Source organism: Zunongwangia sp. L-65 (assembly GCF_056859415.1).
This window is the reverse complement of record NZ_JBSXOK010000068.1, coordinates 1-57,671: the sequence shown is the minus strand read 5'-3', so window position 1 is coordinate 57,671 and position 57,671 is coordinate 1. Positions and strand designations below refer to the sequence as shown.

At 35.5% G+C, this 57,671-nt stretch carries 57 protein-coding genes and 1 pseudogene; 13 read left to right on the top strand and 45 right to left on the bottom strand.

Annotated features, from left to right (window positions below; genetic code table 11):
• Positions 1–6 precede the first annotated feature (6 nt).
• From AC13DP_RS13515 to AC13DP_RS13505, 3 genes are all read left to right on the top strand, one after another.
• The gene (locus AC13DP_RS13515) at positions 7–462 is read left to right on the top strand and encodes a hypothetical protein (protein ID WP_013069599.1); all 456 of its coding nucleotides are present in this window, start codon (positions 7–9) and stop codon (positions 460–462) included.
• A gap of 114 nt (positions 463–576) precedes the next feature.
• Positions 577–1,119 (top strand): RNA polymerase sigma factor, encoded by a 543-nt coding sequence (locus AC13DP_RS13510; RefSeq protein ID WP_013069598.1) that lies wholly within the window; start codon positions 577–579, stop codon positions 1,117–1,119.
• On the top strand, positions 1,116–2,597 hold the full coding sequence (locus AC13DP_RS13505) for a PorT family protein (protein ID WP_228252040.1): 1,482 nt from the start codon (positions 1,116–1,118) through the stop codon (positions 2,595–2,597). Before AC13DP_RS13510 ends, AC13DP_RS13505 begins: the two co-directional genes overlap by 4 nt.
• Positions 2,598–2,681: 84 nt before the next feature.
• Here AC13DP_RS13505 and AC13DP_RS13500 read toward each other — a convergent pair whose 3' ends face one another.
• Positions 2,682–3,422 (bottom strand): lysophospholipid acyltransferase family protein, encoded by a 741-nt coding sequence (locus AC13DP_RS13500; RefSeq protein ID WP_041578433.1) that lies wholly within the window; start codon positions 3,420–3,422, stop codon positions 2,682–2,684.
• A 75-nt stretch (positions 3,423–3,497) separates the two neighbouring features.
• On the opposite strand from AC13DP_RS13500, the gene trpS reads away from it, so the two are divergent.
• The gene (gene trpS / locus AC13DP_RS13495; protein ID WP_013069595.1) at positions 3,498–4,466 is read left to right on the top strand and encodes a tryptophan--tRNA ligase; all 969 of its coding nucleotides are present in this window, start codon (positions 3,498–3,500) and stop codon (positions 4,464–4,466) included.
• A gap of 103 nt (positions 4,467–4,569) precedes the next feature.
• On the opposite strand, the gene dprA is transcribed toward trpS, so the two are convergent.
• Positions 4,570–5,670, bottom strand: coding sequence for a DNA-processing protein DprA (gene dprA / locus AC13DP_RS13490; RefSeq protein ID WP_347406060.1), 1,101 nt, complete (start codon positions 5,668–5,670; stop codon positions 4,570–4,572).
• A 97-nt stretch (positions 5,671–5,767) separates the two neighbouring features.
• Between dprA and AC13DP_RS13485 the strand changes: the two genes are divergently transcribed.
• Positions 5,768–6,703: an HU domain-containing protein gene (locus AC13DP_RS13485; protein WP_347406059.1), complete on the top strand. Its 936-nt coding sequence runs from the start codon at positions 5,768–5,770 to the stop codon at positions 6,701–6,703.
• A 57-nt stretch (positions 6,704–6,760) separates the two neighbouring features.
• A complete protein-coding gene (locus AC13DP_RS13480; protein WP_013069592.1) occupies positions 6,761–7,273 on the top strand; it encodes an acyl-CoA thioesterase in 513 nt (170 codons plus the stop codon).
• Positions 7,274–7,290: 17 nt separating this feature from the next.
• Here the strand turns inward: AC13DP_RS13480 and AC13DP_RS13475 are convergent, their stop codons facing one another.
• The 24 genes from AC13DP_RS13475 to AC13DP_RS13360 form a co-directional block, all read right to left on the bottom strand.
• Entirely contained in the window at positions 7,291–7,932 is a 642-nt protein-coding gene (locus tag AC13DP_RS13475; RefSeq protein ID WP_347406058.1) for a hypothetical protein, read from the bottom strand.
• A gap of 45 nt (positions 7,933–7,977) precedes the next feature.
• Positions 7,978–8,718, bottom strand: a complete 741-nt coding sequence (locus AC13DP_RS13470; protein WP_347406057.1) for a hypothetical protein — start codon at positions 8,716–8,718, stop codon at positions 7,978–7,980.
• 60 nt (positions 8,719–8,778) lie between these two features.
• Positions 8,779–9,996 (bottom strand): murein hydrolase activator EnvC family protein, encoded by a 1,218-nt coding sequence (locus AC13DP_RS13465; protein WP_483067953.1) that lies wholly within the window; start codon positions 9,994–9,996, stop codon positions 8,779–8,781.
• Complete coding sequence (gene lolB1 / locus AC13DP_RS13460; RefSeq protein ID WP_483067952.1) at positions 9,993–10,763, bottom strand: lipoprotein insertase outer membrane protein LolB1; 771 nt, start codon at positions 10,761–10,763, stop codon at positions 9,993–9,995. The genes AC13DP_RS13465 and lolB1 overlap by 4 nt, the downstream gene beginning before the upstream one ends.
• Positions 10,760–12,145 (bottom strand): tetratricopeptide repeat protein, encoded by a 1,386-nt coding sequence (locus AC13DP_RS13455; RefSeq protein WP_347406054.1) that lies wholly within the window; start codon positions 12,143–12,145, stop codon positions 10,760–10,762. Before AC13DP_RS13455 ends, lolB1 begins: the two co-directional genes overlap by 4 nt.
• A 26-nt stretch (positions 12,146–12,171) precedes the next feature.
• A complete protein-coding gene (locus AC13DP_RS13450) occupies positions 12,172–13,182 on the bottom strand; it encodes a sugar phosphate nucleotidyltransferase (protein ID WP_347406053.1) in 1,011 nt (336 codons plus the stop codon).
• Between the two features lie 42 nt (positions 13,183–13,224).
• Positions 13,225–13,659 (bottom strand): dUTP diphosphatase, encoded by a 435-nt coding sequence (gene dut / locus AC13DP_RS13445; RefSeq protein ID WP_013069585.1) that lies wholly within the window; start codon positions 13,657–13,659, stop codon positions 13,225–13,227.
• Positions 13,656–15,101: an oligosaccharide flippase family protein gene (locus tag AC13DP_RS13440; RefSeq protein ID WP_041579411.1), complete on the bottom strand. Its 1,446-nt coding sequence runs from the start codon at positions 15,099–15,101 to the stop codon at positions 13,656–13,658. The genes dut and AC13DP_RS13440 overlap by 4 nt, the downstream gene beginning before the upstream one ends.
• 48 nt (positions 15,102–15,149) lie before the next feature.
• Complete coding sequence (locus AC13DP_RS13435) at positions 15,150–15,590, bottom strand: hypothetical protein (protein WP_339812346.1); 441 nt, start codon at positions 15,588–15,590, stop codon at positions 15,150–15,152.
• 146 nt (positions 15,591–15,736) lie between these two features.
• On the bottom strand, positions 15,737–16,597 hold the full coding sequence (gene atpG / locus AC13DP_RS13430) for an ATP synthase F1 subunit gamma (RefSeq protein WP_483067951.1): 861 nt from the start codon (positions 16,595–16,597) through the stop codon (positions 15,737–15,739).
• Between the two features lie 79 nt (positions 16,598–16,676).
• Positions 16,677–18,257, bottom strand: a complete 1,581-nt coding sequence (gene atpA, locus AC13DP_RS13425) for a F0F1 ATP synthase subunit alpha (protein ID WP_013069581.1) — start codon at positions 18,255–18,257, stop codon at positions 16,677–16,679.
• Positions 18,258–18,301: 44 nt separating this feature from the next.
• A complete protein-coding gene (gene atpH, locus AC13DP_RS13420; RefSeq protein WP_339813650.1) occupies positions 18,302–18,862 on the bottom strand; it encodes an ATP synthase F1 subunit delta in 561 nt (186 codons plus the stop codon).
• Between the two features lie 9 nt (positions 18,863–18,871).
• Positions 18,872–19,366 (bottom strand): F0F1 ATP synthase subunit B, encoded by a 495-nt coding sequence (locus AC13DP_RS13415; protein WP_013069579.1) that lies wholly within the window; start codon positions 19,364–19,366, stop codon positions 18,872–18,874.
• Between the two features lie 89 nt (positions 19,367–19,455).
• Entirely contained in the window at positions 19,456–19,686 is a 231-nt protein-coding gene (gene atpE, locus AC13DP_RS13410; protein WP_013069578.1) for an ATP synthase F0 subunit C, read from the bottom strand.
• A gap of 21 nt (positions 19,687–19,707) precedes the next feature.
• The gene (gene atpB, locus AC13DP_RS13405) at positions 19,708–20,790 is read right to left on the bottom strand and encodes a F0F1 ATP synthase subunit A (protein WP_041578430.1); all 1,083 of its coding nucleotides are present in this window, start codon (positions 20,788–20,790) and stop codon (positions 19,708–19,710) included.
• Positions 20,791–20,923: 133 nt separating this feature from the next.
• Positions 20,924–21,310: a hypothetical protein gene (locus AC13DP_RS13400; RefSeq protein ID WP_339813646.1), complete on the bottom strand. Its 387-nt coding sequence runs from the start codon at positions 21,308–21,310 to the stop codon at positions 20,924–20,926.
• Positions 21,311–21,529, bottom strand: a complete 219-nt coding sequence (locus tag AC13DP_RS13395) for an AtpZ/AtpI family protein (RefSeq protein WP_013069575.1) — start codon at positions 21,527–21,529, stop codon at positions 21,311–21,313. It lies immediately after the preceding gene.
• Positions 21,510–21,905, bottom strand: a complete 396-nt coding sequence (locus tag AC13DP_RS13390; protein WP_228251936.1) for a bactofilin family protein — start codon at positions 21,903–21,905, stop codon at positions 21,510–21,512. Before AC13DP_RS13390 ends, AC13DP_RS13395 begins: the two co-directional genes overlap by 20 nt.
• 17 nt (positions 21,906–21,922) lie before the next feature.
• Positions 21,923–24,457, bottom strand: a complete 2,535-nt coding sequence (gene porW, locus AC13DP_RS13385; protein WP_483067950.1) for a type IX secretion system periplasmic lipoprotein PorW/SprE — start codon at positions 24,455–24,457, stop codon at positions 21,923–21,925.
• Between the two features lie 117 nt (positions 24,458–24,574).
• Positions 24,575–25,342, bottom strand: coding sequence for an ABC transporter ATP-binding protein (locus AC13DP_RS13380; RefSeq protein ID WP_228251938.1), 768 nt, complete (start codon positions 25,340–25,342; stop codon positions 24,575–24,577).
• 113 nt (positions 25,343–25,455) lie between these two features.
• Complete coding sequence (locus AC13DP_RS13375; protein ID WP_041578429.1) at positions 25,456–26,940, bottom strand: DUF5687 family protein; 1,485 nt, start codon at positions 26,938–26,940, stop codon at positions 25,456–25,458.
• Between the two features lie 53 nt (positions 26,941–26,993).
• Positions 26,994–27,689, bottom strand: coding sequence for a hypothetical protein (locus tag AC13DP_RS13370; RefSeq protein ID WP_483067949.1), 696 nt, complete (start codon positions 27,687–27,689; stop codon positions 26,994–26,996).
• A 34-nt stretch (positions 27,690–27,723) separates the two neighbouring features.
• Positions 27,724–28,389, bottom strand: a complete 666-nt coding sequence (locus tag AC13DP_RS13365; RefSeq protein WP_483067948.1) for a hypothetical protein — start codon at positions 28,387–28,389, stop codon at positions 27,724–27,726.
• Position 28,390: 1 nt separating this feature from the next.
• Positions 28,391–28,726, bottom strand: a complete 336-nt coding sequence (locus tag AC13DP_RS13360; RefSeq protein ID WP_228251943.1) for a PadR family transcriptional regulator — start codon at positions 28,724–28,726, stop codon at positions 28,391–28,393.
• Positions 28,727–28,856: 130 nt separating this feature from the next.
• Between AC13DP_RS13360 and AC13DP_RS13355 the strand changes: the two genes are divergently transcribed.
• Entirely contained in the window at positions 28,857–29,903 is a 1,047-nt protein-coding gene (locus tag AC13DP_RS13355; RefSeq protein WP_228251944.1) for a ferredoxin--NADP reductase, read from the top strand.
• Between the two features lie 60 nt (positions 29,904–29,963).
• Here AC13DP_RS13355 and AC13DP_RS13350 read toward each other — a convergent pair whose 3' ends face one another.
• From AC13DP_RS13350 to AC13DP_RS13340, 3 genes are all read right to left on the bottom strand, one after another.
• Positions 29,964–31,037 (bottom strand): glycosyltransferase family 9 protein, encoded by a 1,074-nt coding sequence (locus AC13DP_RS13350; protein ID WP_483067947.1) that lies wholly within the window; start codon positions 31,035–31,037, stop codon positions 29,964–29,966.
• Positions 31,038–31,043: 6 nt separating this feature from the next.
• Positions 31,044–31,649, bottom strand: coding sequence for a DUF4254 domain-containing protein (locus AC13DP_RS13345; RefSeq protein ID WP_272959398.1), 606 nt, complete (start codon positions 31,647–31,649; stop codon positions 31,044–31,046).
• 181 nt (positions 31,650–31,830) lie between these two features.
• Complete coding sequence (locus AC13DP_RS13340; protein ID WP_013069564.1) at positions 31,831–32,757, bottom strand: DUF6427 family protein; 927 nt, start codon at positions 32,755–32,757, stop codon at positions 31,831–31,833.
• A 46-nt stretch (positions 32,758–32,803) separates the two neighbouring features.
• On the opposite strand from AC13DP_RS13340, the gene AC13DP_RS13335 reads away from it, so the two are divergent.
• Positions 32,804–33,028, top strand: coding sequence for a DUF6341 family protein (locus AC13DP_RS13335; protein WP_013069563.1), 225 nt, complete (start codon positions 32,804–32,806; stop codon positions 33,026–33,028).
• A gap of 2 nt (positions 33,029–33,030) precedes the next feature.
• On the opposite strand, the gene purD is transcribed toward AC13DP_RS13335, so the two are convergent.
• On the bottom strand, positions 33,031–34,311 hold the full coding sequence (gene purD / locus AC13DP_RS13330; RefSeq protein WP_228251947.1) for a phosphoribosylamine--glycine ligase: 1,281 nt from the start codon (positions 34,309–34,311) through the stop codon (positions 33,031–33,033).
• 88 nt (positions 34,312–34,399) lie between these two features.
• On the opposite strand from purD, the gene AC13DP_RS13325 reads away from it, so the two are divergent.
• Entirely contained in the window at positions 34,400–35,710 is a 1,311-nt protein-coding gene (locus AC13DP_RS13325; protein WP_483067946.1) for a phenylacetate--CoA ligase family protein, read from the top strand.
• Here the strand turns inward: AC13DP_RS13325 and AC13DP_RS13320 are convergent.
• The 5 genes from AC13DP_RS13320 to AC13DP_RS13300 form a co-directional block, all read right to left on the bottom strand.
• Positions 35,699–36,472, bottom strand: coding sequence for a glycosyltransferase family 2 protein (locus AC13DP_RS13320; RefSeq protein ID WP_013069560.1), 774 nt, complete (start codon positions 36,470–36,472; stop codon positions 35,699–35,701). The genes AC13DP_RS13325 and AC13DP_RS13320 overlap by 12 nt on opposite strands.
• Positions 36,473–36,475: 3 nt before the next feature.
• Positions 36,476–37,465, bottom strand: a complete 990-nt coding sequence (locus AC13DP_RS13315; RefSeq protein ID WP_013069559.1) for a UDP-glucuronic acid decarboxylase family protein — start codon at positions 37,463–37,465, stop codon at positions 36,476–36,478.
• A gap of 66 nt (positions 37,466–37,531) precedes the next feature.
• Positions 37,532–39,220 (bottom strand): DUF6909 family protein, encoded by a 1,689-nt coding sequence (locus tag AC13DP_RS13310; RefSeq protein WP_339811851.1) that lies wholly within the window; start codon positions 39,218–39,220, stop codon positions 37,532–37,534.
• A 2-nt stretch (positions 39,221–39,222) separates the two neighbouring features.
• On the bottom strand, positions 39,223–40,722 hold the full coding sequence (locus AC13DP_RS13305) for a GH3 auxin-responsive promoter family protein (protein ID WP_339811844.1): 1,500 nt from the start codon (positions 40,720–40,722) through the stop codon (positions 39,223–39,225).
• Between the two features lie 3 nt (positions 40,723–40,725).
• Positions 40,726–41,595 (bottom strand): M23 family metallopeptidase, encoded by an 870-nt coding sequence (locus AC13DP_RS13300; protein ID WP_013069556.1) that lies wholly within the window; start codon positions 41,593–41,595, stop codon positions 40,726–40,728.
• 272 nt (positions 41,596–41,867) lie between these two features.
• Here AC13DP_RS13300 and AC13DP_RS13295 point away from each other — a divergent pair, with 272 nt between their 5' ends.
• Positions 41,868–42,080: a twin-arginine translocase TatA/TatE family subunit gene (locus AC13DP_RS13295; protein ID WP_041578427.1), complete on the top strand. Its 213-nt coding sequence runs from the start codon at positions 41,868–41,870 to the stop codon at positions 42,078–42,080.
• Positions 42,081–42,161: 81 nt separating this feature from the next.
• Here the strand turns inward: AC13DP_RS13295 and AC13DP_RS13290 are convergent, their stop codons facing one another.
• The 3 genes from AC13DP_RS13290 to AC13DP_RS13280 form a co-directional block, all read right to left on the bottom strand.
• Positions 42,162–43,145 (bottom strand): DUF4837 family protein, encoded by a 984-nt coding sequence (locus tag AC13DP_RS13290; protein ID WP_483067945.1) that lies wholly within the window; start codon positions 43,143–43,145, stop codon positions 42,162–42,164.
• Between the two features lie 29 nt (positions 43,146–43,174).
• Positions 43,175–44,773: a lytic transglycosylase domain-containing protein gene (locus AC13DP_RS13285; RefSeq protein WP_483067944.1), complete on the bottom strand. Its 1,599-nt coding sequence runs from the start codon at positions 44,771–44,773 to the stop codon at positions 43,175–43,177.
• A 176-nt stretch (positions 44,774–44,949) separates the two neighbouring features.
• The gene (locus AC13DP_RS13280) at positions 44,950–46,134 is read right to left on the bottom strand and encodes a phosphoglycerate kinase (protein ID WP_013069552.1); all 1,185 of its coding nucleotides are present in this window, start codon (positions 46,132–46,134) and stop codon (positions 44,950–44,952) included.
• Between the two features lie 69 nt (positions 46,135–46,203).
• Here AC13DP_RS13280 and AC13DP_RS13275 point away from each other — a divergent pair, with 69 nt between their 5' ends.
• Positions 46,204–47,358, top strand: coding sequence for a DNA polymerase III subunit (locus AC13DP_RS13275; protein ID WP_483067943.1), 1,155 nt, complete (start codon positions 46,204–46,206; stop codon positions 47,356–47,358).
• A gap of 3 nt (positions 47,359–47,361) precedes the next feature.
• A complete protein-coding gene (locus AC13DP_RS13270; RefSeq protein ID WP_228251956.1) occupies positions 47,362–47,763 on the top strand; it encodes a DoxX family protein in 402 nt (133 codons plus the stop codon).
• Between the two features lie 70 nt (positions 47,764–47,833).
• Here AC13DP_RS13270 and AC13DP_RS13265 read toward each other — a convergent pair whose 3' ends face one another.
• The 6 genes from AC13DP_RS13265 to AC13DP_RS13240 form a co-directional block, all read right to left on the bottom strand.
• The gene (locus AC13DP_RS13265) at positions 47,834–48,400 is read right to left on the bottom strand and encodes an OmpH family outer membrane protein (protein WP_272959402.1); all 567 of its coding nucleotides are present in this window, start codon (positions 48,398–48,400) and stop codon (positions 47,834–47,836) included.
• Positions 48,401–48,676: 276 nt separating this feature from the next.
• Positions 48,677–49,504, bottom strand: coding sequence for a class I SAM-dependent methyltransferase (locus tag AC13DP_RS13260; protein WP_339811200.1), 828 nt, complete (start codon positions 49,502–49,504; stop codon positions 48,677–48,679).
• Positions 49,505–50,053 carry a hypothetical protein gene (locus AC13DP_RS13255; RefSeq protein WP_339811203.1) on the bottom strand — a complete coding sequence of 183 codons (549 nt, stop codon included), beginning with the start codon at positions 50,051–50,053 and terminating at the stop codon, positions 49,505–49,507.
• Positions 50,054–50,086: 33 nt separating this feature from the next.
• Positions 50,087–51,958 carry a tRNA uridine-5-carboxymethylaminomethyl(34) synthesis enzyme MnmG gene (gene mnmG, locus AC13DP_RS13250; RefSeq protein ID WP_339811206.1) on the bottom strand — a complete coding sequence of 624 codons (1,872 nt, stop codon included), beginning with the start codon at positions 51,956–51,958 and terminating at the stop codon, positions 50,087–50,089.
• 15 nt (positions 51,959–51,973) lie between these two features.
• Positions 51,974–52,396, bottom strand: coding sequence for an rRNA maturation RNase YbeY (gene ybeY, locus AC13DP_RS13245; RefSeq protein WP_339811211.1), 423 nt, complete (start codon positions 52,394–52,396; stop codon positions 51,974–51,976).
• A gap of 10 nt (positions 52,397–52,406) precedes the next feature.
• Complete coding sequence (locus AC13DP_RS13240) at positions 52,407–55,349, bottom strand: AAA family ATPase (RefSeq protein WP_483067942.1); 2,943 nt, start codon at positions 55,347–55,349, stop codon at positions 52,407–52,409.
• A 487-nt stretch (positions 55,350–55,836) separates the two neighbouring features.
• On the opposite strand from AC13DP_RS13240, the gene gltX reads away from it, so the two are divergent.
• A complete protein-coding gene (gene gltX, locus AC13DP_RS13235) occupies positions 55,837–57,354 on the top strand; it encodes a glutamate--tRNA ligase (protein ID WP_339809944.1) in 1,518 nt (505 codons plus the stop codon).
• 191 nt (positions 57,355–57,545) lie between these two features.
• Here the strand turns inward: gltX and AC13DP_RS13230 are convergent.
• Positions 57,546–57,671: pseudogene (locus tag AC13DP_RS13230) on the bottom strand (IS982 family transposase); the annotation flags it as partial.

Sequence of the window (57,671 nt, the reverse complement as noted above, 5' to 3'; positions counted from 1 at the left end):
AGCTTAATGAAAAGAATAGTATTAATTTTAGCATGTATCTGTACCCTAAGCGGATGCTCGATAGATGATGATGGTTCATCCCTATCACTTAGCTTAGCTGAAATTACAGATGCCCAATTGCCGGATTATTTTGAGACCGGTGAAATTTATAATTTTCCCATTAATTACATGCCGGCAAACGGATGTGAGCAATTTTATGGCTTTGACATAAACAGAGAGATTAATGGTAATGTACGGGATATTTATGTTTTTGCGGTTACCGCAAGATACCTGGACAGGACAGATTGTGATGAGGCCACCGAGCAGGAAAGAACATTAAAAGATATTGTGATTACCGGAAATGAGAATACCGAATATATTTTTCATTTTTGGATCGGAGAAGAAAACGAAGAAGCAAAGTATCTGGATATCACCGTTCCTGTTGGAAAACCTGAAGAAAACGAAGAACCAACACAGGAATAGAGTCTAATAAGAGATTACCATAAGGCTTGCGTTAAAAAATTGCTTTTAATTTTGAAGCATCGAAGCACTTAACCTCGATTATCGAGTAAAACCAACTAAACCAAACATAACTTTTTGTCGCTAGAAAAGCTCATAAAAAGATGTAAGCAAAATGATATTAAGGCACAGGAAGAACTGTACCGCTTATATGCCGGTAAAATGTTTGGCCTGTGCCTAAAGTATTCTGATAGCTATGCACAGGCCGAAGATAACCTGCAGGATGGCTTTTTGACCATTTTTGATAAAATTGGTCAATACAAACATCAGGGTTCTTTTGAAGGTTGGATGAAACGCATAATGATAAATACTACTTTACAGAAATACAGAAAAGAAAAATTATATAGCATATCAAACGAAGATCAAATAGAAGAAACAACGGTAGAGTACGAAGAATCTTCACTACCGCTGGATTTTCTGCTTAGCATAGTACAACAGTTACCACAGCGTTATCGCGAAGTTTTTAATATGTATGTTTTAGACGGTTATTCCCACAAAGAAATTGCCGGAATACTACAAATATCTGAAGGAACTTCTAAATCAAATTTATCGAGAGCGCGTAGTTTATTAAAAGAAAGCATAGAAAGTAATCAACATAATTCTTCTGCAAAAACCCTATGAAAGAGAAAAAGAATATAGACCGACTTTTTCAGGAGAAGTTCAAAGATTTTGAACACACTCCCAAAGAGGACGTCTGGAAAAATATCGCAGAAAAATTACAGGAAAAACAAGAGAAAAAACCTGTAATCCTACCACTCTGGTACAAACTGGGTGGTGTTGCAGCTGTTTTGGCCATTATTCTGGCCGGTGTATATTTTTTACAAAACAGTCCCGCAAATTTTACTGAACCCCAAATCACATTTGATATCGAAGAATCCCAACTCCCCAGTATTAAAACACCTTCGGATTCTATTTTAAATACAGCTAATAAAACATTAGAAAAAATCACTGAAACGTCTAAAAATTCTAGTAAAACAACTAAAAAAGCTGAACAGAGGCATGATGCCTTAATACCTTCAGGTGCTGTGGCCAACCAGACATCAACAACTATTTCTGGTAGCGATACACCCTCTAATAATTCAGCTTCAGAAAAAACAAACATAAAGTCATCGAATATCACTTCTCATCAGTCAAAAAACGAACAGGATTTAGCTCATCTTGATCATAAAAATGAAGATAAAGCTACCGAAAATCAAAGTAAATCAACTGACGTTATCTCCTTGGTAAATAAAACCGGGGAAGATCAGATTACCGCTATTGATTCTGTCAAAACAATAGCCGATGAGGACTATGAAAATGCCGTGGCGCTTTTCGAAAAAGAGAAAAACCAGGAAGCAACTTCAGAAGAAGTAAAAACACCTTCTAAAAAGGGTAAAGTAAGTATTTCTCCATTTGCAGCGCCGGTTTATTACGATAATTTAGGAAGTGGAAACCCTATAGATCCTTCTTTTGCATCTAATCAGACCAGTAGCGAAGTAACCATGGCATACGGTGTTAAGGTGGCCTATGCAGTGTCAGAAAAAGTAAAAATTCGATCTGGGATCAATAAGGTAAGCATGAATTATCAAACCCGTGATATCGCTTATAATTACGCTATAGCTTCCAGCAGTCTGGCGAGCATTAACTACGATACCGGAAGCGAGAACATAAGAATTGCAAGTAATTCTAAAAACTCCCCTGCAAGTCCAGTTTTTGACGGTCAAGAAAATGGATTTGTTCCCAGCTTAAATATGCCTAGAGAAAACGGTTCTTTGAGCCAGAATTTTGGGTATATTGAAGTTCCGGTAGAAATAGAATACAATCTAATCGATAAAAAAATTGGCTTAAAATTAATCGGGGGTGCCAGTAGCTTGTTTTTAGATGAAAACTCGGTTAGCGTTAACGGCCAAAACGGGACTATAGAACTTGGAGAATCCAACAATTTGGAAAGCCTTAGTTTCACCACTAATATCGGGATGGGTATAGATTATCAGCTAAATGATAAATTTAGACTGAATTTAGAACCTACTTTTAAATACCAGTTAAACAGTTTTAGCAATACAAATGGAGTTAATCCCTATTTCTTTGGAGTTTATACCGGTTTTAGTTTTGAATTTTAACTCGATAATCCAGATTTAAAATCTCTTTTATGAAATGAATTTGAATGAGAAAAATTCAAGCCAACTAAATACTTAAACTAGGTATTATAGACTAGGACTTTTTAGCTCTTCATAAATAATCTCATGGGTTTTATCTTTAAGTTCTTTTCGATCCTGCTGAGTTTTTCCTTTTGTAGGAATAAAATCATGGATAGTAACACGTAATTTACCGGGACTACCCGATAAGAAAGTATACGAAAAGCGCTTCTTGGTATCATGAAACGTTAACGGCGCGACAGGAATTTGATGATCGATCGCCAATTTAAAAGCCCCTTCTTTAAATTCATCTAAAATGATATTTTCATCGTCGGGTACACCACCTTCAGGAAAAATACAAATGCTATTCCCCTGTTTTAAGCGTCGTTGGGCCTCGTTAAAAACCGCCTGGCGGCTTTGCTGACTTTTACGATCTACCAAAATGCAGGTTTTACGGTAGAAAAATCCGAAAATAGGAATTTTCGCCAGCTCTTTCTTACCTACGAATACAAAAGGATGGTTAACGGTGGCCAACATCAACATGATATCCAACATCGAATAATGATTGGCTACGAACATATAACTTCCATTTTTATCCAATTTGTGGCTACCCTGAGTACGCCGGTAAAAACCCATCCCAAAAATGATGAATTTTGCCCACATCCTAGCACAAAAGAAAAACTGAGGATAAAATCGCTCTGAGGAGGTAAAAACAATTAGAATAGGAAGCATAAGGATAATAGGTACCACGAGTAATACATAGAACCATATTCTCCATAACGCAATAGCAATATTTTTAAAAAATCGCATAGGTTTCAAAAGTAGTAAATACAATCAAGTGAATTCCACAAAAAAAGTACCTTTGTATAAAAATTTAATAAGTACATGTCTAGAATACTAACGGGAGTACAAAGTACAGGAACTCCTCATTTAGGAAATTTACTGGGGGCAATTATGCCTGCTATCAAAATGGCGAACAGCCCAGAGAATGATTCATTCATTTTCATTGCGGATATGCATTCTCTAACACAAATTAAAGATGCTGAGACGTTAAGGAACAACACCTACTCTGTGGCTGCAACATGGCTTGCCTGCGGTATTGATATCGAAAAAACCGTTTTCTACAGACAAAGTGATATCCCGCAAGCCAGTGAACTTTCCTGGTATTTAAGCTGTTTTTTTCCTTATCAACGCCTTACGTTAGCCCATTCATTTAAAGATAAGGCCGATCGTTTAGAGGACGTTAATGCTGGGCTTTTCACGTATCCTATGCTTATGGCAGCTGATATTCTTTTATATGATGCTGAAATTGTGCCGGTGGGAAAAGACCAGTTACAACACTTAGAAATTACCAGAGATGTAGCCTCTCGTTTTCACGCTAAAATGGGAGAAACCTTTGTAATACCCGAAGCTAAAGTAGAAGAGAATATTTTGTATGTTCCTGGTACTGATGGTTCTAAAATGAGTAAATCGAAAGATAATACCGTTAATATCTTTCAGACCGATAAAAAACTCAGAAAGCAAATTATGGGTATCCAAACCGATAGTACGCCGCTTGAAGAACCAAAAAACCCGGATACCTGTAATGTATTCAACATTTATAAATTATTAGGATCTGAAGCGCAAACAGCAGAACTACGCCAAAAATATGAAGCCGGTGGTTTTGGCTACGGACACGCGAAGCAGGCCTTATTTGAGCTGGTAAAAGAAACTTTTGCTGAGCCACGGGAAAAATACGAATACTATATCAATAATCTTGAAGAGGTAGATAAAGCCTTAGCTATTGGTAAAGAAAAAGCAACAACTGTGGCTAAAGATGTTTTAAAACGTGTTCGCGAAAAATTAGGATATTAGTAAACACCTCTGGGCAAGCTCATGAGGTACTTTTTAGAATATTATTTTCCGATCCCATCGCGATGGGATCGGAAAATTTCATCTCGATTATCGGGAAAACATTCTAAATGGCTTCAAATAATTTACCTGGTAAAGGCCTAATCGCCCCTTTAAGTTCCATATTTAATAAAATTGAGGCAGTTTTAAAAGTTGGAAAATCACAATAAAGTGCTATCGCGTCTAACTGTGATTTTCCTTTTTCTTTTAGCAGGTCATATATTTGCTGCTCTTCTTCATCCAATTCTACAAATAATTGCTGCTGTACCGGTTTAACATCTTCATGTAATTTCCAATCTAGCATATATACCAAATCGGCTGCACTACCCAGTAAATGAGCTTTATTCAATTTAATAAGTTCATTACAGCCTTTGCTATATTTATCACCTGGTCTACCCGGCACAGCAAAAACTTCCCTGTTATATGAATTTGCAATATCCGCAGTGACCAGACTACCGCCTTTTTCAGCACTTTCAATAACTACGGTAGCCTCACTTAAACCTGCGATAATTCGGTTTCGTTTTAAAAAGTTATTCCGATCAAATTTATCACTACTCCAAAAATCACTAAAAAAGCCACCGTTTTTTAAAACATCATCTACATACTTAGCATGTAGTTTGGGATAAATCTGGTCTAAACCATGTGCTAAACAACCTATGGTTTGCAAGTTACAATCGATGGCTGCCCGATGCGCAGCAATATCCACTCCATAAGCAAACCCCGAAACAATTATAGGATTAAGCGGACTCAATTCCTCAATAAATTGTGTCACAAATGTTTTTCCGGCACTTGTGATCTTTCGCGTTCCAACAACACTTACAATTCGGCGATTATTAAGCTGAATATTTCCTCGGGAGAACAATATAATAGGAGAATCATGGCAATGTTTTAATTTTTCAGGATAGTTCTCATCTAAGAAATAATGGGTTTCTAAATGCTCATTTTTGATAAATTCAATTTCCTTCTCTGCCGCTTCAAAGTTTGCCGGATCAAACAACGCCTGGAGTTTAAGCTCGCCTATCCCTTCAATTTTCAATAAACTTTGTCTCTTTTCTTTAAAAATTGCCTCTGCACTGCCCAGTCTCGCAATAAGTTTTTTTGCACTCCTATCTCCCAGATTTGGTGCTCTTTGCAATGCCAGCACATATCTTAAATCGTTAATATCCATGCCAAAACTTTCAACTAAAATTACGCAAAAAAAGATTTGTTAATAAAAATTGTTTGGCTATTTTTATATACTTCACATTCGTATTATTTTTGCAATTATGAAAATAGCTAACTACATACAGGATTTACTTTACCGCTACGAGTGTGTTATCGTACCGGGATTTGGTGCATTTCTATCTCAAAGAGAGTCTGCTTTTATCGATACAGCAACTAATAGTCTTTATCCGCCAAAGAAGACTGTATCCTTTAACCGTCAATTAGTAAAAAACGACGGATTGTTAGCTAATTATATCGCAGATGCTGAAAGTATTAACTACACTACAGCGCTCAATAAAATTGCAGATTTTGTACATCAGTTGGAGAATGCTTTGAAAGAGCAGCAAATAGCCGAGATTGCCAATATTGGTGCTTTTACTGTTTCTGAAGATTATACCCTTCAGTTTGAACCTTTTAACAAAGTAAATTACCTGGCCGATTCTTTTGGCCTGGATGTGGTTCATTCCACAAAAATTCAGCGTGAAGTCTACAAATCTCAGGTTCAGAAAATCGAAGAGAAAGCACCAATTCACTTTACTCCTGAACGAAGAAACCGTAAAGCTGCATTTCTTAAATATGCTGCGGTAGGAATTCTTGCTTTAGGTTTATCGGGTATTGCAGGTTTAAATATCTACAGCAATCAGGTTGCCGAGCATAATATTGCTGAACAACAGGAAGCTGAAGACAAGTTACAGCAACAAATTCACGAAGCTACTTTTGTAATCGATAATCCGTTACCCGCTATCACATTTAAGGTTGAAAAACAACCTGGTAATTTTCACCTGGTTGCGGGAGCCTTTAGAGTGGAAGAGAATGCAGAGAAAAAAGTAGAAGAGCTTAAAGAAGAAGGTTATAAGGCCCGACTTATAGGCGCCAATAAATACGGACTTCATCAAGTGGTTTTTTCCAGTCATCAAACAAGGCGCGATGCGGTAAACGCATTAAATAAATTAAAACGAGAAAACCAGGCCGCCTGGTTACTGGTAGAGGAACTTTAATCTTTTTTTAGTGATATTTATCTAAAAGCTCACTATTATTGCCAAAAATTGGCAAATATGAATTCTAAATACCCAAAAGATTCTAGAACTACATTAACCGATCTTGTTTTACCAAGCGAGACTAATCCCTTAAACAATTTATTTGGAGGGGAATTGTTAGCTCGTATGGATCGTGCTGCCAGTATCGCCGCCAGAAGACATAGTAGACGTATTGTAGTGACCGCTTCTGTTAATCATGTAGCTTTTAATAAAGCGATCCCTTTAGGAAGTGTAGTGACAGTTGAAGCAGTCGTTTCAAGGGCATTTAAATCGTCTATGGAAATTTTTATAGATGTATGGGTAGAAGATCGAGAAAGCGGGCTTAGAAGTAAAGCAAATGAAGCAATATACACGTTTGTTGCGGTAGACGAAACCGGAGCTCCGGTTCCCGTCCCTCCATTAGAACCGGAAACCGACCTGGAAAAAGAACGGTACGCAGCTGCCTTAAGAAGAAAACAACTTAGCCTTGTTCTTGCCGGTAAAATGCAACCCAATGATGCTACCGAGCTTAAAGCTTTATTTACCAAGTAAGGCTTCGCTATTTAAAATTATCCGTTTGGATTATGTAAGTGAACCCGTAAGCCAAAACCAACATCTACTAAAAAATGCTTATTTAAATAATCCATATAAGCTGCATTATTAATATCAAGATTTAAATAATATGGGGAAACTCTAGCAAAAACTGCTATAGTTTGATTAAACCTATACCCTAATTCTCCTCCTAATTTATAACTGGTTCCGTTTTCACGAAAGGAACCGGGAGAAAAGGGAACACTATTCCTTAGGGATAAACCTCCAATATTTGCTGTAATAAGATAGTTAAATTCTCGATTTATGGCCTGATAATATCCCAGGCTTACCCCATATTCACTAAAATTGGTTTCACTTATATTTCCAATTTTTTCAATATTACTTACTTCTCCTTCATGCCATTTTCCATACACTCCGGCTACAAATTGAGGGGTGATAAAAACATTAACTTCAAGTTGAATCCCGGCATTTAATTCATAATCATTACCTAAACTAGAATGGCTTAAGCCAATAGGAAAATAAGTTGATAATCCAAAAAATACGGTTTCGGGATCTTCAGGCTCGTACCAGTTTCGATGCGGGTTTGGTAAATACAGATCCTGCTGTGCGTTTGCTAAAGAGAAACTTAATATTATGGCTAAAAGCAATATGTTTTTCATCTGAAAAATTTATGATGGAAATCAATAAAAAATAAGCTCTTCGATTTAAAATTCTAAGTCAATACTATTGGTTGTGGCATTTACTGTTATTGTAGTATCTTTTTGAATCTCATCTTCTATCTTATAAAAAAATTTGATGGGCGAACCAACCGGCAATTTCCATGAATTTTCAAAAGTTGGGTTTTCTTCATCCAATTTTAGGTAATTACTAGTGATATTTTCAGGAATTAGTAAAGGATCGATGTTTTGATTTAAGGCAAAAGACTGTGTACTTTTATAATATTGAATTTTTACAACTAGATTACTGGTCTGTGATAAAAGGCTGATAGAAACATTTACATCCTGTACCCTACTTAGCTTTACCACATCCAGATCAATACGTTGTTCCCTATCCACAATTTCCCTGGGATCGATATAACTCACGGTGATAAAATTAGGATTATAAACTGCTGAAGAAACCGGATTAAAATTAATAGCTACACCCCGGTTATAAGAAACCAAAGAAACAAAATCTACGCTACCGCCTGCTTTACTGCGGGATGCTCCCAGTATATTATAATCTTCAAAAGCATTGGTCGTAACATTTACTGGAATATCTGGTAAAGCTACATTCTTAGAATCTAAAACAGTGGCAAAAACAGCCATTCGTTTATTTTCGGTAACCAATACATCGTCGCTATTGCACGAACCAAAAAGATGAATAAAAGCAATCGTCGCAAAAAAATAAACGACCTTAAGGCAAGCCTCGGCGCATTTAATCGCGACTACCGAGTATTTATTTTTCATAACTATAAATTACAACAGTAAGATGCAATTTACTAAAAAGGTTGCGTTAACAACTAAAAACTAGCGTTTTAAAATCCAACTTTCTGGATTATACTTTTTGGTATTTTGGAAGATTAAAAAATGAAGCGTTGTTTTTCCGGAACTTTTACTGGTAGCCACCACTCCCAAATCCTGGCCTGTACTCACATAATCACCTTTACGCACATAAACTTCTTCAAGATTATCGTAAATGGTGATATAATCACCATGCCTAAGCATAACGGCTTTGTTAGCTCCTTTTAAAATCTGTACCTCACTAACGGTGCCCTCAAAAACGGCTCTGGCTTTTCCGCCTTTATCGGTATCGATATTTACTCCACTATTGTTTATAGTAATATTACTTACTACCGGATGGGGCTGTTTACCAAACTTCATACTTACTGTACCCGTCGCTACTGGCCAGGGGAGTTTCCCTTTATTACTGGCAAAGTCTTTCGCCAAGGCTTTTGCTTCAGGAGTAAGTTCGAATACATCACGTTTGGAAGAACCCGATTTTTTATTGGTTTCTGCAATCGAAGCTTTAATCATGGCATCGATTTTACGCTCTATTTCATCAATTTCTTGTTGCGTCTTTCTAATTTGTGATGCGAACTGGCTTTCTTTTGCCGTAATGGTTTTCATTAATTCCTGTTGCGACTTTTTATTTTCTTCCAGTCGCGCCCTGGTCGCCCTGTTTTCGGCAATTAATTTATTCTTTTCTTCTTTTTGATAAGCAAGCCGCTTATTTAAACGCTGTAAATCCATCGTACGGGTCTTTATTTGCTCACCTTGCTTTTTACGGTAGTCTGCGTATTGTTTTAAATATTGAAGCCGTTTATAAGCCTGTAAAAAGCTTTCAGAGGAAAGTAAGAACATTATTCGGCTTTGCTGCGATTTGCTACGATACGATTTTTTGATCATCTCGGCATAATCGGCTTTTAATTCTTCCAGCTCTTTTCTGAATTTGGCAATTTTAGCTTCATTTTCATTCATCTCCTTTGTGAGAAGATTTGCCTGCTGATTAGTGACTTTTATTAAATTCTCTGTACTTTTTATTTGTTGATTTAAATCCTGAACTTCGTTTAAAATCGACTTTTCCTTCTTTTTGTTACTCGTTCTTAATTCTGAAATTCGACGGATTTCATTACGAAGTTCAATTCTTTTTTTCTCTAAAGCTTCCCGGGTGTTTTGAGCAAAAGAACTGGTCACCACTAAAAAAGTAGCGAAACAAAAAATATATTTAAAAAAGCCTAATCTCATTCTACCGAAATTTCATCGTAACCGGAGGGAATACTAAATGGAAAACTTACCTCTCCATCAAACTCTATTGAACGATACTGCAGGGTAATATTGGTACTTTCCCCACCTTCATTTGCAATGATGGTAATCGTTTCAGGAAAAAGCCTGCCCGCAACGCGCTGATAATCGCCGTAAGTTACCGTAACACTTCTATTTTTTGAATCCTGAGCTAACTGTTGTGCCTTGGCTTTAAAGGTTTCAGAATCTAACATAAACATCTTTTTTACATCAGATGATTTCTTAGGAAGTAATTGAAAACCTCTTGGAGATTCACTTAAAGTATACACATCTTCTCGCAGATCATAAATGGCCTGACCCAATAACAAATTCTGAAGTTTTTCAAAATCCAAAGGAGTTCCTAACCACTGACTTACTAAACTAAAATCGCCATCAAAATAGGTTTTTCCTACCTTTTCATAATAGCTCACTTTTTGCGGAGTGATATAGGCTTTGGCCATGGGGAATCCCAAAATGCTGGCACTCATCCAAATGGCCTTGTCTTTTTCCATTCTAAAACTAAGATTTACCGATTGGGTCCTATCAGCATCCTGATAGGTGGCTCTTAATTTTCCAGACAAAGTATTAAACTGTATGGCTTTATCGTAATGATTCTTTATAACACCTGCTGCTTTTGCATTGCTTCTTTCGAAACCAGATACTGCTTTTTTGGTTCCGCAGGCCGCAATACTAAGCGTTAACAGAAGGGCAAATATTATTCTTTTGATCATTTAGTTGCTTCTTTTAAGGTTTTAATAGCTTTCGCTTTATACTCATTCGCTCGCTCTTTATCTTCCAGCCCGGCGTAAGACACCGAAATCTGCTGATAAAAATCGGCTTCCATCCGTGGGTTTTCAATTAAAAAATCCAATCCAAAAGTAAGAATTTCGACTGCTTCAGAATAATTTTTAAGTTTATTTAAGGCAACCCCATTTAAAAGATAAAAAATAGGCTGTGCCGGGAAAATATCACGAGCTTCTGAAGCTAATTTTTCCGCATTCTCAAAATGCTCTAAATCGATCCTGAGGATCAGCGTGTTTTTAATCATTTCGAAGTTTGCCGGATCTTCTTTTAATCCCATTTCAAAATAACGAAGGGCATCTGCTTTATTATTTGATTTAAGATAATATTCGCCCAATTTTCGATATAATGAGGGCTCGTTTTCCTGCTTAGAAAGCATTTGACTTACTTCCATAAGCTCATTTTCCCATTGAGGATTTTGGTTTACAAATAATAAAAAATCATTTAAAACCTTATATTTTGAAGCCGCATCGATCTCTTCGCTTTTAAAAACCATCTGCATCGACTGCATGGCCTCTTCTGGCTGATCTTTGTTAAGATAAAACTTATACAGCGCCAAATGGGCCAGACTCGAACCGGGACTAACTTTTAAGAGCTGTTGAGCCGTTTTAAAAGCTTCCTCTTCCATACCCTCATCACTAAGCACATAAATAAGGTTAAGATAGTTTTCCTCTTCTTTAGGATCATCTTTAATGGCTTTCTCTAAATTGGCTATCTGGGCATCTGTATTATTGGTACGGGCATAAATTTGGCGACGTAAATGGGTGCGATACTCATTTTCGCCATATTGTATATCTAAACTATCAATAAGGGATAAAGCATTGTCATAGCGATCACTTAGGATATATAAATCAGCAAGGTCTTCGCGGTATTTAGTATCGATTTTAATTAATTTCTGAAGTATTTGTATAGCACTTTCATAATCTACCGAAGCAATTTCGTTCTCATAATACTCCCTAAGAATGTTTTCATCGTTCGGTTTTAAATCTAGTGCTTTTTGAAAATAGGCTTTTGCCTGCTCAAATTCCTCTAAGGAATAATGATTTTTGGCGATTTCGTAATGTATCACCGGGCTCTGCTCGTTTATAGCAAGGCATTTTTGCAAAGCTTCGTTTGCTTTTTCGTAATTTTCAATACCGCGTTGCTTTAAAGCTTCAAAAAAATACTCTTGAAAATCATCGTTTACTTCTCCAAGAGCACTATTTACAGAGGCACTATTTTTATCTTCGGGTTGCTGAATTATAGCAAAGGCCTTTCCCGGCACCAAATATAGGTGTCCAAAAAAGGCCAATATTAAGATCTGTTTCAGCAAAGTTTTTGAGATTTGGGGTTCAATAACTATTCCAACACAGAATAATCACCAATACTGATTTCGGTAAACTCTCCATTGAATTTAGCAAAATTACCAATCATAGCGTTATTCAAGTTTGCATTTTTCACTTCAGCAAAAGATTGAATAAGACTGTTTTTTATAGTGGTATTCTCGATTTTTGTTCCGTTGCCAATAGAAACATTTGGCCCGATCTTCGCATTGATCAGTTCTACATTTTCACCGATAAAACAAGGTTCGGTAATTTCAGCATCTTTTATTTTCACACTATCGGCGATGAGTTTCTCACCATCCTGGTGTAAAAATTTAAGCATACGCCCATTGGTTTCTACGGTTACATTTTTGTTTCCGCAGTCCATCCACTCCTCTACTTTACCCGGAACGAATTTTAGCCCATTGGCCTGCATGGCTTTAATCCCATCATTAATCTGATATTCGCCGCCATGAACGATATTATTATCTAATACCTTTTGAAGCTCTTCTTTTAAAACAGCCACCTCTTTAAAATAATAAATCCCGATCACCGCCAGATCTGAAACAAATTCAGCTGGTTTTTCAACAAGCTCGGTTATTTGTTTGCTATCGTTAAGTTTCACTACTCCATAAGCTGAAGGATTGTCTACCTGCTTTACCCAAATAACACTATCGGCATCTTTATCTAAAGTAAAATCGGCTTTAAACAAGGTATCGGCATAAGCAATTACCGCAGGGCCCTCTAAAGACTCTTTGGCGCACATAATGGCGTGGCCGGTTCCCAATGGTTTATCTTGATAATAAATGCTTGCTTTGGCTCCTAAACTTTCAGCGATGTCCTTAAGGTCATTTTCTATTTTCTCTCCAAAATCTTCCCCTATTACAAAAGCAACTTCATCGATATCTTCGTCCAACACTTTTGCTATATCCTGTACCAATCTGTGTACAATAGGTTTACCGGCAATAGGAATTAATGGTTTTGGAGTGGTAAGTGTATGTGGCCTAAGGCGCGAACCTCTTCCCGCCATGGGTACAATAATCTTCATTTGTTTGTTTGATTTTAGAATAGTTTTTCGAAAAAATTGAAATTACTTTGTTCCCGTACTGCCAAACCCGCCAGCTCCGCGTACGCTATCTGTAAGTACTTCAACTTCTTCCCATTTAATATGTTCATGTTTGGCGATTACTAATTGCGCAATCCTCTCGCCATTTTCGATGATAAAGTTGTCATTCGATAAGTTCACCAAAATCACCCCTATTTCGCCGCGATAATCAGCATCGATTGTTCCGGGAGCATTTAAAACGGTAATTCCTTTTTTTGCGGCTAAACCACTTCTTGGTCGTACCTGTGCTTCGTACCCTACTGGTAGCTCTATAAACAAGCCTGTTTTTACGATTGCTCTTTCTAATGGTTTTAAAGTAACCGGCTCTGATAATTCGGCTCTTAGATCCATTCCTGCAGAAGCTTCTGTAGCATAACCTGGTAAATCGTGTGAACTTTTGTTAATGATTTTAATCGTCATGATCGCTTTAATATTTTCTTTATGTCTTCTTGTTCTTTAAAATACGTAATTCCCACAAATATGAGAACAAATAAGGTTGCAACTATATAATTTTGCCTAAAGTATATAAAACTAATGGCCGATAGTCCCACAGAAAGCAGTAAATACAATCCTATTTTCTTAACGTTATAAGGCACCAGGTAGTATTTTCTTCCGTAGAAATATGAAATCAACATCATACTCCCATAAGCGGCCAATGTCGCCCAGGCAGCTACCATAAATCCAAATTTGCCTATTAAGGTAATATTTAAAATAACGGTGACTAAAGCACCAAAAAGAGAAATATACATCCCCATTCTTGTTTTATCGGTAAGCTTATACCAAACAGAAAGATTATGATAAATTCCTAAAAATAAATTAGCCAAAAGGATAATGGGTACGATAGCCATCGCCTTCCAATATTCTTGGTTAGGGATCATAAACTGTTTAAAAATATCTATAAAACATACCAAAACTAAGAGTATTATGCCCCCGCATATTACAAAGTACTCTAAAATTCGGGCATAGGTTATTTTCGCATTTTTCTCTTTAGCATGATTAAAAAAGAAAGGCTCGGCTCCCATTCTAAAGGCCTGGATAAAAATCATCATAAAAACCGCCAGTTTATAACACCCCGAATAAGCTCCCATAATTTCTTCGGAAAGAATATCTTTAAGCAGCAGTTTATCAAGATTTTCGTTAATGATAAATGATATTCCCGCTAGCATAATTGGCCAGCCGTACTTCCACATTTGCTTTATAAGTGAGAAACTAAACTGAATTTTTGTCTTAAAGAAATAGGGTAGCAAAATTAAAAACGTAATCCCACTGGCGACAAGATTAGCCATAAATATATAGCCTAAAATATCTTTTTGAGTAAAATGATTTAAGACATATTGAGGGGCAAAAGCCGGAAACTTTGGTACGAGCCATAAAAAATAGATATTAATCGCAAACACGATAAATACATTTAACAGCTTAACTAAGGCAAATCTAACCGGCCTATTGGTCGCTCGTAGATAGGCAAAAGGAATGACTACCAGCGTATCTAAAATTATGACTGAAAAAAAGATATTAAAAAAGAAAGGATCTAAATCTACTACTCTTATAAACGAATCCTGAAAGAGCATTCCTAAACCAAAAAATAATAATGTTGTTATGGTTAAGGCAATAAAAGATGTTGAATACACTTTGTTTTTATCCTCTGCCCTACTAAAAAAACGAAAAAACGAAGTCTCCATACCGTAAGTGAGCAATACATTGAACAAAGCAGCCCAAATATAGAATGTTGTATTTACAGAATAATCTTTAGTATCCAGTACATCGGTATGTAAGGGCACTAAAATAAAATTTAGTAACCGTGGTACTACAGTAGCAATACCGTAAATAATTGTATCCTGAAAAAATCGTTTTAAAGTACTCAACAGGCTCTGGGTTTCCTGCAAATATCCTAATAATTAGGAGAACAATACCTATTTGCGTTCCTCGATATCACTAATTACATAATATTTGGTTTCACCATTTTCCTGAAATTCTAATAAGGCCTGATCCTTTGCGATACTAACCGGACTTTTTTCTGGTTTTTGCGGCATTTTATTTCCGTACTCCTCACGAGGATCTGAGCTCATTACATAATCAGACTGGCGAATACCGAAGCTAGCAGTGTATCGATTTTGCCCATCTTCGTTATAAACAATTGGGGATTTTAATCCCTTAAAATAAATGTTTTTTAATTCTATACGATTTTTTTGGATCGCGGTCACCGGAAGATAAAAGGTCATCTGCCCATCAACTGTGGTATAGAATGCCTGCTGAAATTGTGCAGGTGCTTCTTCCTGCAGGTTTTTGTTTGTTCCGCAATTCGTAAAAAGCGTAAAGAAAAAAAGGCTAAGCATAACATAAGTATGTTTCATAATCGTAATGGTTTGATTGTTTACTTACTAAAATCAAAACGAGTGCCAAAGAAGAATATGCTTAAAAAATAGCCAATAAGGCTCATAGATTTTTACAACAAAAAAGCCCGGAAAAACCGGGCTTTTAAATATATAAAATAAACTTATTAGTTATTAAGCGCTTCCGCACCACCAACAATCTCAAGAATTTCGTTGGTAATCGAAGCCTGTCTAGCCTTATTATAAGATAACTTAAGTGAATCTCTAAGTTCTGTGGCATTCTCAGTTGCCTTATGCATAGCTGTCATACGGGCACCATGCTCTGATGCAAACGAATCCCTTACGGCCTTATACAACTGCATTTTAAGCGACTTTGGGATCAAATCTTTTACGATTTCGAGTTTAGAAGGCTCAAAAATATAATCAAGTTGTTTTTCTTCTTCAGTTTCGAACTTAGGAATAGGTAAAAACTGTTCAGTTAAAACAGCCTGTGTAGCAGCATTCTTAAAGTGGTTGTACACCAATACAATCTTATCGTAATTTCCTTCTAAGAACTGCTCCATTAAATCCTCAGCAATAACAGATACGTTCTCAAAACTTAGATCTTCAAAGATCTCGGTATTTGTTTTATATACCTTAAAGCTTCGCTTTAATATATCGTTGGCTTTTTTACCAATACTGTATAAATGAACATCCTTATTTGAATATTCTTTAGCCACAGCATTTTTTACGCCTTTAATGATATTGGCATTAAAAGCACCTGCTAAACCTCTATTAGAAGAAATCGCAACTACCAGTACTTTTTGAACCTCACGCTGCTCTGCATATTTACTGCTAGTATCATCATCTAAGGTAGCGCTAAGATCCTGTAAAAGCTGGGATAGCTTTTGTGAATAAGGGCGCATAGACTCGATAGCATCCTGCGCTTTACTCAACTTTGCCGCAGATACCATTTTCATGGCACTGGTGATCTGCATGGTTGAAGAAACCGAGGTAATTCTGCTACGTAATTCTTTTAAGTTTGCCATATTTTTAAAATTGGACTAGCCTAAATACTAAATAGAACAAAGAGTGCAATGCTATTTCGCACTCTTCGCTTATAAACTTTTATCCTTTATATTTTTCAGATAGCTCTTTTGCTACAGAAGCTAATGTATCTGTAACTTCATCGGTAAGTTTACCGGCTTTAAGCGTATCCATAACATCTCTATGCTTAGCATTTAAGAATTCGATATAATCTCTTTCAAATTCTCTTACTTTTTCTACAGGAACTTCTCTAAGTAAGTTTTTAGAACCTGCAAAGATAATCGCGATTTGATCTTCTACCGGATAAGGATCATTTTGTCCCTGCTTAAGAATCTCTACGTTACGCTTACCTTTTTCGATCACACTCATAGTAGCTGCATCAAGGTCTGAACCAAACTTAGCAAAAGCTTCAAGTTCACGGAACTGTGCCTGGTCTAATTTAAGCGTACCCGCTACTTTTTTCATCGATTTAATCTGCGCAGAACCACCTACACGAGATACCGAAATACCAACGTTAATTGCAGGACGAACACCCGAGTTAAATAAATCTGATGTTAAGAAAATCTGACCATCAGTAATCGAAATTACGTTAGTTGGGATGTATGCTGATACGTCACCGGCCTGCGTTTCGATAATTGGAAGTGCTGTTAAAGATCCTCCTCCTTTTACTTTGTCTTTAAGCGAATCAGGAAGATCATTCATGGTCTTTGCAATATCATCATCATTGATCACTTTTGCAGCACGCTCTAATAATCTTGAGTGAAGGAAGAAAACATCCCCTGGATAAGCTTCACGTCCTGGTGGACGACGTAATAAAAGAGAAACCTCACGATAGGCTACTGCCTGCTTAGAAAGGTCATCATACACTATTAATGCAGGACGTCCTGTATCTCTAAAATACTCGCCAATTGCAGCACCGGCAAACGGAGCATAAACCTGCATAGGCGCAGGGTCTGATGCATTTGCAGCAACAATAGTGGTATAGGCTAAGGCTCCTTTGTCTTCTAAAACTTTAGCAATTCCAGCAACTGTAGATGCTTTTTGTCCTACAGCTACATATATACAGTATACCGGTTTACCGGCATCATAAAATTCTTTCTGGTTAAGAATGGTATCGATACAAACAGTTGTTTTTCCTGTTTGACGGTCACCAATTACCAGCTCACGCTGGCCTCTTCCTACCGGCACCATGGCATCAATAGACTTAATACCAGTTTGCATAGGCTCTGTTACTGGCTCACGAAAAACCACACCAGGCGCCTTACGCTCTAAAGGCATTTCAAAAGTTTCACCTTCAATAGTACCCTTACCATCGATTGGTTCTCCTAAAGTATTTACTACTCTTCCAACAATACCTTCACCAACATTGATCGAAGCAATTCGTTGTGTTCTTTTTACGGTAGAACCTTCTTTAACTTCTTTTGAAGGTCCCAAAAGTACTACCCCAACATTATCTTCTTCAAGGTTAAGTACCATTCCTTCCAGACCACTGTCAAATTGAACTAATTCTCCGTACTGCGCATTAGAAAGCCCATAAACGTTTGCAATACCGTCACCAACTGTAAGTACGGTACCAACCTCGTCTAAAGAAGCCTTTGCCTCGAATCCGGAAAGTTGTTGCTTTAATATTGCTGATACTTCAGCAGGATTTACTTCTGCCATAATTATTTAAGATAAAATGCCTCGTTAAATACGGGCGGTTTTTATTAAATTTTAGAAACGTATGCGTTGTTGCCTGTTTTAAATTCTGTCTTTAAGTTGTTTAAGTTGTTAGCCACACTAGCATCATATTGAAGGTCGCCAACTCTTAATACAAAACCACCAAGAATACTTTCATCAATCTTATTCTCGATCGTTGCTTCCTTACCGGTAAGCTCTTTTATTTTGGCCTGAATTTTAACCTCAAGCTCTTTTGTTAAAGGAACTACAGTAGTTACCACAGCATTTTGTACCAAAATAGAAGTATCAAATAAGGATAAATATTGTTTGGCAACAACATCTAAGATATTGATACGATTATTCTCTACCAGCAAATTAAAAACTCCTGTAGTTAACCCATTTACATCTTTAAAGATCGCTTTTAAAATTTGATTCTTAAGACTGGGCTTTATTACAGGACTTGCTAAAGTACTCCTTAAATCTTCACTATTCTCGATTGTTTTAGAAATACTAAGCATATCTTCCTTAACATCTTTAGCTACTTTCTTATCGTTTGCTAAGTCAAGAATGGCTTTTGCGTAACGCTGTGCTGCTCTGGTTCCCTTCATCACAAAGTATTAATTTAAAGTAACATCACCTAGCATCTCGTTGATCATCTGGTGTTGCTTTTCTTTACTTGATAATTCCTTACGAATTACTTTTTCTGCAATTTCTATAGATAAATTAGCAACCTGAGATTTGATTTCTGCCATAGCTGCCTTTTTCTCCATCTCTATACTTTCCTTAGCCTGTGCTACAATCATATCTGCTTTGGTTTGTGCCTCTTCTGTAGCACTAGCCAATACCTTTTCTTTTAACTCACGAGCTTCTTTAAGAATAGCATCTCTTTCAGCACGGGCTTCTTTTCTTAACTGTTCGTTATCCGCCTTAAGATTTTGCATTTCTTTTCTAGCTTCTTCAGCTGAAGATAACGCATTATTAATCGAGTCTTCTCGTTCTTTAACAGCTCCAAGAATAGGTCTCCATGCAAATTTTGCTAAAATTAAAATAAGTACAAGAAAAACTATTGTCTGCCAAAAAAGTAAACCAATTTCAGGAGTGATTAAATCCATAATATTTTTAAATTAAAACTTTCAATTTTTAATGGGTTTAAAATCGGTTTGTAACCAACCGTTACAAACCGATTTCTAATTTTCCTAGACTATGCTGGTACGGTAAGTACCCCTAGTAATGCAGCAACAACTCCAAAAAGGGCAACACCTTCAACAAGAGCGGCAGCAATAATCATAGCTGTTTGGATTTTTCCGGAAGCTTCTGGCTGACGGGCAATAGCGTCCATAGCAGAACCACCGATTTTACCAACACCAATCGCTGCTCCAATAACTGCAAGACCAGCACCTAAAGCTGCAAGTCCAATGTGTAAATACTCCATAGTAAAAAATTAAAATTAAAATTAATGATGCTCATGTTCTTGTACTGCCATCCCTATAAATAAGGCCGACAGCATAGTAAAAATAAATGCCTGCAAAAATGCTACAAGCAATTCCAGAACTGAAATAAACAATGCAAAAGGCACTGAAATCCCAGCTACGCCAGCACTTTCCAATATAAAGATCAGTCCGATTAAACTCAATATGATAATATGCCCTGCCGTGATATTTGCAAATAAACGAATCATCAGGGCCACAGGTTTTACAATCAATCCAACAACTTCTACTATCGTTAAAATAGGTTTTACAAAAGTTGGGATTCCCGGCATCCATAAGGTATGCTTCCAAAAATCTTTGTTCCCGTTAATTACAATTAATACCAACGTGAATAACCCAAGGGATACTGTTACAGCAATATTACCGGTAACATTGGCTGCACCTGGCAATAAGCCAATCAAGTTTGTAATCCATATGAAGAAAAATACCGTTAATAAAAATGGCATAAACTTCATGTATTTTTTCTCTCCTATTTGCGGCTTTGCAATTTCGTCTCTTACAAATAAAACAAAAGTCTCCAGTAAGTTGTTAAAGCCCTTTGGAGCGTGTTTATTCTTTTTATGGAAGGAGGCTAAACGACTAAAAATGATCAACATAATGATAACGGTGATAAACATAGCCGCTACGTTTTTAGTGATCGATAAATCGATAGGACGCTCTGCATTTAAAGGATGGTGTTCCTTATCAAACTCAACCTCATGAGCACCTTCTTCTAATTGATAAATCTTTTCGTGAAGATTAACGAAACTCATTCCGTTTTTTTCGACTACATGATGCCCTTCGGTATCATGGTGAAATTCACTAGACATAAAAGTTACAAGACCATTATCGGTATATAAAATTACCGGAAGTGGTAGTGTGAAAGAATTCTCTCCTTCTCCATAAAAATGCCAGCCATGTGCATCACCAATATGGTGAAGAATCATATCTGTAGCATTAAATTCTTTTTCAGCTTCTACTAAAGAGTCCTCTTTTGATGCAAAAGAAAAAACCGGAAGTAAGGCTAGTGCAAATGTCACTATAATCTTTAACGATTTCTGTGCTATCATAATACCTGGTCTACTTATAAAATTATGGGCTCTAAATTTCGGTGCAAAGGTATACTTTTATTTTTTATGTGAAAGTCCACATTTTAATTTTTTATTTAGATTTCAATTAATCTTAAAAATTATTGATATTCAATCATTTATTATGATTAATCAATTTTACGGCAAAAGTGGTTTCGAAAATCAAAAAAATAAAATAAGGCACAAAAAAAGCGATAACCTGAGCAAAAACTGAAACCTCATCATCAAGCAATGCCGGCAACAAAAACAAAACCGCCGAAACCATTTTTAACAAACCCAACCCCATAAAAGCAAAACCCGTTTTATCTGAAAAATTAAGGTTTATATATAGCAAGAGGGTATAAATAAGCAATGTGGCGAAAATATGAAAGGCATAATTAGCAAGCGTACCGTAATATAGACTTGCTTCTATGAAATTTGAAATAACCAGAAATTGAATTATAAATAATATTAAAGAAAAAGGTAAGAATACCTTAAGGAAATTTAATAATGGTTTTCCCATCTATTCGTCGTCTTTACTTATATTTTTAACACTTCTTATCACCTGAAATAAAGCAATAAAAACACCTAATAGTGATACTGAAATTGTGTATGCAGAAAATTTATTAGGAAATTTTTTGTCTAACCAAATCCCCAAAAAGACTGCACCGGCAATGATAATTGCCATCTGGAAACCTACATTTACAAATACAAGATATTTATTACGCTGATTGTTTTTCATTCTTAACCGACTTCATTGTGCCGCGCATTTGGCAAGTAGCATTAAAATTTGCACCAGGTTCAACAGCGAGTTTACCAGCAACCACTTCTCCATCTACAATTGCAGATGATTTTAAACTCAATACCCCACTTACTGTTAGTTTCCCATTAAAATTACCTTCAATATCGGCATTTTCACATTCTAATGTCCCTTCTATGTTCCCGTTTTTGCTAATGACCACTTTCCCAGTGGTCATTAAAGATCCTTTTAAAAAACCTTCAATTCTAAAAGCACCTTTTGCTGTTATATCTCCGGTAATCTGTGTTCCTGCAGCAATTTTATTTTGTTCGTTAAACATTTCTTTGCCGGACATTCCTTTCTTTTTTTCTGAAAACATCGTATTAAGAGTGAGTGTTAATAATCTGTTTTATAAATATCTAGGTTCTTTTTTAAAAGAATTACCCGATAATTGTCTGTTGAGATTGCAAGAAAATCATTTTTAACATTATAATCATCATTTTCACGCAATAATTCACCAAAGCCTAAAGCTCTGGGACGATCTTCTAAACCATGTACAACTACAAAGATGCGATCATCTGTATAGGGATCTATAGAGGTTGAAAGGCCCGAATAATCCAATGTTACTAAAGCCGAATCTATTTTTTGCTGAAGTTCCAGGGCTTCTTCTGTTTTAGAAGCTTCAAATTCGTAGATGAGTTTATAATTAGTTGCCAGACTATCTTCCTTCAGTTGGAGCCTGCTTAATCTGGGCAGCGTACGGCTAATCATTTCCTTGGCCTTTTGTCCTTCTTGGGATTGTGGATAGGTTAAAGAAACATACCCAAGGGCTTTTCGATATTCCGCCAAACCTCTTAAACGCCCTATAGCCATAGCTTTTAATAATTCAAACTTCGGGACGATTTCTTCTCCAGTATACCGGGTTATAAACTTATCGCTTTCAGAAATCACCTCTACAAATTGCTGATTTTCGTAAAGTTCGAAAGTCTTTTCGTAACTCATTTTAGGCAGACTTTCCCCATCCGCTAAGCTTTGTGGATTCTGAATAAAAACCGCATACTGAGAATTGGGATAATTAGAAATAATATCGTTTTTCATCCGGTCCTGTTGATTCAGCATGTTTAACCTTCCGTAGGCTTTATAAAGATTATATTTTGAAGGTAGAATTAATCGGTCTTCAGGATTACTGGCCAGCACTTGTTCTAAACGATCTACAGCTAACTGGTATTCACCAAATTTCTCATTGTAGATTAAACCTAATTGATAATACGCATAGTTACGATCCGCATACAAACTATCGATAACTTTATTATCTGTAGGGAGCTTTTCTACATAGGTTAAAGGATCAAACCTTGGATCGCTGGAAAAATCAAATTCGGCTATACTATCTTCATCTTGTGTGTTGATGCCGGTATTTCCGGTAGCCATCCATCGCCAATTATCCGCGAGTTCCCGATTTCCCCAAATCCTTAAAAATTCGCGTTCTCCCCTATTGATGCGGTTTTCACTATAAAAATAAAACTTACTTGCATTTTCTTCTACTGGTACTCCTATATTGGGAACGCCGGGACCTGCTGTGTTTAAAGCTAAAGCTGCCTGGGCTTCCCCCGCTTCAATTTCCTTCTGGTAGCCTTCTTTTAATTTATCGGTATAAGCAGTGTAAAAAGCGATTTGTTCTTCACGTGGTAATTTTACTAAATCTAAGATACTATCGTTTTTATCGGCGATAGCCTGATAGAAAATCACATCATCTAAATTTTTACGCTTCTTTTCTATAGTACGATATTCCCTTAAATTCGAGGGCATTTCAAAAAGCGTACTATCAAAATATTTTGCGGCAGTTTGATATTCTGATTGGTCAAAATTAATATTTGCCAGGATCTCGTAATTTATAGATCGCAGATAAGGATCACTATTAGCTCTGCTCCTAAGCGATTTATTATAATAAACAATAGCGGTATCTATAGAATCACGCTGATAATAATATTCACCTATTTGAAAATAAATTTTATCTAAGAACGGGCGGTTTTCACGATCCTCTTCAAGATCAGTAAGCATTTGTTTTAATTGCTGATCGTCGTTTTCTTCGGCATTAAAATTTCTAGCCTTTTGGATATAAGCATTAATCATATAAATGCGCGGTGATTTTCGGTTTAAATCAATCACCTCATCAAAAGCTAAATTGGCATTTTTAGGTTGATTAAGTTGGTTATACAACTGGCCTAAAATAAAAAAGTAACGTCCTTTCTCCTCGTTTTTCTTAGTGAAGTTAGCCGCTGTGGTTAAGGGTGCCAGTGCACTATCGGGATACTTTAAATTAATATATGCTTGTGCTATGGCTGCTTTTGCATCGGCATATTCCTGATCTTCGAATTGCGAATTTTCGATAATCCTTTTTAGATTTTTAATCGCAACCCTGTTATTCTCTAACCTGATATTGGTTTTCTCTCGCCAAATCTGCGCATTTCGAATACTATTGCTGGCGGGATATCTTTGTAAAATATAATTGAAAGCCTCTAAAGCCGGGATAAAACGCTGATCAAAATATCTTGCTTTTCCTAAAAGCATATAAGCTTCATCGATTTGCGGATTTTCTTCTTCCCCGGCAATTAACATCGAATGTCGTTGTATTGCTTTTACCGCTTTTTGTTCGGCTACACCAAAATTTTGATTGCGTATGCTATCGGGAAGTAAAATTTCTTCATCGATTTGCATACGCTCTATAGGCAATACATCCCAATAATTATCCCGATAATTTTGGTTTAGTTCTTCACGTCCAGTTTCCAGGGCAAGATTTCCGTTATAAAGCGTGTTATATTCAGCAGTAACCGAATGCCAGCTTCGACTAATAAAAGTATCCTTCTTTCTGGAGCATGAAATTATTGCCCCCAGAAGGATGAAAATGAAAAAAGCTTGTGTAAATCTCCTCAAAATCAACCCTTTCTTATTACCATCATAACTCAGTTACGCAGGATTTAGTATGTAAAAATAAGTTTCTTTTTACAAATACAAAGGTTTGCGCTTTAAATAAGAAAAATCAGATGGTGATTAGTCAGGATTATTAGTTCTAGCTTCTCCTGTTTCTTCTTCCGTAGATAATTTGATTTCTTCAGGAATTTGCTCTCCAGAAAAATAGGTTTCCAGTTCTTTTAAAGTGGCTTCAGAAGTTTTTATATCCCGTACAATATTCCCCTTATCCAACACTACGATGCGCTCACAAACTTCAGTAACATGAATAAGATCATGACTGGAAACCAAAACAGTAGTTCCCGAAATTTCAGAAAGATCTTTGATAATTTTCTTTAGCCTAATTTGTGTTGTAGGATCCAGATTAGCAAATGGCTCATCTAAAATTACCACTTTGGGCTCGCCTATTAACGCAGCAACAATACCCACTTTTTTCTGATTACCTTTCGATAAATCTCGAAGGTATTTTTTCCGTCCAATAATTTCGCCATTAAAAAATTCTTCAAATTGCTTCAAAAAACTGTCAATATCGGCACGGTTTTGATTACGCAGTTCGCCTACAAAATAAAAATATTCTTCGGCCGTAAGATATCCAATCAAAAAGCTCTCGTCGATAAACGACGCGGTAAATGTTTTCCAGTCTTCACTCTCGTTTACGGTGATATCCTGATTAAATATATTGCCTGTGGTAGGTCTTATCAAATCTAATAATAAACTGAAAAAGGTTGTTTTTCCGGCACCGTTATTTCCCACGAGTCCGAAATTTTGACCCTGAGGAATTTCTAAATGGTCGATATCTAAAACCTTCGTACCATTATATACTTTAGATAGATTGGTTGCTGTGATCATAATATGCTATTTATTGGGGTATTCGAGATTTTAATAATTAGAATTGAATTTTAAGCTTTAGTCTTTTTTGGTTACTGGATAGAATCAAGCACATCTGGGCAGGCCCTTAGAGATTAATCCCCGGTTTGTTTATAACCATGAATCATGGCATATTTATTCTTTTTATATTGTATGGTTATTCTGTCCATTAGGTAATTTCTAAGAACGATACCTATAATACCTAACACTCCTATCGCTAAAAGACCTATATTAAAACTGAATACTTTATAAAATAAGTAGAAAATACCCAGCGGAACTGCCAATAAAGGTATGGCCACCAACCATTGTGCTGCGCCTGTTCCCTGGTAATTCATAAACGGACTTTTTTCTAAATCAATACGTTTTTTATTAAATGAACCTGTAAACATTAATAAAGGTACATTTACACCAAGATTATACAATGCGCAAACAAAAATGATGAGTAAGATATTCCAGCCAAAATAAACATAAGGTGTACTTAAAATACTTAATATTATAATACTAAAACTTATCAACGCAGCTTTAGAAGCCAGATATTTACGCATTGGGATATTTTGCGACATTATCATTTGATAATAAGAAGCATCCCAACTGGGTACAAATTGGCCAAAATTGATCATAAATATTCCCGTGATAAAAATACCTGCAAAAACAAACATTACAGGCATTCCTTCGTAAACTGAATTGGTAAAAAACAATAAGCCATACAGTAAAAAGAAAAATGAAAGATACACCGTTGTTTTGGGTCGTTTATTACGCCAGATAAGCTTCATATCCAACTGTAGAAAAGTCGCTACATCACCAAATCTTTTTAACCACTCAAAATCCTGGGATTTAACCTCTCTTTGTTTTGTTTTTAATCCCGTATCTAAATAAAATTTCTTTTTTAAAGTATTTCGTACCCAAACAAAAAACATTACTACAAGAATTAGTGGCAAAACAGCCAAATACGGCATTTCCAACACATAATTTAAGAAGATACCAAATTTTTCACTTACCGGAAAAACATTAAAATATTCTAAGCCTGCTAAAGCCAAAATAAAAATTATCGCTGGTAAGAATGATTTTAGATCTTCTGCAAACTTCTTTTTGATTAGGAAATTAAAATAATTGACTGAAAAACTAAAGAACAATACACTACACGCCCAGGCAATCATGGAAATTACGCTATGATTAGATTTTACGGCTACCACGACAGCAAAAGGCACATAAATTAAAACTGGTAAAATATTATAGAATGAGAATAACGACTTTAAAAGCACAAAATTTATAACCTTATGCTTTTTAATATTCTGAAGTAATAAAGGTTTTATTTGTACCACCGGAAGACTTTGCATAAAAAACCGAAATATAAGTTCAAATGCCAGCCAGGCTAAAATATATTCGTTTAATTTAAAAAGCGGATCTTCAGCAGGATACATTTTTTCTAGTATAGGATAAAGTCCTATTCCCATAAAAAGAAACATAACAGCAAAATATACCGCGATAAAGATCATAAAGATTTTAAGTCCGAGACTTTTGCCAAAACTTGCGCTACGCGTAAATGACTTCCATTCTAAACTGAGTAATTTACCTACCATAAAAAAATGCTTTACTTACTTGTGTCTAGATTTTGACTTTTGTTACACGTGATTTAATAATTTAACGATAGCTCTGGATATATTCTTAATAAAATATCTTTCGTTTTTTCAGGAAGGACAATAACTGCTACATAATGTATTACAAATGCGAATGCTATCAATATTGCTATGACAATAGACGCGATTTCGTTTGGAATTATTTTATCAAAATGCAAAAGCGAATAACCTGGATAAAAAGATGTCGCTCCAATTTGACCAACGTTTAAAATCATATCTTCTAAAAGATATATTCTACCTTTTCTTTTTACCCGCTTTTTCTTTTCACGGTTAAGTTTAATAAGGTGATAAAAAAGAAAGATCATCTCAATTAAAACAATCGAACCTATCATTATTTTTCCGTACTCAAACTCACTTAAGCTCCAAAAAATAAAAGAAACAATACTTATCATAAGAATTACTTTTGGTAGCCTTAAAAATTCCAGACTTTCTTTTAAAACCAGATTCCAATAAGTTTTCGTCATTGCTTTCTGTCGTTCTTCAACAACTTCCAAAAAACCAAATACCCCAAACTTTTTAAATTCTTCCTGTAAAGCATTTTCAAAGCCTATAGCCGGATCTTCTCCCCACTGCTTTTCTATAGCAGAGGCTAAATGATCTACCAACTCAGTTTGTACATCATAATATTCTACAAAATGCTCACGAGTAAAACGATAAAGTCTATCTATTTGATTTGAATTCACTTTTTGCATCACACGAGCGTTTCAAAATGGTTTTTCATGATCCCTAGGATAAAGCATACTTTCTGTGAAGATCTAAATGCTTTAAATACAACATGACTAAATAGATTAAAAAGCAAAGCATCATAGCCATAAAAAAAGAAAAAAGGATACTTTGATACATAGAGGCGTTCTCCACCTTTTGTTCGTAAACCTGTAAAATTAATGTAGTCGCCATCAGAATAAATATTTTAAAATCTTTTAAAAGCAGATGGCTATAAATCGTTTGCTTACCATTTTTTAATTGAGGATAGAGGAACAATGAAATGATTCCGGCAGTTAGGGAAAAGAAACCAATAAGGTATGCAAAATCCTTAAATAACTCATTGGTTTCATAATTAAGAATGACCAAAAGACTTGTCAAAACCAAAGATAACAGTATTAATGGCCAAAGCATTTTTACCGAGTTACGCTTAAGTTCCTCGTAAATAATTTTAGGATACAAGTCCTTACCGAGTAATAATCTATTTTGTTTTAATCTAAAGGAATTTTCCCATAAGCCTAAAACAGCTTTCGAAGAGGCTTCAAAACTTAAACTTTCCATAGCCATTTTCTCTTCTATTTCACTGGCAATATGATCTAGAAGTTCTTCCTGAATATCAAAGAAAATAATTCCTTTGTGTCGTAGGATACTTCGAATTTCTTCTAGCTGTACCGGGTTCAACTTTTTCATCTTAAATGCTGAATTTAGGATTAATGATTCCCTGAATGTTCTCAATAAATTGCTCTAATTCATTGATTTTATGAACCTTCTCTTTAATACCGGCTTCGGTAAGTTTATAGTATTTACGAAGACGATTATCCACTTTTTTCACTTCAACCTGTAAAAAGCCGTCGGCTTCAAGCTTATGTAATGCGGGATATAGCGCTCCTTCAGTGATTTTCAATTCGCCATTGGTAATTTCTTTTACCTTCTGAGTAATTTCGTAACCATACATTTTATCTTTCTCAGCTAAAAGCTTTAAAATAATCGTAGATAAACTACCCTTATATAATTTTGAATTCGACATTGAAAAAAGATTTCTTGATGATAAATATACATAAATTTATTATGCATAATATTCTTAGGTATGTAATTTTAAATTTTAAATCTTTCAAAACGCCGCTTACTTTGTATTTTTGCCCACAAATTATTTTTTGATGAGTACATTTCATAAACTGAAAATAAAGGAAATCATTAGAGAAACACCTCAGGCTGTGAGTATTTCGTTTGATATTCCTTCAGAGCTTCAGCAGGAATACAAATTTAAAGCCGGGCAGTATATTACCATAAAAGCAGATGTTGATGGCAAAGAACTGCGTAGAGCTTATTCCCTTTGTTCAGCTCCAAATTCAGAAGAATTTAAAGTAACGGTTAAGGAAGTTGAAGGTGGTAAATTTTCCGTTCTTGCCAACAATAGTCTGCAAGCGGGCGATATTTTAGAAGTTCATCCTCCTGAGGGTAAATTTGTTTTAGAACCTTCTACAAGTGCCAAAACCTATGCTGCATTTGCAGCAGGTAGTGGTATTACACCGGTTTTATCGATTATTAAAACAGTCCTATCTGAAGAGTCGAAAAGTAGATTTATTCTTACCTACGGCAATAAATCTCCAGAAGACACCATCTTCTTTAAAGAGCTTTTAGAGCTTCAGGCCGCTTATCCAGATCGTCTTTTTGTTGAATTTGTATTTAGTAGAGCAAGAGAAGACAATGCACATTTTGGGCGGATAGAAACCAGTACGGTTAATTTCGTAATGAAAAACAAATTTAAAGATCATCCTTTTGATGCTGTTTATCTTTGTGGGCCTGAAGAAATGATTAATCATGTAAGTGAAGTCCTTACCAATAACGGAATTGCTGAAGATAATATTTATTACGAATTATTTACCAGTAATGATAGCGGCGAAGTTGAAGCCAATCTTGAAGGCCAAACTCAAATTACAGTGATGGTTGACGATGAGGAAACAAGCTTTGTGATGAATCAAACTGATGTAATTTTGGATGCTGCGCTGGAAAACGACCTTGATGTTCCTTATTCCTGCCAGGGCGGTATTTGCAGTAGCTGTATCGCAAGAATTGTAGAAGGAAAAGCTGAAATGCGTAAAAATCAGATTCTTACCGATGATGAGATCGAAGAAGGATTGATTTTAACCTGCCAGGCACATCCACTCACTCCTACCATTAAAGTAGATTATGACGATGTTTAAATCATCTTCTATTTTTTATATAAAAAAGGCTTTCAGTATTAATGAAAGCCTTTTTCTTTTTTAATTTAATACTGAATTTATCTTTTTTACCACTCTAACCGGACTTATAGTCCTGATAGCAAGTTCGTAACCTTCAGGATATTTATTACCATATACCGAGGTGGGTATTTTGGGAAACTTTTCTAAATCTGGAATTATTGAATTTTCGAAAGGTTGCTGAAAAGGCTTAAAACCGGCAAAGGGATGTGTGACTCCCCAAATGGTAATTACCGGAACCCCGTACATCGCTGCCATATGTCCATTGCCGCTATCCATAGATAACATGGCATCAAGATTAGATATTAAAGCCAGTTCTTCTTCAAAAGATAAAAGCCCGGCGACGTTTATACTATTCTCAAACTGCTGCTCCCAGGATCGTAGTTTTTTGATTTCTGCATTACCACCGCCAAAAAGAAACACCTGAATATGGTCTTGTTTATTCAGTTTTTTTAAAACTTCTTCCATTAAATCTGCTGGATAAGCTTTGGAACTATGTTGTGCAAAAGGCGCTATTCCTAACCATTTTTTAGAAGAATGAGCTACAATTTCATGTATTTTGGAGGGAATTTGCTGCTTTTCCGGAAAAATATGTTTATTAAAATCAAGAGGAAATCCTAAAGCCGTAAACACATCTACATAGCGTTGATGTGTACTTTTTAATTCTTTAAAAACTTTATGATCTTCACGTGTTAATTTCTTTTTATCAGCCCTACCCTTATCGATTTGTTTTACTGGAATTCCAAAGAAATAAAAAACCGATTTCAATACGTTACTCCTAAGAACATTGTGAAGATCAGCTACCATTTCGATCTCATGATTTCGTAATTCCCGGGCCAACCTTCCCAACCCCATCACGCCATTATGTTCGCCATTAATATCGGCCTCATAAATTTCTATATTGGGAATGCCCTTAAACATGGGCGCAAAAAAAGGCCGGGTAAGAAAGGTAATCCTACAATTGGGATACATCGCCATAAAGGTTCTAATCACCGGAACCGTCATGGCAACATCTCCCATTGCCGATAAACGGATAGCAAGAATATGAGCACCTTTCTCTCTATTCTCATTGGGAATATGTTGATGTGCAGTGCTCATCTAATTTTATTTATTTCGTAAAACAGGATTTAATTCGTCATCATTATACATTTTCATCTGCTTATAGACTTTCATATATTTATCCCCGTTTTCTATATCTTTTAAAAGCTGATCGATTGCTGAAGAAAGATCTACCCGCTGCTCTAATAAAATATCAAGCTTTGCCTGGCATTTTTCTTTATGATCTGCTGAAGCATCTTCACGAGTAGCTTCTTCGTGCATGTGATAAATTTTAAGTGCTAAGATCGATAATCTGTCTACTCCCCAAGCCGGGCTTTCTGTATTAATAGTCGCGTTTTCTTTTGGCGCAACCGCCTTATATTTTTCGAGGAAATAACTATCAATATATTCTACCGTATCGGTACGATCCTGGTTAGAAGCATCAATAAGGCGTTTCAATTTTAAACCGGCTATAGGATCGATATTAGGATCTCTTACAATATCCTCGTAATGCCACTGTACGGTATCTATCCAGCATTTTCTATAAAGAAGATGCTCTATAAGTTGGGAATCGCTATCATAAGGGTTTGTAAAAGGCTGATCTACAGTATCAATTTCATGATATTTTTTGATCACTTCCTGAAAGATCTTATTGGCTTTATCTGTAAACATTATGTTGATTTTTTAAAACTGAATAGTTTAAACGCCTCTAAAATTTGAAAATTTCAGGATTTGGCGATTTTAATGACTATTTTAAATTGAAATACAAAGGTATTACAAAATCTATAATTGCTAAACATTCCTTTTAAATGACCAAAAATTCAAATACCACAAATATATTCCTGAAGCAATTTTAACTCTGAATAAATAGCACTCCAAAGGGCATCAAAATCAATATTAATAATAGTATTTCCCTAAAGATTTTATCCCGGCCGGTATCAAAATAATTGGAAACAATAATACTAAGTGGAATGAAGAAAAAAATAAGCTCACTTCCATTTTTACTCGGCGCCAGTATGCCTACAGAAATACCGATAATAAGCGTAAACAAAATAAGGTTTAAGGAGGGTCGTAAACTAACACCTGCTTTTTGAATAATTGAAAAGTAATATACAAGAGACCATAGCGTAAGAGCTAAAATGATACTTATTGGTGTTAAGAATTTAAAAGACTGATAGTTAGAAAAATCAAAATTATAGGGCTGGTACCAATCTGCCATTAAATAAAACTGATCGTAGACCAACAAATGGATGGAGCAGTAAATCATGTATACACAAACTGCTGAAGTTATAGGAATTAACCAGTTTTTGGGTCTGGGCGAATAAATTATAATTCCGCCTAGTACAATAAATAAAAATAAAATGGACCAGAAATAAAATAAGGAAGCAATGCAAATCCAAAAAGCAGCATCAAATATTTTCTTTTGTACGCTTATTTGTGATTTTAAGCTTATAATTCGGCGTAGTGCCAATAAAATGAGCGTTGCGGCAACAATCACGTTATAATCCTTAAGCAAGGAAAAAAAAGAAGCGCAAAACACCGAAAATAAAAGGACTTTATATGCACTCCGCTGAGTAAGGTCGTTCTTTTTAGCTATAAAATTCAGCAAAAATAAGGACAACATCAGCGCTAAAAAAACGCCTAAAATTTTAAAGAATTTAAAGATTTCGAAAGCTAAAAACCAGGTATGAAAGTTAGCTGTTATAAAAAACCCAGATAGCAATACGAGGACAAGCGTAATATTAATTGGCTTTGATTTGGCAAAAAAGCTTGTTAGCATTGCTCTTTTTTCTATTTTTGTAGTGTTAAACTAACAATGTTAAACGATGACTGAATTTTTTGAAGGAATCTCGTGGCTTTTTGAAAATGTACTTCTTGTTCCTCTTGATTGGCTACGTTCTCTAGAACTAGACTCCTGGTGGGGTGCTAACGCCATCAACTTTGTATTTATTATCATTGGAATGATCGCTTTTGCATACTGGTGCAAACAATTAAAGATTTTCCAAGACGCCGATGACGAAAACACAAGGTCTAAGCCTTACTTAGGATAATCCTAAGCAAGGTCAAAGCCTAGATCTTTTCTAAAATACATCTTATCAAATTGTAGTTTCTCTACATTTTGATAAGATTTTTTTAGTGCCTGTTTATAATCTTCTCCAAACGCGGTTACGGCAATTACCCTCCCGCCATTGGTCACTACTTTACCATCTTTTAACGTAGTTCCTGCGTGAAATACGAGCGCATCTTCAACGTTTACATTTTCGATACCGGTTATTTCTTTAGCTTTTTCATAAGCTTCTGGATATCCGCCAGAAACCATCATTACGGTTGTCGCAGCTCTCTCGTCAATCTCTAGATCGACCTCATTAAGTTTCCCCTCTGCGGTTTTTGCAAGTACCTCAACCAGGTCTGATTTTACCCTTGGTAAGACTACTTCGGTTTCAGGATCTCCCATTCGTACATTATATTCGATCACATAAGGCTCGTTTCCTACTTTTATCAAACCGATAAAAATAAATCCTTTATAGTCTATATTTTCTTCAGTAAGACCATTTACCGTAGGCTTTACAATACGCTCTTCGATTTTCTGCATCAATTCGGCATCAGCGAAAGGTACCGGAGATATTGCTCCCATTCCACCCGTGTTTAAGCCTGTATCGCCTTCTCCTATTCGCTTATAATCTTTAGCTGTTGGCAGGATTTTATAATTTTTACCATCGGTTAAGACAAAAACACTAAGTTCTATTCCGTCCAAAAATTCTTCGATCACCACTTTGGCACTAGCTTCTCCAAATTTTTGATTTTTCAGCATATTTTCTAATTCGGTTTTCGCTTCAGCAAGATCGTTTAAAATTAAAACGCCTTTTCCTGCAGCAAGACCATCGGCTTTAAGCACATAAGGAGCACTTAAAGTTTCCAAAAACGTTTTACCGGCTTCTAAACTCTCTATAGTAAAACTTTCGTACGCCGCTGTTGGGATTTGATGCATTGCCATAAATTCTTTAGCACGCTCTTTACTTCCTTCCAGTAGTGCACCGCGCTTTGAAGGCCCCACAATCAAAAGATCTTTTAAGTCTGGCTCTCCCTTACAAAAGTCTGTAATTCCCTTGACAAGAGGATCTTCTGGCCCCACGACCAACATGTCTACATTTTTTTCAATAATAAAATCTTTAATACCGGAAAAATCTCCTACATTTAGGCTCACATTTTCCCCTACATTCAAAGTTCCGGCATTACCGGGAGCTATATAAAGTTTTTCACATTTTGGACTTTGTGCAATTTTGTAAGCAAAAGTATGCTCTCTACCGCCAGAACCTAGTATTAAGATTTTCATTTTTTAGAAATATTTATTTTGGACTTCAAAAATAATTGTTTGTAAATTGAAGCACCAATAAAATCGAATAAAAAAGCATTGTTAAGTTTTGGATTGGTTTAAACTTTCGCTTCAGCTCAATAAATTTCCTGTAAATCGGGCCCGAAAAATGTTGGATGAAATAGACAATATTCCCGCAAACCAGTACCAACAATATATTGAAACTAAAAAAAAAGAAATTGTTGATTATCATTTAAATAACAATAATTTCTATAAGAGCTTTATAGGAAGTAAGGCGATCCCAAATTGGGAGGATATTCCTATTATGACCAAAACCGATCTACAGCAACCCTTAGAGAACCGCCTAAGCCAAAGTTTTAATTTAAAGAATAGCTATGTGGGTAAGACCTCTGGAAGTAGCGGCCACCCTTTTACTTTTGCCAAAGACAAACTTTGCCATGCCATGACCTGGGAAGGTTTTAACAATCATTATAACTGGCACGGTATAGATCTCAACAAATCACTACAGGCAAGATTTTATGGAATTCCGTTAGATTTTTACGGTCATCTTCAAGAACGAATTAAAGACCAGATAAGCCTAAGAAGGCGTTTTAGTATTTTTGATCTTAGCGAGACCAAATTACAAGGCTTTCTTGATCGTTTTAGGAAAAGTAAATTTGATTATTTAAACGGTTACACCAGCGCTATCCTGCTTTTTTCTAAGTTTTTAAAAAAAGAAAAGATTGTACTTAAAGAGATTTGTCCTAGTTTAAAACTTTGCATTGTAACTTCAGAGCGATTATTTGAAAAGGATAAAAAAGTTATTGAAGAAGCTATAGGCATACCCGTAGTAAACGAATATGGCGCCAGCGAAGTAGGCCTTATCGCTTTCGAAAACCCTAACGGAGAATGGTGTCTTAATCGCAGCGATCTTTTTATAGAAATCGTGGATGAAGACAATAGAACTTTACCACATGGTAAAGAAGGAAGAATAATAATAACCTCCTTGTATAATAAAGCCCATCCCATCATTAGGTATGCTATTGGAGACATTGGTATAATGTCTAAAAAAAGTACTCCCAAAAAGCCAATATTAGCCTCTTTGATAGGAAGAACCAGTGATGTGGCAAAACTTGCAGATGGAAAAGTAGTTCCCGGACTTACATTTTATTACGTAACTAAAACGATTATCGACGATACCGGGAGCACCAAAGAATTTATAGTGACCCAAACTAAAATAGATTCTTTTGATATTGAATATGTACGCGATACTGATTTTGACGCTGAAGAAACGACCAAAATCGCTGAAGCGGTAGAAAAGTATGTAGGGAAAAATTTGAACGTTAATTTTAGAAGAAAACAGAGCTTAACCCGAAGCAAAAGCGGGAAGCTCAAACAGTTTACTTCTTTAATCAATTGATTTTAGTTGCCTGGATTTTACAAAAAAATGTTCTCCTAAAAAGATAAGAACCCAATACATACTTTTTAGCTTTCCATAGCCCAAAACTTTATTATAAATTTTGAAATTATAGGAAAGCATTTCAAATTTGTTTTCTGAAACAGATCCTTTTCTTATTCGGTATAAAGCCAGCGATTCTTCCATCCCATGGGCCGTTCCTCCTTTTCTAATTACTTCAAGCCACATAGCCCAATCCTGCCTTTTTCGTATGTCGGGATGATACACTTTACCAATTTTACCAGCATTATACATTCCCGTTAAATTGCCTATATAATTACTCCTAATCAATTTAGGGTAATTAACAAAAGGTAAAGCTTCGATTATTTCATTTAAATTTTCGCCATTTTCTTTAATGCGGCCGTAACTGCTAAATACAATTTTTGCATTGTTTTCTTCGCAAAATTTAAGCTGCAGAGATAACTTTTCTGGTTTCCAAAGATCATCAGCATCTAAAAAAGCTATAAACTCTCCTGAAGCCTCCTTAATCGCTTTATTTCTTGAATACCCTGCACCATGGTTGGTTTGATTTCTAAAAATTTTGATACGAGGCTCTTTCTTTATATAATTCCGAATCGTATTAACGGTAGCATCTTTTGAAGCATCATCTACAATAATAAGCTCCCAGTTTTTATACTCCTGAGCAATAACCGATTCGATAGCCAACGCAATAAATTCATTGGAATTATAGGCGGGCATGATCACAGAAACCAAAGGGTTTTGCATTATTTATTTTCTATTATGCTTACTAAAATCTTTATGCTCTTTCTTCAGTAAATCTTCTTTCGATAGATTTTTGAAGTAATTATAAGTGATTTTCATCCCTTCTTCCCGGGAAACTTTAGGTTCCCAACCAAGAATCTCTTTAGCCCTTGTTATATCAGGCTGGCGTTGTAACGGATCGTCTTTTGGTAATTCTCTATATACGATTTTTTGATTGGTGCCGGTTAACTTAATAATCTCTTCCGCAAAATCTTTTATGGTTAACTCGTCTGGATTACCAATATTTACCGGCTCGACATACTCACTAAAGAGTAATCTGTAAATCCCTTCAACCTGATCGTCTACGTAACAAAAAGAGCGGGTTTGCAATCCATCTCCAAAAACGCTTAAGTGCTCTCCTCTTAGTGCCTGACCAATAAATGCAGGAATTACCCGGCCGTCATTTAACCTCATTCTTGGCCCATACGTATTAAATATTCTTACGATGCGGGTTTCTAAGCCATGAAACCGATGATAAGCCATTGTTAAAGATTCCTGGAATCGTTTGGCTTCATCATAGACCCCACGTGGCCCGATGGTACTTACATTTCCGTAGTAATCCTCAGATTGTGGATGCACCAGTGGATCTCCGTAAATTTCAGAAGTTGAAGCGATAAGTATTCTGGCTCCTTTTTCTTTTGCCAGCCCTAAACAGTTATGTGTTCCCAAAGAGCCTACCTTTAAAGTTTGAATAGGAATCTTTAGATAATCAATAGGGCTTGCGGGCGACGCAAAATGAAGAATGTAATCTAATTTTCCGGGAACATGGATAAATTTGGTTACATCATGGTTATAGAATTCAAAATCCTTGTTTTTAAATAGATGCTCTATATTACGAATATCACCCGTTATAAGGTTATCCATTCCTATAACACGGAAACCTTCACTAATAAATTTATCACACAAATGTGAACCTAAAAAACCTGCTGCTCCTGTAATTAATACAGTTTTGCCCATTTACTTTTTATTAATCGATTTAAAAATCACTCAGAAAACATTTCAGTTTCAATTTACGACACAAGCCTAAGAGTTAAAGATTTGCTCCAGTATCTTTTCGGTTATTAAATATGTTGGTTTAACACCTGTTGTTCCTAACCCGCCAGAGGCTAAAGTGCTTCCGGTTTCTAATGGATTATCAGATGCGTAATACGCGTATCTTACCTTCACATCTTCAGCAATACTTTTTCTTAATTTACTGGCTGCCTGTATGGCTTTTTGATAATGCGCTCCTTCCATTTCAAGACCACTCACATTCCATGTAGAATCGTGAAAAAACTTAAGAATATCACGGTTTTGTAAGGATGTTCCCAAAACGGTAATCATACTACCATCTACTACTTTTATTCCATGACCTTCAAGGTCATCTTTTTTCAATTCGTTTTTAAAAGGATAATTATCGGCCGTACCCTCAAAAATATGGGCTGAAGGAATCATTATATCACCTTTGCCACCTTCTAAAATACCAGCTTTTCCCATAATGGAAACTGATTTTACATTCATTTTTATCTCTTCACCATCCAGAATATAAGGTTTAAGAAGTTCATCCATGGTTTCATAAGCCTGTTCTCCAAAGGCGTAGTCCATCACGATTATTACCGGCTTTTCTTCTTCTTTTAGGGATTTAAAACCTTTATTTCTAAAACCTTCTTCCAGTTTTGCGGTATCAAAAACCTGAACATCGATATTGGTACCACTGGTATCCTCTATAAACTTCATCCCACCAGAAAGAGCAGATTTCGAAACTTTTTGACGAACCTGCCCGTTCGATGAATCACTCAGCGTTTCATAAATCTGAAGAATATTTTTCTTTTTAATCTCAGCTTTTAGTGCTAATGGCGCATAAAGCGTATTCATTACACTATGCATATTGGCGCTGATAATATGAATAGGCCGCTGTAATAATTGCTCTTCTACCAGATATTTCTTGATTTTATCTGCCCATACCTCCCCGTGAATATGGTGTCCTAAACGTTCTCTAAGAATAGGACTAAAAGTGATGATTCTTTTATCATTATTTACGGTTTCTTCAATCGCCAGTTTTCCCATCCAGTAAATAATATGCAAAAACTGCTCTGGATTATTTGGTGTAGAAAACTTGGGATAGATCTTAGAAACCTCATAAAAAGTACGTCCTAAAATATTAGCAGCGTGGGTTAAAGCTACTTCACGCTCGGCCTTATCGATGTCTTCTTTAGAAAGCACGATCGCTTCAAGTTTTTTCCAGTCTCGGGTTACACTACCATCTTCATCGATAACCACACGTCTCATAATTTTATGCGATTCGATAAATAAGAAGGTTAGATGTGTAAGAATATCATAGATTTCAGATCGGCCTCTGGTGATCTCGATATTCATTTGCTCTTCATCTATACGATAGCAATTTCTTCGACGTTTTGGCGGCACAATAGGCTGAAAATGAGAATTTCCGTATCCCTCATCACTGGTAAGATTGATATAGCGACACTGCTCGATCCCTATAGGAAGACGTTCTAAAACGTATAACAATCCATTAAGCTCAGCCTTATCTTCTGCTACAGAGCCATATATTTCAGGTCGTAAGGCCAATAAGCCTTCTCTTAAAGTTTCTCCAGAAACACCCATAGGTTTATAAAACCCTCTATTAAAAAGGTGTCTCATGGTAATATACATACGTTCTATCGCGTTGGTACTTTCCTGCGCTCTTGTTCTTCCGTCTGTTTTCAACTTCAAAATTTTTATTTTTTTATTATTGCTTCTAAAGCATCTGCTATTTTACGATCGTTTGATAATCTTGGCAACTTATTTTGACCGCCTAATTTTCCTATGGACTTCATATAGGCCTGAAATCCTTCTTTAGGGACTTTAGTGATTTTTACCTGTTGTAGAATATTCCCTTCTATTAAATCGAAATAATACGAATTTTGCTGCTGAAGAGACTGATCCAGGATATTCCTGAAATTCGTTAAATTTTCAGGCGCTTTTTCAAACTCTATAAACCACTCGTGGTACGGCAATTCTCCTGCTACAGGGTTTACCTGTGGGGCTACCGTAAATTCATTAATTCTGGCGCCTGTTTTTTCTGATGCTACTTGCATCGCCTCTTCTACCTCTTTTGCAATTACATGTTCTCCAAAAGCCGAAATATAATGCTTAATCCTACCCGAAACCATCACTCGATATGGTTTTAAGCTCGTAAATTGTATGGTATCACCTACATTATAAGCCCAAAGACCGGCGGTGGTGCTAATGATCATTACATAGTTTACCCCAAGCTCTACCTCCGCAATGGTAAGCCTCTTAGGGTTTTCATCAAAAAATGATTCCGCTTTAATAAACTCGTAAAAAATACCGCTATTAAGCTGAAGTAGCATTCCTTTTTTCCTTTGGCTATCCTGGAAAGCAAAAAAGCCTTCAGATGCAGGATATAATTCGATGCTATCTACTTTTCGGCCTATAAGATTTTCAAATTTTGAGCGATAAGGCTCATAATTTACGCCACCATAAATAAACAACTCAAAATTCTTAAAAATATCCCCTATTTTTTTACCGGTTTTATGCTCTAATTTTTCGAAATACATTTGCACCCAGCTAGGGATTCCGCTTATCACGGTCATATTCAGGTCTCGAGTTTCCTCAACGATGGCATCAACTTTAGTTTCCCAGTCATCGATACAATTGGTTTCCCAACTCGGCATCCTGTTTTTCTGCAGATATCCTGGCACATAATGCGCCACAATTCCAGACAATCTGCCTAGTTTTACTCCGTTCTTCTCAGTAAGTTCTGGACTTCCCTGTAAAAAGATCATTTTGCCATCTACAAACTTCGCTTTTCCGGTTTCAGCGATATAACAAAGAATAGCATTTCTTGCCGCTTCAATATGTGTTGGCATACTTTCTTTGGTAATCGGGATGTACTTTGCGCCACTGGTAGTACCAGAAGTTTTAGCATAATATAGCGGTTTGCCAGGCCACAAAATATCCTCCTCACCGGCCACCATTTTATCTACATAGGCTCGTAAATCTTCATAGTCCCTTATGGGTACCTTCTCTACAAAATCGGCATGGGTTTTTATATGATCAAAATGATGATCTTTACCAAAACTGGTGTCTTTCGCTTTAGAAATTAATTCATTAAAAATTTTCTCCTGAACTTCAACAGGCTTCGAGGACCAGGCCTGGATTTTCTTTCTTACGGTTTTAGCGAATATTTTAGCTGCAAAGGATTTTAAAGACATAGACTATTCAAAATCAATATAATCGGTTGGGTTTACAGGATTTCCTTCATTCCATAATTCAAAATGCAAATGCGGGCCGGTGGTATATTCTCCGGTAGAACCGGCAGTTGCGACTACCTCTCCGGCTTTTACAAAATCACCCTGTTCTTTGGTTAAAGAGGCATTATGTTTATACACTGAAATTAGACCATAATCATGCTTTACAATAATTACATAACCGGTTTCGGTGGTCCATTCCGCAAAAATAACCCGCCCATCGGCAACAGATTTTACCGGTGAATTCTTAGGCACTACCACATCTACGGCATAATGTTTTTCTTCAGCATCATAGCCTTCAGAGATCGTTCCTTTTACCGGCGGGAAAAGGGAGAAATCAATATCATCTGTCGCACCAGGCAAAATATTATATTTATCTTCCATAGCGACCTCTTCTCTTAATAAGCTATCTGCTTTAGAAGGTGGAATAACTTCAACCTCCATGTTTTCCTGCGAAAATTTGGCAATAGAGTCCCTGTTAAGATCTGAGGTTTGCAAATCTCCGGACAGCACTCCCTTTATTGATCCCAAAAATTGATTATTGAGTTTTAAAACATTTTGTAAGGAATCTGTTTTATAGGCCAATTGCGCTGCCTGTTCTTTTAATTTTGGCGAAGAATATCCAGGAATATATTCTCTTAATGGAGTGAAAGCAATGATAAAAGTAGTTGCTGCTATTAATAAAATAGCACTTGTAGTTACCAGAACAAATACGTTTAAACGGGTTAATTTTAATGAATATCTTTCTTCAAAAGTATCTTCATTTAAAATTACCATTCGGTATTTATGAAGAAGTTTTCTGGTAAATTTTTTCTTATTTTTTTTCTTTTTCGACATACATAAAAACCTGAAACAAAGATACTGGAAAATTTATGCATAATGACAGTTTTACCTGAGAATTGAAATCGGCTTCTTTTAGAAGATATTTATGCATAAATCCTAGCTTTTTTAAAATTTAAAAGAAATATAGCTTTCTAAAAATAATGCAAAACAATTGTTCTAATCAACGCAGCTATAAGCATTATAATTAACAAATTGCATATATTTTGTCTATATTAACTTATATATTGGTTTATTCTTGTTAAGTTTGTAAATATAAATATCGAGTTATGAATGCATTTATGTTACCGTTAGCTATAGGAGCACCACAAATCGTACTTATCGTAATTGTGGTTTTACTAATATTTGGAGGTCGAAAAATTCCGGAATTGATGAGAGGATTAGGAAGTGGGATTAAGGAGTTTAAAGATGCATCTAAAGATGATGACGATACCACTACCAGTTCTGCCTCTGATGCTAAAAAAGTTGAAGATCCTAAGTAGTTTAGTTCCTAAAAAATTAATAAAAAAGCCCATTTTTTCAGTAAATGGGCTTTTTTATTTGTTTCAGTATTAAAATTCGATTTAATTGGAATCAAATTTTAAGGATTTTAGAATAGCATCCAACTCAAATACATGATCTCTTTTACTGGTGGCTGGCCTAAAGATAAATCCTTCAGCAATAATATATCGATTATTCTTTTCATCACGAATAGCATAATTTACAAAAGGACCGGCCATATACGCATTATTTACTTCCCAGGTACCTCTGGTTTCATAAGCAAAATGCCCATCGATTTTGGTTTCGAATAAATAAGGAGCATAAGCCTCTTCTGTAATCATATAGCTTCCTTCTACGGGCCCTGGAATGTACTTTTCGCCTATACTATCTCGCATCTTTACAATATTGCCAATCACGCTAGAGTCCTTATCAATGGTATTTAATGGCACCTGATACACCAAAATTTCCATTAATCCTTTCGGTATTTCCTTTCTAATCCAGATAAAATTATCTTCCTGCGCAGCATAACGATACGCTGTTGGAAACTTCATAGAAACCCCAAATGCTTTTTCCAATTCTTCATCAGACTCTGGTGATTTCCCAATCCTTCGCTGTTTTTCTTTAATTTCAGTGGCTTTTAATACATCTATAATACTGTCTGAAGATGCATTAATCCTATCTATTATTTGCTGTTGATTTTCCCCGCTAATTATAATGCCTGTTTGGGGGGTCGCATATTCATCCTTGATAATTGCCAGACTATCCTTACCCTTTTCGATTTTTATAAAAATCCGACTTCTACGTACAAACCCGGTGAAAGTCTCTGGCGGAATTTGACTTAAACTGAATAAAGGTTCCTCCTGGGGCAAACCTTCTACCGGTGCCGCCAGATTATCTCTTAGAGCGTCGCCTACCTGCCCTTCCCAAAGGCTATTATCTACAATGACGGAAAGCTGATTGATATTTCCTGAAGAATCTGCTAAGATCCGTGATTCCGGCTCTTCAGATTTTTTTTTGCAGGAAACGACAATCAGAAAGGAAAGCGCAAGAAATACTAATTTTTTCATGTTATTAGTTTTGAATTTAAGTTTGGTTTCTAGCCTTTAGACACCTTAATCCTCATACCCGGTTTAAGGCGTGTACTGCTCATATCATTCCATGTCCTCAAATTCTGTACCGTAACGCCAGGAAACTTCTTAGAAATACTCCATAATGAATCTCCCTGCTGTACCGTATAAAGTTTTGTGTCTCCTTTTTTGTTTGTTTTAGCACTGCTGGAAGCTGTGGCACTTTGACTGGCAGACACGGGTTTTCGCGGATATATTGTTAAATATTGCCCTACCCGTATATTGTTTCCTCTTAGATTGTTCCAACGTTTAATACTGCTTACACCTACACCATATTTTTCTGCAATCCTTCCTAAAAAATCACCACTTCTTACCCGATATCTTATTCGATCTTCAGTTTCTATGTACTTTGGTAAAGGTTTTTCCCTATTTGCAATTTCCTGTTCGGCATATTGGTAAATGGCAGCTTCATTATTTACAAAAGCTCCTGTTTTTGTTCTTGGTAACCTAACTACATAATTTTTATCTTCTACAAACGGGATGATATCCAGCTTATAACTTGGATTTAAAAATTGAAGTAATTCTTTATTTACCCCAGTTACTTTAGCAATATGATCGAAAGTTAATAACTCCTTTACCTGAATAGTATCGGTCTGGAAATAAGGAATCTCCGGCCGTTTAGGCTGAAAATTATGCTCATCGGCATATTCAAAAATATACAATGTGGCTAAAAAAGCCGGTACGTATCCTGCTGTCTCTCTAGGTAAATAACGTCTCATCGACCAGTAGTCTGTAGAACCACCACTTCGCCTAATAGCTTTGGAAACATTTCCAGGACCCGAATTATAGGAGGCTAACACCAAATCCCAATCTCCAAAAACTTTATATAGAGTTGAAAGATATTTCGCAGCAGCTTCTGTTGCTTTTACAGGATCCATACGCTCATCTACGTAACTGCTCACATTAAGATCATGCATTTTTCCTGTAGTAAACATAAATTGCCATAAACCGGTAGCCCCTACCCTGGACTTTGCTCTTGGATTTAAAGCAGACTCTACAATCGCCAGATATTTAATCTCTAAGGGAATATCGTATTTATCGAGTTCCTGCTCAAACATCGGAAAATAATAATCGCTTAAGGCCATTAAGCGTTCCATTGCCTGTTTATTGCGTTTTAAATACATTTTTATAACGCTCTCTAAACTTGGATTATATTCTATATTAAATGGCGTTCTGGCGTTTAATCTTGCCAAACGTGCTTTTAAAGTATCAGTAGGTAATTCGTCATAAACAACTTCATCATAATCCTGTTCGGCTATAGATTTTTGTATGGTTTCATAGAGGTCTGAATTGGTAAGTTCTGCCCGCCAAACCGAATCGATTTTAGCCGCTTGCGGCATATCAGCCAGTGATACTTTAGAAGAGTCTCTAATAAAGGCAGAAATTGGTAGCTTTTCCTGAAACTCTGGATCTGGATCGGCAAGTATGATTTCTGTACTATCCACCTTTTGAAAAATCTGAACTCTAAAATTAGCTTTTTCGACCTGCTTTTTAGATTTTTCTTTCTCCTGGGCACTCACAGCAAACACTGAAAACAAACCCAGTAATAAACATACCTGCTTCTTCATATCTAGTTTAGAACGTTTTTACCTGTTAATTTAGGAATTAAATTTTGCTTTTAATCTTTTAATTTTGATCGCTAACTAAGAACCTCGAAAGTTCATTTCGAGGTTCTTAAATTTAGTTAAAATTTGATCAAAAAGTATACCTTATTTTATCGAAAATGAATCATTCGAAAAAAGATTTACTTGCCAATGGCAGCGATACCTGGTAAGGACTTCCCTTCCAGCATTTCTAGCATTGCTCCACCACCGGTTGAAACATAACTAACTTTATCGTCAAAACCAAATTGTTTTACGGCAGCTACCGAGTCCCCACCTCCTACAAGAGAGAATGCTCCGTTCTTGGTTGCTTCAGCAATTGCTTTTCCTAGCTCGATCGTTCCTTTGGCAAAAGTTTCCATTTCGAATACTCCTAACGGACCATTCCAAAGGATTATTTTAGATTCTGCAATAACATTAGAAAAATGTTTTAAAGTTTCAGGACCTACATCTAATCCCATCCAACCATCAGGAATATTATCAACGGCTTCTACCTGTGTGCTTGCCTGCTCAGAAAAACTATCTGCGATCACAGAATCAACGGGAAGATGTACCTGTACCCCTTTTTCTTTTGCTTTCTTAAGAATCTCTAAAGCTAACTCCTGCTTATCATCTTCTACAAGGGAATTCCCTATTTTTCCTCCCTGCGCTTTAATAAAAGTATACGTCATACCTCCACCTATGATCAAATGATCAATAGCATCCAGAATATTTTCAATAACCGTAATTTTTGAAGAAACTTTGGCTCCTCCTAAAACAGCAGTTACTGGTTTTTCTTTACTGTTTAAAACCTTATCTAAGCTCTCAATTTCTTTCGCTAATAGATATCCAAAACATTTATCTTCAAAAAATTGAGCCACAACAGTGGTCGATGCATGTGCTCTATGAGCAGTACCAAAGGCATCGTTCACATAAATATCACCTAATTCTGAAAGTTGTTTTGCAAAATCCTCGTCTCCTGCAGTTTCTTCGTCATGAAAACGTAAATTTTCAAGTAAAAGAATTTCTCCAGATTGTAAAGAATCAGCCGCTTTTTTTACTTCTGCACCAACGCAATCTTCTACAAATTTTGGTTCTACACCAATAACTTCAGATACTTTACTTACGATATTTTTTAAAGAGAATTTCGCTTCTTTTCCTTTTGGCCTTCCAAGGTGAGACATTAAAACTACGCTACCACCGTCTTCTAAAATCTTTACTATAGTTGGTTTAGCAGCTTCAATACGGTTAGCATCAGTTACCTTAAGATCATCATTAAGGGGTACATTAAAATCTACTCGAATTAAAGCCTGCTTATCTTTAAAATTAAAATCGTCTACTGTTTTCATAATTTCGGTTTATTACAAATATAATTTTTTCCGAAGATATAAAACCGCATATAACTTTTATATTTGCTCATGCTTTTTTCAGAAATTGTAGGACTACCACATATTAAAAATCATCTTACCACTACGGCCGATAACAGCCGTATAGCGCATGCCCAATTATTTATTGGGAATAGCGGTAGTGGTACCTTGCCCATGGCAATTGCTTATGCGCAATATTTACTATGTAAAAACCAGGATGGCGAGAACCAGCATGGAAATCCCTCCTGTAATTTAAAATTTACCAATCTCTCGCATCCTGATCTTCATTTCGCTTTTCCGGTAGCAACCAATCAAACGATAAAAAGTCATCCGGTATCAGCAAATTTTATGGAAGATTGGCGTCGTTTTATTCAACATCAACCTTATGGCAGTTTAACCGATTGGTATGAACATATTGGGATTGAAAATAAACAGGGCCAGATTGGTGTAGATGAAGCCCAGGATATCGTAAAATCTTTATCCTTAAAAGCCTATGAAGGCGGCTTAAAAGTAATGATTATCTGGATGGCCGATCGTATGAATACTGCAGCAGCCAATAAATTACTGAAACTGATTGAAGAACCGCCTAATAAAACCATCTTTATACTTATTGCTGAAGATGAAGAGCAGATTATACAAACCATAAAATCAAGATGCCAAACGCTAAAGTTTCCTCCATTGGCAGAAGCAGATATTGCTGAAAAACTGATGGCTTCTAAAAATATGAATACGCAGGAAGCCAGTTTAATAGCGCATCAATCAAACGGAAGTTACACCAGGGCTTTACATCTTCTAGAAAAAGACACGGCAGACGACCAGTATGAGCAATGGTTTATCGAATGGGTTCGTACTGCCTTTAAAGCTAAAGGGAATAAGGCCACAGTGCTCGAGTTGATTAGCTGGAGTGAAGAAATTGCCACCATGGGACGTGAAAAACAGAAAAGCTTTTTATTGTATTGTCTGGATTTTTTTAGACAAGCATTAATGCTAAATTACAAAGCTGAACCTCTTGTTTTCCTATCCCCTAAAACTAAAGGATTCCAACTTAAAAAATTTGCTCCTTTTGTTCATGGTAATAATATTTTACCCATTACAAAGGCTATTGAAGATGCCATTTACCACATCGAAAGAAATGCTAATGCAAAGATCGTACTAACCGATCTTTCTATAAGGCTTACCCGTTTTTTACATATTAAAGATGCTTAAAATATGGAAAATATAGATATGAATATTGCCTTATTATTTATACTCTTCTTTTTACTTATCACATTTTTCATATCGTTTTTCGAAAAAATTTGTGATTATCCGGGTACAAAATCCTTTATGGAATCCCATTTTAAAAATACCTTTTTAGCAAAAAAAATAGCTTTCCTTTTACCAATTTTGGTTGTTGTAGAACTGATAGCCGTAATTATGCTGATTTTAGCGATTCTGAATTATTTTTTTACGATCATCACTATTAATTTTAGCCCATTTGCGCTTATAGCCTGTGCCATAAGCCTAATGATGCTCTTAATTGGGCAAAGAGTGGCTAAAGATTACCAAAGTTCGGCAGGAATTACTATTTACTTTATTTTGGTGATCCTGGGATTCTTCGCTTTGGCACAGTAATTTCTCCGCATAAAACCAAATAAAAAAGTCCGGTTAAAAAACCGGACTTTAAATTATAAAATTGAATATTTTATTCTGCTGAAGTAGTATCTTCCTCAGTTTTTTTAACAGCAGCATTGCTACCAGACTTTCCACTGTAACTCTCGTTTAGTTTCTTTACAATTTCATCGGTAATATCCAAGCCGTCTTTGGCATACATAATATTTGCAGATTCATTACTTCCAAAGATATAAGTGTATCCATTTTCTTTTCCGTACTCTGCTACAAAATCTTTTACTTTCTCCACAACCTCGTCTATAGCCGTATCACTATCATTTCTTAATTGCTGACCAATCATTTGTTGTTGTTGTTGTAATCTTTGCCCTTTTTGCTGTAGTTCTTGTTCTTTAGCCTGTCTTTGTGAAGCCGACATAGAATTCATGCCTTGCTGATATTCCTGAACTTCTTGCTGAAATTGTTGCTGAGGACCGGTGATAAGCTGAGTTAGTGAGTCTCTACGAGCTTCAAACTTAGATTCCACATCTTTCATTTCCTGATAGTCCTGAATAACCTTAGTAGTATCTACATAAGCCGTTTTTTCCTGGTTGCAGGAAATTAATGAAATTGCTACTGCTCCTATCGCGATTAATTTTTTCATATTTTTAGTTTTATTGGCCGCAAATGTAAAAAAAGTATTTTAAGTATAAGCTTTATAAAATTAAGTATAAAGAATATCCATTCTGTTAACTGATGTCTTAAATGGCAAAAATTTGGCTGATCTTTTAACTATAAATATTTCTTATTAATACAAAAAGAGTTATTAATAATAACTATTAATATTTAGCTATTTAAAAGCCTCGTAAATACAAATCTATTTTTCAATAGGGTATTTTATATTTAACAGATAAAAAGCTCTTAAAACGTTTAATTTCGATTATTTCGAGGTTTTTTTAAAGAAATAAACCATCGAACTATATTCGCCACTTTGAGCCGCAGACAAATTTGATTTTAGTCCGTTTTTAAAGGCCTTAAATAAATTTTGCTTATCAGCACGATGATTTTCAGAAAGCATACTCACATAAAAAGAATCAAATTTTAATCCTTTAGAATGAAATAAGTGAAAACCGTTTTCAAAAAACAATGTCTGAATTCCTTTTTTAGAAAAATGCCAAAGATGTCTGGGCACATCATAAGCCGCCCAATACTCCTTATAAATATCAGCATCCTTACTTTTATAATTAGGAACTGCGATGACTAATAATCCGTCATCATTTAATAATCTATGAAATTCTTTAAATTGCTGCTCTAAATTAGGGACATGTTCCAAAACATGCCACATCGTAATTATATTATATTTATCAGAAATTTCTGATAATTCCTTTTTAAGCCTAATATGTTTCTTTTGTGCTTTTTCTCTTGCGACTTTACTAGGCTCTACTCCTTCTACTTTAAAATAATGTGAAGCTGCCTTTAAAAAATCTCCGGTACCTGCTCCAATATCCAAAAGTTTTCCGGCAGATTTTTCCTTTAAGATCCATCCAACTTTTTTCTGAAGCATATAGGTTTTTACAATATTATATAATTTTTCAGTAAAAGATTTTGAAGCATCGGTATGCGAAATATAGCTTTCACTTTTATAATATGCTGAAAGATTTTCAGGAACAGGTTCAGTTTTTAAAATATCGTAATGTTTCCATCTTTCCAATCGATACGTTTCCCCACTTACTAAATAATCTTTGCAATAAAATGTTGGATCTTCCACTTAAGGTAATGCTTTATAATTTTTCTGATATTCGAAAAAATCGTTCTCTAATTGTTGGAGATAATTTCTAACTCTACTGGAATATAAAGACGAGGTTGAAATATGATCGACACCTTCTCGATCGGAAATTGTAATATTTACAAAAAATTTCACGGGCCCGGTTTGCTCCTCTTCATCTTCTTCCCTCTTGATTGGTTTATCGTCATCATCAATTCCTAAAATTCCATCAAAAATTTTTTCTACAATAGGCACATCCGTATATTCTTCACGATCGTCTTTTACAATTATGCTAACCAAAAACTCTTTTTCTAACTCTGGAAAAAGAATAACTTCACTATTTATTAAATCATTTTCTCTTTTTAAACCCAGATATTTTTTAAACCAGGATTTAGCAATAGGCCGTTGTAATTTTGTTTGAAAAAGATAATAATTAAAATGATCTTTATTTTCTAGTATTCTCGACCCTTCGATATCCGGTACCGAATGAGTGGTAACCTGGCACGCTACAATAACAAATAATAATCCTGAAATTATAAATTTTTGCCTCATTCAAATAGAATGTTCCACGTGGAACGTTGTATTTTAACGCCCCATGTAAACCAATAAAACCGAAATATCATTTGGGCTTACACCACTAATTCTTGAGGCTTGTGATACATTAGCAGGCTGAATTTTATTCAATTTTTCACGTGCCTCAAACGACATAGATTTGATTTTAGAATAATCAAAATGCTTAGGAATTTTCACATCTTCCAATCGATTAAGCTTATCGGCATTATTTTTTTCCTTCTGAATATATCCTGAATACTTAACCTGAATTTCGGTTTGCTCCAGCATTTCTGTATCTAGATGGTGCTGCTGAATATACTCCTCTACACCAGGGAATTTTCGTACATCATCCATTGTAATATTAGGTCTTGAAAATATCTTAAAAATCTTATCAGACTGTTTCATAGGTGAAGAATTATAGTCAGCCAATACAGGATTTGCATCTTCGGGAACAACGCTAGTATCCTTCAAAAAAGACACAAAAGCTAAAGATTTCTCCTTCTTTTCTTCCATTTTTCTCATCCTATCCTCCGAAGCCAAACCTAATTTATAAGAACGTTCAGTCAACCTAAAATCAGCATTATCCTGCCTCAATAAAGTTCTATATTCTGCTCTGGAGGTAAACATACGATAAGGCTCCTCTGTTCCTTTTGTAATCAAATCATCAATCAATACCCCTATATAAGCCTCATTTCTTTGCAGAATAAAAGGATCTTTTTCCTGCACTTTTAAAGCAGCATTTATACCGGCCATCATTCCCTGGCAAGCCGCCTCCTCATAACCTGTCGTTCCATTTATCTGTCCGGCAAAATATAAACCATCAACCAATTTAGTTTCTAAGGTATGTTGTAACTGTGTAGGCGGAAAATAATCATATTCAATAGCATAACCAGGCCTAAAAAATTTTACATTTTCAAAGCCTGCGACAGAACTTAATGCAGCAAATTGAACATCTTCAGGTAAGGAAGTTGAAAAGCCATTTACGTAAACCTCTACCGTATTCCAGCCTTCAGGTTCCACAAAAAGTTGATGACGATCTTTATCCGCAAAACGATTAATCTTATCTTCAATAGAGGGGCAATAACGCGGACCTAAACTTTTTATCCTTCCATTAAACATTGGAGAACGATCAAAGCCGGAACGTAAAATATCGTGAACCTCATTCGAGGTATACGTCATATAACAAGAACGCTGTTTACTTAGCGGTTTTGTCTCATCCGAGTATGAAAATTTTCCGGGTACTTCATCACCAGGTTGTTCAATCATTTTTGAATAATCTAATGAACGGCCATCCACCCTTGGAGGAGTTCCGGTTTTCATACGACCTGCTTCAAAACCTGCATCGATCAAATCTTTAGTAATTCCCGTTGCTGCAGCTTCACCTGCTCTACCGCCACCACGTTGCTTATCACCAATATGAATTAATCCGTTTAAAAAAGTACCATTGGTACACACCACAGATTTGGCCCTAATTTCTATTCCTAAAGAAGTACGAACCCCTTTTATTTTGCCATTTTCTAAAATTAGACCATGCACCATTTCCTGATAAAAATCAAGATTTGGCGTTTGCTCTAAACGTAATCTCCAATCTTCGGCAAAGCGCATACGATCACTTTGTACCCTTGGGCTCCACATCGCAGGTCCCTTAGATTTATTTAGCATTTTAAATTGAATAGCACTGGTATCACTTACCAATCCGCTATAACCTCCCATAGCGTCTATCTCACGTACTATTTGTCCTTTTGCAATGCCACCCATTGCAGGATTACAACTCATCTGCGCTATATTCTGCAAATTCATTGTAACCAACAAGGTACTACAGCCCATATTTGCGGCTGCGGCTGCAGCTTCACTACCGGCATGTCCAGCTCCTACAACAATAACATCATACTCCTTATTGAACATAAAATCTAGAATTATTTATGATTGTTCCACGTGGAACAATTTAATTTTCTCACTTTCTTTTTCTCGCATTAGCATAGCATCCTCATCAGATTTATCCTTATAACCACAGTAATGCAATATACCATGAACTAAGACCCTCTTTAATTCGGTCTCAAAATCTTCATTAAATTCAAGCGCATTCTCACGCACCCTTTCGGTACTTATATAAATATCACCGTTTAAAAGATTTCCAATAGAATCATCAAAACTAATAATATCTGTATACGTATCATGACTTAAAAAACGTTGATTAATATCTAACAAATAATCATCATCACAAAAAATATAACTTATCTCTCCAAGTCGTTTTCCTTCCGAAGAAATTACACGTTCTATCCATTTTTTATAGACTTCCTTTTCAACTATATCAAAGTCATTTTCAGAATAAAAATTAATAATACCGTCTTGATTAATCATTAAAATAAGTATTAACGCGTTGTTTCAAATTGGGCCGCAAAGGTAAGCTATGTCTATCTAATATCTCAATGCTATTAAAATAATCTTTAATCTCTATATTGTTTTTAGGAGACTGATTATCAAAATCGCGCATACTTGTTTTACTTTCCCTCTCGTTAAGCTCTCCTTTCTCGTTTAAAGATTCTTTTAGATCAAGCATCTTTTGATTAAGCTTGTTTAAGGTATTTAATGAATTTTGATTAATATCATTATTTAAAATATCTTTTTCAAGCTCATCATAGTCTTGATTGAAATCATTAAGATGCACATCATTTTCCTTCAGAATACGCTCTAAATTTCTTCTAATTTCCTCCTGCTGCTTATAGATTTCAAATAATTTAGAATGCTCTCCTTCGTCAGTATTTTCTTGGCCCTCTCCTTTAATATTTTTACCCATTTGTTCTTTTAATTGCTGCCCTAAATCTTGCTGCTCCTCAATAATATCCTGCAATTGTGGACCTGTTCCCTCCCCTCCACTTCCAGAAGAATTCATTTGATCATTCATATTATCTAAAATTTCATTCAATAACACCGCCAAATCGTTCGCTCCTGTAATTGTATATTGTTGGGAAGAAAGTGCCTTGGAAAGACGCAGATCAGCTAATTCTTCTAAAGAGTTAATTAAATTAAAAGACACATTTTCCAAAAACTCAAAAACCTTTTCAGCTATAAATTGATTGTTTAACCCCAAAGCAAATAAACTATCATCTACATGCTCAAAATTTTCTTTTAGGACATATTGTTCTTTAAGCTGAGAAGAAAATTCCGGGCTACCGGTATTTATTTCACGAAAAGCATTCATTAAATTTTCTTGCTTAAAGGAAAAAATAACCAAATTGTCAATAACCTTTCTCAGCGATTCAATATCTGCTTCTAAGGTCTTCATATCCATATTGGCGGAACTTTGCTTCATTTCTTTCGCGAGCTCTTTCATTTTGTGCCCCGTATTTTCCTGCATGTTTTTCTTTTCTCTTTCTGCAGATCCAGAAGTATTATTTAAATTCTCTTTTAAATTCTCTAATTTTTCTTGAATATCTAATTCTGCCTCTTTATTACGTTCGAGAGATTTTGGACGTTTTAGTTCACCATTCTTTTTATCCAGCTGATCCAGTTCCCTTTGAATATCATCAAATTTCTCATCAATTTCCTTTTGGGATTTTCCGGATTTATCTAAATTTATTTGATCATCTCCTAAATTATCCAACTTATCTACTAATTGATTATACTTCTGTTCTACATAGTATTGCTTTGTTAACTCCACTAACTGCTCCAAACTACGCTTAGAAGAATTTTTGTTTTTGGATAATTCCTGTAATTTTTGCTGCAAGTTTTCATTTTGAATCTTGTCTGAATACTCCTTTAATTCATTTAATAAGGCTTTATTATCCTGTAGCTTATTTTCAGTATTTTCCAGTCTCTCTTTAAGCTGTCTCCCCTTGTCATTTTCAAGATTTTCAGTGTCTAATTTATCTTTAATATTCTTGGAAAACTTTTTCATTAAAGCATTTTCACGCTCCTGAGATTTAATAAAACTCTCTAACTTTTGTTGCTGCTCATAATCAAAATCTTTGTTTTCCAACTCATCATTCAGTAAATTATTTAATTGATCCTCTTGTTTAAACTTATCTAATTCATCAGATAAATTACCAATGTTCTCCTCCTGGCCTTGTAAATTTTGATCACGGATTTCCTCAGCAGTCTTTTTATAATAGGTAAAGTATGATGATGAAGCAGACTTCCTTCCATTCACGGCATCGTTATCAAAAACCTGAAAAAAATATTCGTAATTCCTTCCAGCTTTTAAATCCAAATCACCCGGAAAAGAAACATAAAATTGACTAATCGTACCTGCACTAAAGTTAATGGATTCAGATTGAAAGCTCTCCTCTCCTATTTCTCTGTAACGTAACATTAAACCAGAGATTCCATGATCGTCACTAATCTTACCCCCATAATACTTTAAAGATGGATTCAATGAATCCACTTTTTCCTCAACCTGTATTGATGGCAATTTATCTTTTATAATTTCCAACCGAAAAGAAAGAGGTTGATAGTTCTTTAAAAAAGAATTTGAAGTTGATAAGGTATAATTTACAGATTGCAAAAAGCGACTTTCGAAACTATTCTTTACGCTTACCAGTGTATCAGAAAATTCCAAATTGACCGTCTCGGTATTTCGATGTTCAAACCTCCATTTAAGCCATGTTCCTTCAGGAATAGTTAGATTTCCCTCTCCGTTTGTTTGTTCATCCTCAAGACCCAAATAGTTAGGATATACAATTTCAATATTAAAATTAACCAATTCAGGTATAGCAATAATGTCTAAATTATAAGTTCTTGAACTTATATTATTAGCTAAAAGTCTAAATTCCTGATTTTCAGTAATATTTTTAAAAGTATAAGTGAATCGGCCAGGTTCCAACTGCCTCATGAAATATTCTGAATCCTTAAATATTATTTTTAACTGACCTGGAATTTCATCCCCCACCACATTAACTTCTAAATTATAATCCTCGCCTTCAATAACTCTAAGATTTTCTTCCTTCAGTACAAAACTAAAAGGAGCTGGTTTCTCATAGACCTGATCATAATTTTTTAAGCGGTCAAAAGAACTAAACAACCAATCCCCTCTTCCGCTAATCATTAAAGCTAAAATTAACAATAAAGGAACTCCAGCGGCCAGTACGTATTTTAAATATTCACCAAAACTTACCGCATTTTTAAAATTATAAAATTTTAATTCCAAAGACTTCTGATGAATAGCAGCTTGTAGAAATTCAGAATTATCTTGTGATTTTAATTCTATCAAATTTAGCAACCTATCATCAATTTCAGGAAAATAGTCTCCAATAAGTACAGCTGCCTTTCTATCAGAAATCCCACGTCTTATATCCAAAAATTTTATAAGCGGTAAGCCGATAAAAAAAATTAATAAGGCGGATTCAACAATGATAAAAAAAAGAAAAAGTAAGAATCTTACACTCCTATCAAACCAAATAAAATTCTCAAAAAGCACTAAAAGCAGCCAAAATAATAATCCGATTAAAATAAACAACGCAGTATTTTTAATCAGAAGATTTAATTGATATTTTCTGATAAAAGACTGTAATTGATTTTTAATTGCTTCAAACTCTGCCATAAAATTCTATCTTCACTTCCCGGTTTACGCGACTAATTTTAAAGGATGGATATCAAAAATTTAAAGAAATTCCTCCTTTAAAATTCCACTCAAATTCTCTATCCTATTGATTTGCCTAAATGTAAGTAATATTCATCATAAATAACAGCAGATTAAAATTTCAGCAATAACCCAAATCGAAAGATCACATATTTTAGGATTGCATAAATTAGGTTGTATCTTTGCCACAAAAATAAAACCAATTATGTCTTCTAACGTACGCGTAAGATTTGCACCTAGCCCAACAGGGCCTTTACACATTGGCGGAGTAAGAACAGCTTTATACAATTACTTGTTTGCGAAAAAACATGGCGGTGACTTTATATTAAGAATTGAAGATACCGATCAAAACCGTTATGTTGAAGGCGCTGAAAAATATATTATTGATTCTTTAAACTGGTGTAACATCCCATATGACGAAGGACCAGGAAAAGAAAAAGATTGCGGCCCTTATCGCCAAAGTGAGCGTAAAAGTCTTTATAAAGCCTATGCAGATAAATTAATTGAAAGCGGTAATGCTTATTATGCTTTTGATAGCGCAGAGGATTTAGATAAGCATAGAAAATCTCACGAAGCAGAAGGTAAAACTTTTATTTACAACTGGCATAATCGTGAAAAGCTTGATAATTCTTTAGCACTACCGGAAGAGCAAGTTAAAAAGAGAATTGAAAATGGCGAACATTACGTAGTGCGCTTTAAATCTCCCAAAGATGAAATCTTAAAAATCTCCGATGAAATTAGGGGAAATATGGAGATCGATACGAATATATTAGACGATAAGGTACTATATAAAAGTGACGGCATGCCAACTTATCATTTAGCCAATATCGTAGATGATCATTTAATGAAAATCTCTCATGTAATTCGCGGTGAAGAATGGTTACCTTCATTAGCTCTACACTTTATGCTTTACCGTGCCTTTGGATGGGCTGCTCCAAAATTTGCGCATTTACCACTTATTCTAAAACCTCAGGGTAAAGGCAAATTGAGTAAGCGTGATGGTGATAAATTAGGTTTCCCAGTATTTCCTTTGCAATGGAAAGATCCAGAGAGCGGAGAAATTTCTGCTGGATATCGCGAAGATGGTTATTTCCCGGAAGCCGTTACCAACATGTTAGCTTTCTTGGGATGGAACCCGGGAACCGAACAGGAATTCTTTTCATTAGAAGAATTGACAAAAGCTTTTGATCTTAAACGTGTTCATAAAGGCGGCGCAAAATTTGATCCTGAGAAAACCAAATGGTTTCAACAACACTATTTACAGGAAGCCGATAATAATTTTATAGCTGAACAATTTTTAGACATTTTAAAAAAGAAAGAAATTGAAGCTACTAAAGAATATACTAAACATGTTATAGAATTGGTAAAAGAAAGGGCCATTTTTATTGAAGACATTTGGGAGCAGGGATTTTATTTTTTCGCCTCCCCTACTTCATACGATCCTAAAAATACCAAAAAAGCCTGGAAAGAAGATACTCATCTTTTAATGACCGAACTCATAGAAGTGATACAGGGCATTGAAAATTTTAAGGCCAATATAATTGCTGAAAAAGTAAAATGCTGGATTACCGCAAAAGAAATAGGTTTTGGTAAAATAATGCAACCTTATCGAATTTCTTTAGTAGGATCCTTACAGGGAGCAGATCTTTTTGAAATATCTGAAGCTATTGGAAAACACGAAACGATAGCACGAATTAAAAAAGCTAATGACACGCTTCGCTAACATTTGAGTATGTAGTAAACTACCTCGGGGCAAGCCCACGGGGCATTCGATAAATACAAAATTTCAATTCCGAGGCAAGCCTCGGGGTATTAAACCCTTTGGCGGTGCCAATAAAAAAAGAAAAGGCTTCTAAAATTAGAAGCCTTTTTAATATCTTTTAAGCGAGTTTCTTAAATTAACGTGAGTTCGACTTAAGCAGATAATCTTTGATCTATAATTTCTAGGTTTAAAGAGGGTTTTTTAGGAAAGAAGCTGTAGGCGATTAGTCCAGAGAGTAGGTTTGAAAGGAAGTTGTCAAAGCTTCTGTGCCTGGTATG

Coding starts and splice junctions, on each gene's coding strand:
- AC13DP_RS13390 (WP_228251936.1), bottom strand. CDS start 21,905: ATGTTTTCAGAAAAAAAGAAAGGAATGTCCGGCAAAGAAATGTTTAAC.
- AC13DP_RS13375 (WP_041578429.1), bottom strand. CDS start 26,940: ATGGTAGGTAAATTACTCAGTTTAGAATGGAAGTCATTTACGCGTAGC.
- AC13DP_RS13395 (WP_013069575.1), bottom strand. CDS start 21,529: ATGAAAAACAATCAGCGTAATAAATATCTTGTATTTGTAAATGTAGGT.
- lolB1 (WP_483067952.1), bottom strand. CDS start 10,763: ATGATCAAAAGAATAATATTTGCCCTTCTGTTAACGCTTAGTATTGCG.
- AC13DP_RS13500 (WP_041578433.1), bottom strand. CDS start 3,422: ATGCGATTTTTTAAAAATATTGCTATTGCGTTATGGAGAATATGGTTC.
- AC13DP_RS13285 (WP_483067944.1), bottom strand. CDS start 44,773: ATGAAGAAGCAGGTATGTTTATTACTGGGTTTGTTTTCAGTGTTTGCT.
- atpG (WP_483067951.1), bottom strand. CDS start 16,597: ATGGCAAACTTAAAAGAATTACGTAGCAGAATTACCTCGGTTTCTTCA.
- AC13DP_RS13255 (WP_339811203.1), bottom strand. CDS start 50,053: ATGAGGCAAAAATTTATAATTTCAGGATTATTATTTGTTATTGTAGCG.
- AC13DP_RS13370 (WP_483067949.1), bottom strand. CDS start 27,689: ATGCAAAAAGTGAATTCAAATCAAATAGATAGACTTTATCGTTTTACT.
- dprA (WP_347406060.1), bottom strand. CDS start 5,670: ATGGATATTAACGATTTAAGATATGTGCTGGCATTGCAAAGAGCACCA.
- purD (WP_228251947.1), bottom strand. CDS start 34,311: ATGAAAATCTTAATACTAGGTTCTGGCGGTAGAGAGCATACTTTTGCT.
- AC13DP_RS13340 (WP_013069564.1), bottom strand. CDS start 32,757: ATGCTAACAAGCTTTTTTGCCAAATCAAAGCCAATTAATATTACGCTT.
- AC13DP_RS13505 (WP_228252040.1), top strand. CDS start 1,116: ATGAAAGAGAAAAAGAATATAGACCGACTTTTTCAGGAGAAGTTCAAA.
- mnmG (WP_339811206.1), bottom strand. CDS start 51,958: ATGTTCAATAAGGAGTATGATGTTATTGTTGTAGGAGCTGGACATGCC.
- AC13DP_RS13415 (WP_013069579.1), bottom strand. CDS start 19,366: ATGGATTTAATCACTCCTGAAATTGGTTTACTTTTTTGGCAGACAATA.
- AC13DP_RS13290 (WP_483067945.1), bottom strand. CDS start 43,145: ATGAAAAAATTAGTATTTCTTGCGCTTTCCTTTCTGATTGTCGTTTCC.
- AC13DP_RS13300 (WP_013069556.1), bottom strand. CDS start 41,595: ATGTCGAAAAAGAAAAAAAATAAGAAAAAATTTACCAGAAAACTTCTT.
- AC13DP_RS13280 (WP_013069552.1), bottom strand. CDS start 46,134: ATGAAAACAGTAGACGATTTTAATTTTAAAGATAAGCAGGCTTTAATT.
- AC13DP_RS13335 (WP_013069563.1), top strand. CDS start 32,804: ATGACTGAATTTTTTGAAGGAATCTCGTGGCTTTTTGAAAATGTACTT.
- AC13DP_RS13315 (WP_013069559.1), bottom strand. CDS start 37,465: ATGGGCAAAACTGTATTAATTACAGGAGCAGCAGGTTTTTTAGGTTCA.
- AC13DP_RS13450 (WP_347406053.1), bottom strand. CDS start 13,182: ATGAAGATTATTGTACCCATGGCGGGAAGAGGTTCGCGCCTTAGGCCA.
- trpS (WP_013069595.1), top strand. CDS start 3,498: ATGTCTAGAATACTAACGGGAGTACAAAGTACAGGAACTCCTCATTTA.
- AC13DP_RS13305 (WP_339811844.1), bottom strand. CDS start 40,722: ATGTCTTTAAAATCCTTTGCAGCTAAAATATTCGCTAAAACCGTAAGA.
- AC13DP_RS13485 (WP_347406059.1), top strand. CDS start 5,768: ATGAAAATAGCTAACTACATACAGGATTTACTTTACCGCTACGAGTGT.
- AC13DP_RS13360 (WP_228251943.1), bottom strand. CDS start 28,726: ATGTCGAATTCAAAATTATATAAGGGTAGTTTATCTACGATTATTTTA.
- AC13DP_RS13265 (WP_272959402.1), bottom strand. CDS start 48,400: ATGAAAAAATTAATCGCGATAGGAGCAGTAGCAATTTCATTAATTTCC.
- AC13DP_RS13400 (WP_339813646.1), bottom strand. CDS start 21,310: ATGGGAAAACCATTATTAAATTTCCTTAAGGTATTCTTACCTTTTTCT.
- AC13DP_RS13275 (WP_483067943.1), top strand. CDS start 46,204: ATGCTTTTTTCAGAAATTGTAGGACTACCACATATTAAAAATCATCTT.
- gltX (WP_339809944.1), top strand. CDS start 55,837: ATGTCTTCTAACGTACGCGTAAGATTTGCACCTAGCCCAACAGGGCCT.
- AC13DP_RS13515 (WP_013069599.1), top strand. CDS start 7: ATGAAAAGAATAGTATTAATTTTAGCATGTATCTGTACCCTAAGCGGA.
- atpH (WP_339813650.1), bottom strand. CDS start 18,862: ATGAAGGGAACCAGAGCAGCACAGCGTTACGCAAAAGCCATTCTTGAC.
- AC13DP_RS13480 (WP_013069592.1), top strand. CDS start 6,761: ATGAATTCTAAATACCCAAAAGATTCTAGAACTACATTAACCGATCTT.
- AC13DP_RS13295 (WP_041578427.1), top strand. CDS start 41,868: ATGAATGCATTTATGTTACCGTTAGCTATAGGAGCACCACAAATCGTA.
- AC13DP_RS13465 (WP_483067953.1), bottom strand. CDS start 9,996: ATGAGATTAGGCTTTTTTAAATATATTTTTTGTTTCGCTACTTTTTTA.
- AC13DP_RS13355 (WP_228251944.1), top strand. CDS start 28,857: ATGAGTACATTTCATAAACTGAAAATAAAGGAAATCATTAGAGAAACA.
- dut (WP_013069585.1), bottom strand. CDS start 13,659: ATGACGATTAAAATCATTAACAAAAGTTCACACGATTTACCAGGTTAT.
- atpA (WP_013069581.1), bottom strand. CDS start 18,257: ATGGCAGAAGTAAATCCTGCTGAAGTATCAGCAATATTAAAGCAACAA.
- AC13DP_RS13350 (WP_483067947.1), bottom strand. CDS start 31,037: ATGAGCACTGCACATCAACATATTCCCAATGAGAATAGAGAGAAAGGT.
- AC13DP_RS13435 (WP_339812346.1), bottom strand. CDS start 15,590: ATGAAACATACTTATGTTATGCTTAGCCTTTTTTTCTTTACGCTTTTT.
- AC13DP_RS13365 (WP_483067948.1), bottom strand. CDS start 28,389: ATGAAAAAGTTGAACCCGGTACAGCTAGAAGAAATTCGAAGTATCCTA.
- AC13DP_RS13270 (WP_228251956.1), top strand. CDS start 47,362: ATGGAAAATATAGATATGAATATTGCCTTATTATTTATACTCTTCTTT.
- AC13DP_RS13345 (WP_272959398.1), bottom strand. CDS start 31,649: ATGTTTACAGATAAAGCCAATAAGATCTTTCAGGAAGTGATCAAAAAA.
- atpB (WP_041578430.1), bottom strand. CDS start 20,790: ATGATAGCACAGAAATCGTTAAAGATTATAGTGACATTTGCACTAGCC.
- atpE (WP_013069578.1), bottom strand. CDS start 19,686: ATGGAGTATTTACACATTGGACTTGCAGCTTTAGGTGCTGGTCTTGCA.
- AC13DP_RS13475 (WP_347406058.1), bottom strand. CDS start 7,932: ATGAAAAACATATTGCTTTTAGCCATAATATTAAGTTTCTCTTTAGCA.
- AC13DP_RS13380 (WP_228251938.1), bottom strand. CDS start 25,342: ATGATCACAGCAACCAATCTATCTAAAGTATATAATGGTACGAAGGTT.
- AC13DP_RS13470 (WP_347406057.1), bottom strand. CDS start 8,718: ATGAAAAATAAATACTCGGTAGTCGCGATTAAATGCGCCGAGGCTTGC.
- AC13DP_RS13320 (WP_013069560.1), bottom strand. CDS start 36,472: ATGCAAAACCCTTTGGTTTCTGTGATCATGCCCGCCTATAATTCCAAT.